General features: G+C 50.7%; 51 protein-coding genes and 3 pseudogenes (1 of these 54 only partly in view). 20 read left to right on the top strand and 34 right to left on the bottom strand.

Annotated features, from left to right (window positions below):
- Positions 1 to 422: 422 nt before the first annotated feature.
- The 3 genes from P40081_RS39800 to P40081_RS20300 all read right to left on the bottom strand — a co-directional run bounded on the left by P40081_RS39800 (position 423) and on the right by P40081_RS20300 (position 2,117).
- Complete coding sequence (locus P40081_RS39800; RefSeq protein WP_269323103.1) at positions 423 to 557, bottom strand: hypothetical protein; 135 nt, start codon at positions 555 to 557, stop codon at positions 423 to 425.
- Positions 558 to 870: 313 nt separating this feature from the next.
- Positions 871 to 1,008 carry a restriction endonuclease gene (locus tag P40081_RS37665; RefSeq protein ID WP_418794442.1) on the bottom strand — a complete coding sequence of 46 codons (138 nt, stop codon included), beginning with the start codon at positions 1,006 to 1,008 and terminating at the stop codon, positions 871 to 873.
- 23 nt (positions 1,009 to 1,031) lie between these two features.
- Complete coding sequence (locus P40081_RS20300) at positions 1,032 to 2,117, bottom strand: L-dopachrome tautomerase-related protein (protein ID WP_197074398.1); 1,086 nt, start codon at positions 2,115 to 2,117, stop codon at positions 1,032 to 1,034.
- Positions 2,118 to 2,407: 290 nt separating this feature from the next.
- On the opposite strand from P40081_RS20300, the gene P40081_RS20305 reads away from it, so the two are divergent.
- Genes P40081_RS20305 through P40081_RS20325 form a run of 5 tightly spaced genes read left to right on the top strand, consistent with a single transcriptional unit; the run spans position 2,408 to position 4,722 of the window.
- On the top strand, positions 2,408 to 2,650 hold the full coding sequence (locus tag P40081_RS20305; RefSeq protein WP_042138009.1) for a hypothetical protein: 243 nt from the start codon (positions 2,408 to 2,410) through the stop codon (positions 2,648 to 2,650).
- Positions 2,651 to 2,662: 12 nt separating this feature from the next.
- A complete protein-coding gene (locus P40081_RS20310) occupies positions 2,663 to 3,049 on the top strand; it encodes a spore coat protein (protein WP_042138011.1) in 387 nt (128 codons plus the stop codon).
- Positions 3,046 to 4,182 (top strand): zinc-dependent alcohol dehydrogenase, encoded by a 1,137-nt coding sequence (locus tag P40081_RS20315; RefSeq protein WP_042138013.1) that lies wholly within the window; start codon positions 3,046 to 3,048, stop codon positions 4,180 to 4,182. Before P40081_RS20310 ends, P40081_RS20315 begins: the two co-directional genes overlap by 4 nt.
- A gap of 31 nt (positions 4,183 to 4,213) precedes the next feature.
- The gene (locus P40081_RS20320) at positions 4,214 to 4,414 is read left to right on the top strand and encodes a hypothetical protein (RefSeq protein WP_042138015.1); all 201 of its coding nucleotides are present in this window, start codon (positions 4,214 to 4,216) and stop codon (positions 4,412 to 4,414) included.
- 11 nt (positions 4,415 to 4,425) lie between these two features.
- Positions 4,426 to 4,722, top strand: a complete 297-nt coding sequence (locus P40081_RS20325; protein ID WP_042138017.1) for a spore coat protein — start codon at positions 4,426 to 4,428, stop codon at positions 4,720 to 4,722.
- 169 nt (positions 4,723 to 4,891) lie between these two features.
- Here P40081_RS20325 and P40081_RS20330 read toward each other — a convergent pair.
- The 4 genes and pseudogenes from P40081_RS20330 to P40081_RS20355 all read right to left on the bottom strand — a co-directional run.
- Positions 4,892 to 5,188, bottom strand: a pseudogene (locus tag P40081_RS20330) (TetR/AcrR family transcriptional regulator); the annotation flags it as partial.
- Between the two features lie 189 nt (positions 5,189 to 5,377).
- Positions 5,378 to 6,788, bottom strand: a pseudogene (locus P40081_RS40090) (IS1182 family transposase).
- Positions 6,789 to 7,126: 338 nt separating this feature from the next.
- Positions 7,127 to 8,308, bottom strand: coding sequence for a YhgE/Pip domain-containing protein (locus P40081_RS20350; RefSeq protein ID WP_042138021.1), 1,182 nt, complete (start codon positions 8,306 to 8,308; stop codon positions 7,127 to 7,129).
- 16 nt (positions 8,309 to 8,324) lie between these two features.
- Entirely contained in the window at positions 8,325 to 9,104 is a 780-nt protein-coding gene (locus P40081_RS20355; protein ID WP_042138023.1) for a nuclear transport factor 2 family protein, read from the bottom strand.
- 252 nt (positions 9,105 to 9,356) lie between these two features.
- On the opposite strand from P40081_RS20355, the gene P40081_RS20360 reads away from it, so the two are divergent.
- Positions 9,357 to 9,962: a TetR/AcrR family transcriptional regulator gene (locus P40081_RS20360; RefSeq protein ID WP_042138025.1), complete on the top strand. Its 606-nt coding sequence runs from the start codon at positions 9,357 to 9,359 to the stop codon at positions 9,960 to 9,962.
- A 135-nt stretch (positions 9,963 to 10,097) separates the two neighbouring features.
- Here the strand turns inward: P40081_RS20360 and P40081_RS20365 are convergent.
- A pseudogene (locus P40081_RS20365) lies at positions 10,098 to 10,503 on the bottom strand (VOC family protein).
- Between the two features lie 144 nt (positions 10,504 to 10,647).
- Positions 10,648 to 12,765: a glycoside hydrolase family 52 protein gene (locus P40081_RS20370; protein WP_042138027.1), complete on the bottom strand. Its 2,118-nt coding sequence runs from the start codon at positions 12,763 to 12,765 to the stop codon at positions 10,648 to 10,650.
- Between the two features lie 175 nt (positions 12,766 to 12,940).
- Here P40081_RS20370 and P40081_RS20375 point away from each other — a divergent pair, with 175 nt between their 5' ends.
- A complete protein-coding gene (locus tag P40081_RS20375; RefSeq protein WP_042138029.1) occupies positions 12,941 to 13,906 on the top strand; it encodes an AraC family transcriptional regulator in 966 nt (321 codons plus the stop codon).
- Complete coding sequence (locus P40081_RS20380) at positions 13,903 to 14,256, top strand: cupin domain-containing protein (RefSeq protein ID WP_042138030.1); 354 nt, start codon at positions 13,903 to 13,905, stop codon at positions 14,254 to 14,256. Before P40081_RS20375 ends, P40081_RS20380 begins: the two co-directional genes overlap by 4 nt.
- A 347-nt stretch (positions 14,257 to 14,603) precedes the next feature.
- Here the strand turns inward: P40081_RS20380 and P40081_RS20385 are convergent, their stop codons facing one another.
- The 6 genes from P40081_RS20385 to P40081_RS20410 form a co-directional block, all read right to left on the bottom strand.
- The gene (locus P40081_RS20385; RefSeq protein ID WP_042141275.1) at positions 14,604 to 15,434 is read right to left on the bottom strand and encodes a carbohydrate ABC transporter permease; all 831 of its coding nucleotides are present in this window, start codon (positions 15,432 to 15,434) and stop codon (positions 14,604 to 14,606) included.
- Between the two features lie 7 nt (positions 15,435 to 15,441).
- Entirely contained in the window at positions 15,442 to 16,380 is a 939-nt protein-coding gene (locus P40081_RS20390; protein ID WP_039294669.1) for a carbohydrate ABC transporter permease, read from the bottom strand.
- An 83-nt stretch (positions 16,381 to 16,463) separates the two neighbouring features.
- Positions 16,464 to 17,816 (bottom strand): ABC transporter substrate-binding protein, encoded by a 1,353-nt coding sequence (locus P40081_RS20395; RefSeq protein WP_042141276.1) that lies wholly within the window; start codon positions 17,814 to 17,816, stop codon positions 16,464 to 16,466.
- Between the two features lie 224 nt (positions 17,817 to 18,040).
- Positions 18,041 to 19,369 carry an ABC transporter substrate-binding protein gene (locus tag P40081_RS20400; RefSeq protein WP_231575155.1) on the bottom strand — a complete coding sequence of 443 codons (1,329 nt, stop codon included), beginning with the start codon at positions 19,367 to 19,369 and terminating at the stop codon, positions 18,041 to 18,043.
- A gap of 38 nt (positions 19,370 to 19,407) precedes the next feature.
- On the bottom strand, positions 19,408 to 21,177 hold the full coding sequence (locus P40081_RS20405) for a cache domain-containing sensor histidine kinase (protein ID WP_231575156.1): 1,770 nt from the start codon (positions 21,175 to 21,177) through the stop codon (positions 19,408 to 19,410).
- Between the two features lie 23 nt (positions 21,178 to 21,200).
- On the bottom strand, positions 21,201 to 22,799 hold the full coding sequence (locus P40081_RS20410; RefSeq protein ID WP_042138034.1) for a response regulator: 1,599 nt from the start codon (positions 22,797 to 22,799) through the stop codon (positions 21,201 to 21,203).
- A 271-nt stretch (positions 22,800 to 23,070) separates the two neighbouring features.
- Between P40081_RS20410 and P40081_RS20420 the strand changes: the two genes are divergently transcribed.
- From P40081_RS20420 to P40081_RS20430, 3 genes are all read left to right on the top strand, one after another.
- Complete coding sequence (locus P40081_RS20420; protein WP_052421917.1) at positions 23,071 to 23,415, top strand: helix-turn-helix domain-containing protein; 345 nt, start codon at positions 23,071 to 23,073, stop codon at positions 23,413 to 23,415.
- A gap of 117 nt (positions 23,416 to 23,532) precedes the next feature.
- Positions 23,533 to 24,285 carry a YdcF family protein gene (locus P40081_RS20425; RefSeq protein ID WP_042138038.1) on the top strand — a complete coding sequence of 251 codons (753 nt, stop codon included), beginning with the start codon at positions 23,533 to 23,535 and terminating at the stop codon, positions 24,283 to 24,285.
- Between the two features lie 169 nt (positions 24,286 to 24,454).
- Positions 24,455 to 25,264 carry an aminoglycoside phosphotransferase family protein gene (locus P40081_RS20430; RefSeq protein WP_042138039.1) on the top strand — a complete coding sequence of 270 codons (810 nt, stop codon included), beginning with the start codon at positions 24,455 to 24,457 and terminating at the stop codon, positions 25,262 to 25,264.
- A 63-nt stretch (positions 25,265 to 25,327) separates the two neighbouring features.
- Here P40081_RS20430 and ybaK read toward each other — a convergent pair whose 3' ends face one another.
- The 4 genes from ybaK to P40081_RS20450 all read right to left on the bottom strand — a co-directional run bounded on the left by ybaK (position 25,328) and on the right by P40081_RS20450 (position 29,593).
- Positions 25,328 to 25,804: a Cys-tRNA(Pro) deacylase gene (gene ybaK / locus P40081_RS20435; RefSeq protein ID WP_039294679.1), complete on the bottom strand. Its 477-nt coding sequence runs from the start codon at positions 25,802 to 25,804 to the stop codon at positions 25,328 to 25,330.
- A gap of 87 nt (positions 25,805 to 25,891) precedes the next feature.
- The gene (locus P40081_RS20440) at positions 25,892 to 26,143 is read right to left on the bottom strand and encodes a YolD-like family protein (RefSeq protein ID WP_039294685.1); all 252 of its coding nucleotides are present in this window, start codon (positions 26,141 to 26,143) and stop codon (positions 25,892 to 25,894) included.
- A gap of 144 nt (positions 26,144 to 26,287) precedes the next feature.
- On the bottom strand, positions 26,288 to 27,712 hold the full coding sequence (gene aspA / locus P40081_RS20445) for an aspartate ammonia-lyase (RefSeq protein ID WP_042138041.1): 1,425 nt from the start codon (positions 27,710 to 27,712) through the stop codon (positions 26,288 to 26,290).
- Positions 27,713 to 27,919: 207 nt separating this feature from the next.
- Complete coding sequence (locus tag P40081_RS20450) at positions 27,920 to 29,593, bottom strand: hypothetical protein (RefSeq protein WP_042138043.1); 1,674 nt, start codon at positions 29,591 to 29,593, stop codon at positions 27,920 to 27,922.
- A gap of 297 nt (positions 29,594 to 29,890) precedes the next feature.
- Between P40081_RS20450 and kduI the strand changes: the two genes are divergently transcribed.
- The 3 genes from kduI (at position 29,891) to kduD (ending at position 32,337) form a co-directional block, all read left to right on the top strand.
- Positions 29,891 to 30,724 (top strand): 5-dehydro-4-deoxy-D-glucuronate isomerase, encoded by an 834-nt coding sequence (gene kduI, locus P40081_RS20455; RefSeq protein ID WP_039294695.1) that lies wholly within the window; start codon positions 29,891 to 29,893, stop codon positions 30,722 to 30,724.
- A gap of 34 nt (positions 30,725 to 30,758) precedes the next feature.
- The gene (locus P40081_RS20460) at positions 30,759 to 31,514 is read left to right on the top strand and encodes a DeoR/GlpR family DNA-binding transcription regulator (RefSeq protein WP_039294698.1); all 756 of its coding nucleotides are present in this window, start codon (positions 30,759 to 30,761) and stop codon (positions 31,512 to 31,514) included.
- Between the two features lie 67 nt (positions 31,515 to 31,581).
- A complete protein-coding gene (kduD, locus tag P40081_RS20465; RefSeq protein WP_042138045.1) occupies positions 31,582 to 32,337 on the top strand; it encodes a 2-dehydro-3-deoxy-D-gluconate 5-dehydrogenase KduD in 756 nt (251 codons plus the stop codon).
- 212 nt (positions 32,338 to 32,549) lie between these two features.
- On the opposite strand, the gene P40081_RS20470 is transcribed toward kduD, so the two are convergent.
- Positions 32,550 to 33,068, bottom strand: a complete 519-nt coding sequence (locus P40081_RS20470; RefSeq protein ID WP_042138047.1) for a hypothetical protein — start codon at positions 33,066 to 33,068, stop codon at positions 32,550 to 32,552.
- Positions 33,068 to 33,493: a hypothetical protein gene (locus P40081_RS20475; protein ID WP_042138049.1), complete on the bottom strand. Its 426-nt coding sequence runs from the start codon at positions 33,491 to 33,493 to the stop codon at positions 33,068 to 33,070. The genes P40081_RS20470 and P40081_RS20475 overlap by 1 nt, the downstream gene beginning before the upstream one ends.
- Before the next feature lie 152 nt (positions 33,494 to 33,645).
- On the opposite strand from P40081_RS20475, the gene P40081_RS20480 reads away from it, so the two are divergent.
- A complete protein-coding gene (locus P40081_RS20480; RefSeq protein WP_042138051.1) occupies positions 33,646 to 34,275 on the top strand; it encodes an NUDIX hydrolase in 630 nt (209 codons plus the stop codon).
- Positions 34,276 to 34,480: 205 nt separating this feature from the next.
- Here P40081_RS20480 and P40081_RS20485 read toward each other — a convergent pair whose 3' ends face one another.
- On the bottom strand, positions 34,481 to 36,559 hold the full coding sequence (locus tag P40081_RS20485; protein WP_042138053.1) for a beta-galactosidase: 2,079 nt from the start codon (positions 36,557 to 36,559) through the stop codon (positions 34,481 to 34,483).
- Between the two features lie 188 nt (positions 36,560 to 36,747).
- Between P40081_RS20485 and P40081_RS20490 the strand changes: the two genes are divergently transcribed.
- Positions 36,748 to 37,614 (top strand): AraC family transcriptional regulator, encoded by an 867-nt coding sequence (locus tag P40081_RS20490; protein WP_081970044.1) that lies wholly within the window; start codon positions 36,748 to 36,750, stop codon positions 37,612 to 37,614.
- 149 nt (positions 37,615 to 37,763) lie between these two features.
- Here the strand turns inward: P40081_RS20490 and P40081_RS20495 are convergent, their stop codons facing one another.
- The 3 genes from P40081_RS20495 to P40081_RS20505 all read right to left on the bottom strand — a co-directional run bounded on the left by P40081_RS20495 (position 37,764) and on the right by P40081_RS20505 (position 42,337).
- Positions 37,764 to 38,339 carry a histidine phosphatase family protein gene (locus tag P40081_RS20495; protein ID WP_042138055.1) on the bottom strand — a complete coding sequence of 192 codons (576 nt, stop codon included), beginning with the start codon at positions 38,337 to 38,339 and terminating at the stop codon, positions 37,764 to 37,766.
- 522 nt (positions 38,340 to 38,861) lie between these two features.
- Positions 38,862 to 40,601, bottom strand: coding sequence for an ABC transporter ATP-binding protein (locus P40081_RS20500; RefSeq protein WP_042138056.1), 1,740 nt, complete (start codon positions 40,599 to 40,601; stop codon positions 38,862 to 38,864).
- Positions 40,598 to 42,337, bottom strand: a complete 1,740-nt coding sequence (locus tag P40081_RS20505; RefSeq protein WP_042138058.1) for an ABC transporter ATP-binding protein — start codon at positions 42,335 to 42,337, stop codon at positions 40,598 to 40,600. The genes P40081_RS20500 and P40081_RS20505 overlap by 4 nt, the downstream gene beginning before the upstream one ends.
- Before the next feature lie 170 nt (positions 42,338 to 42,507).
- Between P40081_RS20505 and P40081_RS20510 the strand changes: the two genes are divergently transcribed.
- The gene (locus tag P40081_RS20510; protein WP_042138060.1) at positions 42,508 to 43,377 is read left to right on the top strand and encodes a LysR family transcriptional regulator; all 870 of its coding nucleotides are present in this window, start codon (positions 42,508 to 42,510) and stop codon (positions 43,375 to 43,377) included.
- 417 nt (positions 43,378 to 43,794) lie between these two features.
- On the top strand, positions 43,795 to 44,301 hold the full coding sequence (locus tag P40081_RS20515) for a hypothetical protein (protein WP_042138062.1): 507 nt from the start codon (positions 43,795 to 43,797) through the stop codon (positions 44,299 to 44,301).
- Positions 44,302 to 44,383: 82 nt separating this feature from the next.
- Here the strand turns inward: P40081_RS20515 and htpG are convergent, their stop codons facing one another.
- Positions 44,384 to 46,267, bottom strand: a complete 1,884-nt coding sequence (htpG, locus tag P40081_RS20520) for a molecular chaperone HtpG (RefSeq protein WP_042138064.1) — start codon at positions 46,265 to 46,267, stop codon at positions 44,384 to 44,386.
- Positions 46,268 to 46,491: 224 nt separating this feature from the next.
- Here htpG and P40081_RS20525 point away from each other — a divergent pair, with 224 nt between their 5' ends.
- Positions 46,492 to 46,944: an AraC family transcriptional regulator gene (locus P40081_RS20525; RefSeq protein WP_042138066.1), complete on the top strand. Its 453-nt coding sequence runs from the start codon at positions 46,492 to 46,494 to the stop codon at positions 46,942 to 46,944.
- Between the two features lies 1 nt (position 46,945).
- Here the strand turns inward: P40081_RS20525 and P40081_RS20530 are convergent, their stop codons facing one another.
- Both P40081_RS20530 and P40081_RS20535 read right to left on the bottom strand, forming a co-directional pair.
- Positions 46,946 to 47,632 carry an MBL fold metallo-hydrolase gene (locus P40081_RS20530; RefSeq protein WP_042138068.1) on the bottom strand — a complete coding sequence of 229 codons (687 nt, stop codon included), beginning with the start codon at positions 47,630 to 47,632 and terminating at the stop codon, positions 46,946 to 46,948.
- A 60-nt stretch (positions 47,633 to 47,692) separates the two neighbouring features.
- A complete protein-coding gene (locus P40081_RS20535) occupies positions 47,693 to 48,589 on the bottom strand; it encodes a LysR family transcriptional regulator (RefSeq protein WP_042138070.1) in 897 nt (298 codons plus the stop codon).
- 119 nt (positions 48,590 to 48,708) lie between these two features.
- Between P40081_RS20535 and dapA the strand changes: the two genes are divergently transcribed.
- Positions 48,709 to 49,584, top strand: a complete 876-nt coding sequence (dapA, locus tag P40081_RS20540) for a 4-hydroxy-tetrahydrodipicolinate synthase (RefSeq protein ID WP_042138071.1) — start codon at positions 48,709 to 48,711, stop codon at positions 49,582 to 49,584.
- Positions 49,585 to 50,184: 600 nt separating this feature from the next.
- Here the strand turns inward: dapA and P40081_RS20545 are convergent.
- From P40081_RS20545 to P40081_RS20570, 6 genes are all read right to left on the bottom strand, one after another.
- Positions 50,185 to 51,768: a DEAD/DEAH box helicase gene (locus P40081_RS20545; RefSeq protein WP_042138072.1), complete on the bottom strand. Its 1,584-nt coding sequence runs from the start codon at positions 51,766 to 51,768 to the stop codon at positions 50,185 to 50,187.
- 173 nt (positions 51,769 to 51,941) lie between these two features.
- Complete coding sequence (locus tag P40081_RS36525) at positions 51,942 to 54,890, bottom strand: EAL domain-containing protein (RefSeq protein WP_052421918.1); 2,949 nt, start codon at positions 54,888 to 54,890, stop codon at positions 51,942 to 51,944.
- A 195-nt stretch (positions 54,891 to 55,085) separates the two neighbouring features.
- Positions 55,086 to 55,658: a phosphate propanoyltransferase gene (gene pduL, locus P40081_RS20555; protein WP_039294751.1), complete on the bottom strand. Its 573-nt coding sequence runs from the start codon at positions 55,656 to 55,658 to the stop codon at positions 55,086 to 55,088.
- Positions 55,659 to 55,812: 154 nt separating this feature from the next.
- Positions 55,813 to 56,802, bottom strand: coding sequence for a dipeptidase (locus P40081_RS20560; RefSeq protein ID WP_042138073.1), 990 nt, complete (start codon positions 56,800 to 56,802; stop codon positions 55,813 to 55,815).
- Positions 56,803 to 57,023: 221 nt separating this feature from the next.
- Positions 57,024 to 57,284 carry a stage V sporulation protein S gene (locus P40081_RS20565; protein WP_019910496.1) on the bottom strand — a complete coding sequence of 87 codons (261 nt, stop codon included), beginning with the start codon at positions 57,282 to 57,284 and terminating at the stop codon, positions 57,024 to 57,026.
- 202 nt (positions 57,285 to 57,486) lie between these two features.
- Positions 57,487 to 57,671: the 3' end of a TIGR00282 family metallophosphoesterase gene (locus tag P40081_RS20570; RefSeq protein ID WP_039294761.1), read on the bottom strand. Its footprint extends 610 nt past the window's final position; only the last 185 of its 795 coding nucleotides appear in the window; its start codon lies off the right edge, out of view; it ends in the stop codon at positions 57,487 to 57,489.

Raw genomic sequence — 57,671 nt, forward strand, 5'->3', positions numbered from 1 at the left:
ATTGGGATATAAATACATACTGGTTTAATATTTTTCAATCTTTGTATTTCTTTCCAACCGTAATAATTCTTCTTTTTATCTATTACAAGTGGTTTACAGGCGTTAGAAGTGAGCAGGCTAAATTTTGGGTTGTGTTAAGTTTAATTCCCGTTGCCATTATTATTTTGTTCTTTGCTTTTATATTTTCATTTTCATACGGGTACAGATCATGAGGTTTGTACCTTTTTTTATTGCATAGTTTGCGTCAACCGTGGATCAAATCGGTCTTTGAAATTAAAGTGTTGGTAGCATCAGACAAAAGCCCTTTCCTTTTTAGTTCTTAACCGTATCATTCTTCAAAGAGTCGTCGTTTGAGTATGGAAGAGATACACCGGTCTGTAATGGCTTCCAGACGTTTAAGTTGCTGATGGTAGACCTGAGTGTCATAAACATCGGTATGATTTATTAAATCCTTGATTTGTTCTTGCTTCAAAACAACGAATGTCGCTCTTCTTTAATTGCGTCAATCTTTGTGCTTTTTTCACCAGACGCTGGGCAATACTTAATAATTCCCCCATTCCACTTGCCCCTGTTCTTCTTTCTAATGACTTCCAGACTCTGCTTCAGAATATTTCAATTTGAATGAGTTCAAATTATGAATGAGTTCCTTATATAAACAATTTGATTAGTCAGGAAAAGGATACAGTATGATCAAAATTCCTGATTTTGAATTATACATATATCTGATGGGTATCACCGGGATCGTCATGCTTTTGAAAAAAACAGGCTATAGCATGCGACTTCCGTCTCATATCATAGCCTATTTTCTCTTGATAAATAACACATCAAATCTAGGGATTTCAAAGTACCTGGCAAAGGGTTAGTCCTCTGTTATACCACTTCGATGTTGTTATCCTTCTGAATAATGAGATCCACCCCATAATCTCCAGCAGCTTTGGTTACTTCAGCCTTATACCTTTGCGCCCGGAATAGATGACCTAAGTATTTCTCAAATTGAACACCTTCCACCTTGTCAATGTCAGAAATATTTACTAAATGGTAGGAGCAGGTAGTTCGTCTATTTTCATACGGAGTAAACTATAAGGCTTCTGCCGCAGGTCATTTCCATAATGAAATCTTGCCTGTCGATTTAATTGGTTCACGATGAAATATAAGTATTGATCTGGACCAATAGAAAAAGTATCCGGCCATAAAATTCTCGGATCATGTGCGATGGTTTCCATTATTCCATTCAGAAATATCTTTCGAATACTATTGTTTTCATAGTCTCCAGCGTAAACGTTTCCTTTTGCATCGGTGATCATTCCATCTGAAGCACCTTTTTCTCCCCAATACTTCACGTAGTACTGTAGAATCGTATCCGGTATCGTTCGGTCTCTTAGGGCTTCCGTTGAAATCGAGTACAGCTGACGACTGGAGAGAGGACAAAAATACAACATCTTGCCGTCCGGGGAAATCGCTATGCCATCGGATGCCAATCTAAAGGGTGAGGTAGATCCGTCTTTGTTTCGATTCATCAGGATTTCACCTTCAACTTTTGGTAAGAGACAGAGATCGGGCGAAGTTGAAATTGCTCCGTTTAACCGTCTCCAGGCATAACCGGTTTCTAAATCAACGACAATAATAGCACCTGGTCCTCGGGAAGACGAATCCGTTATATAAGCATAACCTGCTTTACCTACACGAAAATCAAATCGGACATCATTCAGATAAGTGGTCGGCAGGACAACATCTTCCGTAAATGTATATACACTTCTTATGGTATTTGAGTTTAAATCTACAGCGACTAACTTTGCTCCCCCTTTGATGGGTTCTGAGAAATTAGGAGCTCCTGTATCCAAAACCCAAAGCGTACCATTTCCATCAGCAACGACACTTTGGACACTAATGAAAGACGTCGAGATATCGAATGGGCTTACTACATTAGCGTCTAAACTAGGATAAGGCTGTAATGTATCACAAACGATTTCAGCCACCGTAAATTTAACGTCGTCCCCCCATTTCGGAAAGCAAATGAAAATACGCCCGGTTTCAGAAACAGCAACGCCTGTAGGCATGGCTCCGTAAAATAAAAATACCGCCTCAAACTTACCGAAATAATTTTCACTTGGTAACATCACTTGTATAAAATCCTCCTCCACAGGTTCGAGCTGCTATCACCTATTTATATGACTGAATGTGGTTCAAGTGCCTGGATAATTAAATATTTTCACGGAATTCCCCAAAGCTTCGGATTTGAATATCACGTGCGAATAAGTTGACAAAGTGTTTTTACTTTGCTGTCTGAAGGAAGCGAGCGTGCGATGAGTTTGCTGCTGCAATATGGATTTCCGGCAATCAATTTTAGTATAAAATCCGATGCATCGGAAAATCTAACGTTGAAGAATAAGGAGGTGATCTTATCTCAATGAATACGCCAACACTAGCGCCGCACGAATCGATGGAACTTCATGAAGCCTTAAACTTTAAAACGCTCTGCCTCGCTAAGTCAAAACTTATGCAAGGCTTGGTCTTTGACCAAGAGCTGAAAGCGTTAATGCAGAAAGACGTAATTCAATCCATACAACAGATCTCCGAGCTGCAAACAATCTATGCAAGAGCTCCTTTCCAAGCGCCTGTTCCGAATAGCCCGACACCTATCACACATTAAAGGGGAACGCCAATGAATGCGGATTATTTAGACCCGATTAATTCACTAAATATGCCGGAAATGGCAGACATGACTTTTGCAATGGACTTCCTTCTTCGTGCCAAGGAAGGTGTACGAAATATGTCCATCGCCCTAACGGAAGCGGCTTCTCCGGATGTAAGAGCGCTGCTGCACAATCATCTTAAGCAGGGGATTGCAATGCACCAGGAAATTACAGAGCTCATGATTCGTAAAAAATGGTTCCATCCTTACGAGCTTAACGAACAGTACCAATTAGACCAACTTTCAGCGAATAACACGGTGATGATCGGGCAGATGAATTTGTTCCCGGATGATACGTCACGTAAAGGGATGTTTGACCGTACCCCAGATGAACATATTGGAGGACATAGAGCATGAAGGCTGTAACGTACCAAGGGATTAAAAATGTCGTGGTCAAAGAGGTACCGGATCCGAAGATTGAGAAACCGGACGATATGATCGTAAAGATCACCAGTACCGCTATTTGCGGTTCTGACCTTCACCTTATTCACGGGATGATCCCTAACCTTCAGGAGAACTATGTCATCGGGCATGAACCGATGGGGATCGTAGAAGAAGTAGGCCCCGGCGTGACAAAGGTTAAGAAGGGCGATCGTGTGATTATCCCGTTCAACATCGCGTGCGGAGAATGCTTTTTTTGCAAAAATCATCTTGAAAGCCAATGTGACAACTCAAATGAACACGGGGATATGGGCGCATATTTTGGCTACTCCGGAACGACCGGCGGATACCCTGGAGGGCAAGCCGAATATTTACGGGTTCCGTTTGCAAATTTTACCCACTTCAAAATTCCCGAAAGCTGCGAACAACCGGACGAGAAGCTAAGCTTGATCGCTGATGCCATGACGACGGCGTTCTGGAGCGTAGATAATGCCGGCGTAAAAAATGGAGATACAGTCATCGTGCTTGGCTGCGGTCCGGTTGGACTTCTGGCCCAGAAATTCTGCTGGCTGAAAGGAGCAAAGCGGGTCATTGCCGTCGACTATGTCGATTATCGCTTACAGCATGCGAAGCGAACGAACAATGTGGAAATCGTAAACTTCGAACAGGATAAGAATATCGGCAACACTCTCAAGGAAATGACCAAAGGCGGCGCCGATGTCGTAATTGATGCTGTAGGAATGGACGGCAAGATGAGCGATCTCGAATTTCTAGCCAGCGGTTTGAAACTGCAGGGCGGCACTATGAGCGCATTTATCATTGCATCTCAGGCTGTCCGCAAAGGCGGAACCATCCAAGTCACTGGAGTATACGGTGGGCGCTATAACGGATTCCCGCTCGGCGATATCATGCAGCGCAACGTGAATATCCGTTCCGGACAAGCTCCGGTCATTCACTACATGCCGTATATGTACGAGTTGGTTACTTCGGGCAAAGTTGACCCTGGAGACATTGTTACGCACGTCATTCCGCTCAGCGAGGCCAAGCGCGGCTATGAAGTGTTCGATACGAAAATGGACGATTGCATCAAAGTCGTCTTAAAGCCTTGAATATGGAGAGATATATGGGAGGACAGTCCAAATGAATTCCAATTATGCTTTGCATGAGATGCTGGAGGTTCATGAGATAGCTGCGTTCAAGACCGTTTGCTTGACCAAATCCAAAACTATGCAAGCTCTGGTAACCGACCCGGAGCTCTTACAAATTTTGCAGCAAGATGTGCAATTATCACAGCAGCAGCTTCAGGAGCTCGGTGGAGTTCTGTCTAAAGTGAACCTATAGGAGATGATAGCATGAACCCAATCTTAGAACACATGACAGGGCTTCATACGTTAACCGACGACGTGATCGCAATGGATTTTCTGATGAACGCAAAGAGCGGGGTCAGAAACTACGCTATGGCCGTGACCGAATGTGCCACCCCAGAAATCAAGCAAATTTTGATGAAACAGCTCGACGAAGCCATAGACTCCTATGAAAAAATATCAATCTACATGATAGAGCGGAACCTTTACCATCCTTACCATATTCCAGAGCAAATTCAACTCGATCTGAATAATATTCAGACCGCTATGAACATTCCGTCCTGACACCGTATTCGTCCCCGACAAAACGCGCAAAACCACTATGGTTCAGGCGCGTTTTTTGATTTAAGCCGAAGACATTAGACTCTGTGAATCTCTGTTCTCTCGTCTACCCTTCTCTATTGGTATTCTTATGTTGCCAATCAATTTGTGATTTTAATATACTCAATGTCCCTTATGAGATGGTTTGCAAAATATGAACGATTTCCCCCTCCATATTGGAGTTGTGTATCATCTTCAGGTATTCGGGTTTTAGCAATTGATACTGCTTCATGTGGTGGTAATCCATAATTGCTTGTTTCAAGGTGATATCATACTGAATCGAAAATGATGGCTCGATAAAGCGCCGCAGCACAGCGTCATCTTGAACCATAAACAATACGGCATTCAATCTGTTGAAAATCTGTTGCTCCATTCCGGATTCAAAAAAAGCTTGTAAGTTTTTATTCCGATTGTTCAGGGCAACTGACAGATTTCCGACATCTATAGCCGTGAGTTTCTTGACGGGAGTGTTCTTCATGGCTGAGTTCCAGAAGAACGTTGCTTAGAGGCCTCAACGCGGAATATCGCTTTAAGGGACTGTCCCAAAAGTAGTTTTTCTACGAGTAGAGGCAAATCCTTCTCATTTTCAAAACCGTTCAAAAGAGCAACAATTCTCCCGTCACTGGAGAATTGTTGCTCTTTGTTTTTGGTCATTTGCAGCTTGCTTCAATAGAATGTGCGCAAGCGAAAGCCAACCGACCTCAAGCGTCACTTTTTCCATGCCGCATCGCCAAAAGCGCCGGAAGCCCCGGTTATTCTTCAGTTGTCCAAATACACTTTCCGGTTCCGTCATTCGGCGTACAGCCAGAGCATAGCCTTCCTCGCTTCGCAGGATGTCCCGAGCCTGCTTCTGGTACCGCAGCCTCTCCAGACTGACAACCACTTCCCGATTTCCTGCAGCCTTGGTGCAGCGTTCCTTCAACGGACAGCCTTCGCAGCCTTCGCAGCTTTGGCTTCGGTAATGACGTTTCCGAATTTCATATCCACTCTCTAAGAGTTCCATACTTTCTTTGCGAAAATGCAGCATGCGTCCGGTGGGACAGGTCCACCTGTCTTCGGCTTCGTCGTACGTCCAGTTCTCAATCTTTCCGACATTCTCTTTCCAAGCTTTGCTCTTTTCTTTGTGGTAGCTGCCGTATTTTACGACCGCCTGAATCTCTTCCTTTTCCAGGTAGGCGTAGTTTTCTTCACTGCCGTAGCCTGCATCCGCAATCACCGTTCTGGGAAGTTCCCAGGATCTGCCGCGCCTTTTCCATATGTGGCTGTAAACAACGGGTGTCCGTCGGTCTCGGGTGTAGACTGTAGACTAAAATAAATTGGTTTTCCATTCCGATTTGTATCCGCATGAAAGTCGCATCCGGGTCGGTCTTGCTGAAACTGTTCCGGTCCCCTAGCAGCTTTTGGTAGTGTTCGTACTTTAGTAATCGGGGCAGTAAATCCTTCCGAAGCTTCCGAACGGCTTTTTTCAGGGGTTTATCTTTGGGTTTGTCCAGGAGCTTAGACTCCAGCCCCCGGGTCAGGGTTTCCAGCTTCTCACAATTCATCTCGTAAGATTCACCGAGCTCGGTGAGGTCCTTTCCCTGGAACTCCTGTTCTTCTTGGTGCTCTGCCACTTGCCGTCCACAAAATAATGCCCCAGAGACACATATTTTTTGTCAGCCAGAAACTGAAGCACGGCGGTAAATACCGTTTCGAGGACATTTCTCATCCGCTGGGAACGGAAGCGATTAAGAGTGCGAAAGTCGGGTCGCTGCCGTCCGGCCAGCCACATGAAGGGAATGTTCTCCCGTACCGCTTTGGCGATTTGGCGAGACGAAACTATTCGCTGAGTGTAAGTGAAGATAATGACTTTGGTGAGCATTTTAGGGTGGTAGCTGTCACGGCCGCCACCAGGATAGGCATCGTCAAAGATGGAGTCGTCCAGTCGATTGACGGCTGTGTTAACGAGCGCGATCGAGGTGATGTTCCGGAATGTCTTCTTCCAGATCCATTGGCAAACAAAGTTGGTCCATGGTATATTGAATATACAAAAGAAACCTCTCCTTTGAAATGGTTGGTCGCACTTCCATTTTACCAAAGAAAGGTTTCTTTTTTTATGATTTTTAGAAGGATTGTCGTATATTTCCCGCTTAAACAGCGGAGAGGACGGACTGATTGTGGAAAAGCGGTAGCGGTCGCCTTGGTCTCCGGATTTTCACCGCTAAGGGAAATGAAAAAAATCTGGAGAGCACAGCGATTGGAACAACGGTCCGTTCGCGCAGCGTCCTCACCTAGCGCAACCGTCTATCCGACTCTAAAAACAATGGGCGTCCCAGCCATATCTTGGCTTTTGGGACAGCCCCTTTCATCGGTTATGAGTAGGCCGCATTTATCGCGGCGCCTCTTTCTTCTGCTCTGGTTTTCGTGAACCCTTAAAGGTAGATGAAAGTAAGACCAACAGGCTGCCAAATGCGATCCAGATTAAGACGAATGTCGGATGATTCATACTCAGGCCTTGTCCAAAGAACAACAACTCTCGTAGCCCATCAACCATGAAGCGCATCGGCAGCCATGACAGTATCCAATCACGGTAAAACAGAGATAATAACTCTGGCGCGGAACTAAGGAGTGGAGCACCGAAGAACAGCAACAGCACAAAAATAATCATGCCTTTTAACCCAATCCAGGAGAAAACAGCAGCTATCATGAGGAAAAATGCTAAATAAGCAATTGCCAAGAATAAAGCGGTATCCGTGAAATGAGGAGTGTGTACGCCCCATCTTCCAGCAAACCAAGTGAAGCTAAAGCCAGCTGCCAAAGCAATGATTGCTCCCCAAAGGAATTGGACTATATTCGCCCAAAGCCGATCATTACGATTGACGTAATTTTGTTTATTTTTGACAAGCAAGAAAATTACGTTTCCGATTAGACAGGCCATCCACAAAGGTTGTAACATCAAAACCGGTGAATTCCCGTTTGCACTATGCGTACCGGTTGCATTCACATTGATGATTTCGCTAACGATTGGCGAAGCTAAAGCAGCGGCTTGTTTTGTCGAGAGCATAGCGCCCTTCTGATCAATAGCTTCTAATAGCTCAGCACACAGCTTCTTATTTATAGCATCAACCGCGTGGTTTAGCATTTGCCCTGCCACACTAGATGCCGATGCATTCATACCTTGGTTGATATACATCTGCATCCGGGGTGAAGAAGGGTCCAGCGTCATAAGCGATGCCTGCCTCTCGCTGAAATCCTTGGGAATCACCAATGCAGCGTAATAGTCTTGGTTATCGAGTCCTGACTTCGCTTCCACTTCACTACCAACTTCGATCCATTTGATCGCCGAATTTCCATCCGAATTTGCCAAGATTTCTGACTGAATATCAGACACTATCGTCTCGCCTATATTTACTTTTGGAGCCGTTAAGCCTTGATCCTCATTCACAATGGCAATGGGCAAGTTATGTGGAGCAGGATTGATGCTAGGAATCATAGCCAGACTAAAAATGAAGATGACTGCAATAACGATAATGGGTAATGTAACTATTAGTTTGTTTTTTAATAAGCTCATTTGTTTTCATCTAATCTCAAAATCTACTGTTCGAATTCTTTCGTTTTTCCACAGGCAATATGGCCTCGATTACGTCCCAATGCTCGGCGATTTTCCCGTCCTCAACACGGAACAAATCGTAGAAAGCAGTAGGTTCACCATCAAATAGACCTTCACTCGCCGTAAGCACAAAATCGCCTTGTCCGATAACCTGATGAACCTGAGTATATTGAAACTCAATATTCTTCTCCTTAAGACCCTGCAATGCAGCACCGAGGCCGGAAAGGCCATCTGCAACATGTGGACTATGCTGAATGTATTGATCTCCGGCAAAGTAAGAGGTAAGCAGGTCCGGGTTCTTCCCAAGCAATATATTCTCGACATAGCTTTTGACAACTACTTTGTTCGCATCAGTCTTGTCGATATCCTTAATCATGACCGGTCCGTCAATCATCGTATGATGACTTGGTGTCTTTTCCACCCGATCTTGCAGATTGTCCCAATGTTCAACGATCAGTCCATTCTCAAAACGGAAAATATCAAAGCCAATTTTAGGTCCAAAAAAATCATATTCGGAATGAAGGGCAACATAATCTCCATCGGCTAAAATGCGCTTAATGCTCACCTTTGTACCTATCTCCTTTAAATGATCAAGTGCACCAAGCATGGCTGCACGGCCATTGGATAAGGCAAGGTTGTGCTGAACATATTGATCCGGATGAATGTAATTCGTAATCGCCTTGGGATTACCGCTCTCTAAACTTTCCAGCACTGCTTTAGCCTTTAGAACTAACTCATTTTGATTGTTTAATGTCATTAGAATATCCTCCTTATTATCTCAACAGTTACCTTACTAGGCCTAACAATAAATGGTATTCACCTCTTTCAATCACGAGTTTATAGGCATTAGATAAATAATGAACGTTATGTTGTTTATTTATCCTTCGCTCATTATAATTAAGATGAACTTTACGTTCAATATTCAATATTTTTTGTTTTGAGGGATAACATACAATTCATATCACTTTGTCGCTTAACGACTCTAATTTAATATAGGAGAGCGAAAATAATGAACAAGAAAACCGATCTAAGAATACTGCGCACTAAACAATCGATTCGAATGGCGTTTATTGCGCTTATTCAAGAAAAGGGATATGAAGCAATAACAATCCAGGATATTGCCGATCGGGCTATGATCAATCGAAACACCTTTTATCTCCATTACGAAAATAAACCTGACTTATTAAATACCTATATGGATGAGTTATTGGGCGAATTAAAAAATGCAGTCATTCTTTGTCCAATCAGCATGAATCCTTACAATATTTCTGTACTCGAGACAATCATGCAAACTATACTGGAACACATTTCGCATAACACCTCTTTTTACTACGCCATGCTAATTGAAGAGAATAGAATCTATCCGTTCCGCGCAAAAATGGAGAAAATCATTAAAGATAAACTAAATGAGGGGTGGAATCCGACAGCGGCAAATTTCTCTTTAGTGCTGTCCAAGGATTTGCTGTTCGAATACCTTGTATCGTCTTTCATGGGGATTATCATTTGGTGGGTTAAAAACGATCTGTCTATTCCTGCGGGTGAAGTTGCTTCTCAGTTCAGCAGACTCGTTGCCTATGGACATTTAAAAGCTGCCGGCATCGCCTTCGAGGAATAAAGTAAAGTTGCTCTGCTCGGCGACAATCGATGACCCTTCTTTTAACGACTTTGTACCGGAGAGCCAGTGGTGGACCAATGATACTGAGAGGCCAAATCGCTCAAAGCCTATCTGCGTTTCGGCTGACATGATTAATCAATGCCTGCCGCTAAACCGTTTAATCGCTTCCTCGGTCACCGGCTCGAAGAGGTTTACCAGGTTGCCGTCGGGATCACGGAACAGCATAGAACGGTTTTCCCCACGGCATCGTGGTCGGTTCTTTTACCCAATCATAGACAATTGGCTTCAAGCGTGCGTATTCGGCTTCGACATCGTCGACGCGGAACTCGATGATGACAGTGTGATTGCTCGCTGCCACTACGGAACCCGCGCCGAATAGCTGCGCCGTTTGGGAGTGGCCGATTGCCAGGGTACATGCCGGCATAACGAGTTCGGCAAAAACAGGCGCGGGGTGCACCGCCGAAACACACAGGACTTTTTCATAGAACTCGGCGAGACGATTCACATCGTCGGTAATGATGCGTACAGAAGCAAAATTCACAAAATACCCTCCTTCCTATACTCCTTTATGTTTACATACCCGATAATAAAACAACGCTACTGACAGCCTTATGTCAGTAGCGTTCTAAAATTTTTCGGGCTTCCTCACGAATCTTATTCCGGAATGATTCAGGCTCCAATACGATTACACCCGCTGCTCCTCCAGCCACAAGACCGCCGTCACTCCGCGCGGATAATATTTGCTGCCGGTAATCTCGCCGGAGATAATCTGGTCGCTCCAGCTCCAGATCGAGAGCTGCGGATGCGTAAGCCAGGTTACATGTGCCGAATCGGCTGCATGGCCTTTGTCCTCCCACTCCAGACCAAGAATTTGTCTGGCGATGAACTGGCACAGATAAATCTTGCTCAGCCAGCTGTTATTGCTGGTGGAGGAGATTTTCCAGCCGCCGTCTTCGAACAGGCACACCCCTTCAACTAGCACGGCCTGCAGATGCGTGTCTAGCGCCGCGATGTATTCGCCGAACCGCCCCCCGCGCTCCAAAGCTTCCTTGCAGCCGGTGAAGTAAGGGAACACGAGGCCTTCAATCGCCGGAATAATCTTCGAGTCATTGCCTTCTCCGATTACCGCCGGGATATAGCCGCCCTCGGTAACACTGCCCACAATGGTTGCTGCGCAGAGCTCTGCCTGTCTGCCGGCAGTCTGTGACAGCTCCGTATTGCCGTTATCGCGGAAGATCTTCTCCATCGCCAAATACGCTGCCCAGCATTTACCCGCAAGGTAAATATTGTTGCGCGCCTGGCCCAGTGACACATCCAGACTGTCGTACGTAGTAATCTCCGCGCCGCCCATTGTCCGCGAGCTGTCGAGGGCCATCACACCGTTTCGTTTCGCCGGGTCCGGATGATCCCGGTTCAGCATACTCTGCAGGCAGCTCTCCAGTACTGTAAGGTTGCGTTCCATCCAGCTGAGGTCACCTGTATGCTCCAGATATACCGCCGCAGTAAGAATCCAGTTCACCAGCTGCTCATGGGTCATATGCGAGAAGCAACCGTCGATGCCGTACAGCTCATATGAGGAATACCCTGGACGCGAGACGGCATTGGCTACCCCCATATCATGGGTGAAGCTGAGCCCGCCCGGATATTCGGCCACGTCTCCCGGGAAACGGACAGTATCCACATAGCTGTACCGGTCCACGAACATATCCAGCTCATTGCGTACGGTCCACGGATTCATCTTCAGCTCATAGAATAGCTGATCCACCGTAAGATCGAATGTGTTCATCATCCGGTATTCGCCTTCGTTCACGACCCAGAACGGCTGGGCTTTGTACTCCAGCAGCTCGGTTGAGCCATAATAACTGCGGATGGCATGTGCCAGCATAAATGTCTGGTCTTCGCTGAGCCCTGTTCCTTCCAGCATGGAGTTAGCCTGCACTGCCTGCTGCTTCAGCTGATCGAAATGGGACAGCGCATATTCCGCTACCGCCTCTACATTACTGTAATAGCGGTTATAGTAATAACCGGCATCCATTCCCGAGGTTACATAGCCGGACCGGTGGAAGCAGACTGCGAACCGGTAGACCTTGCGCTCTCCTGCGGGCACATCCATAACCAGAGCTCCAACCTGGCCCAGTCCGAAGGTCCAGTTCTCCTCCAGCTCCGTTGTCAGAATATCCTCCATGGTGAAATGCATAGCGGACTTGACACTCCCCTGTTCCGCTGCTATCGCCAGGAACCGCCCCTGGCCGACACCGGTCAGCTCTGCCTGGCTGCCCTCAAAGCGTCTCAAAGCGTTATACGGATCATTCCCCTGGAAGCCGAAGAAGGCCCGGCGGACAGAATCGCCCGAAGTATTGTCAACCTCCAGCTCTACCAATACCGCAGGCAGCAGCACTTCCTTGAGCTCCGCATCTGCAGCTGTTTCCGGGTCCGGAACCGGCCGGACCGGGGAGAGAATACGGAAGGTCAGATCCCCGGCCTGCCAGCTGTCCGTAGCCAGCCGGAAATCGCGGGTGATCTCTTCGTCCGCGTAATGATAAAGAATCTGCGGTTTATCCGGGTTCGGATCAGGGTTCTCGATGTCATAGCGCTTACTCTCATCGTCACTGCCCTGCTCATGGAAAGGCAAGGTATCGAAGCCGCGGCCATCCTTGCGTTCCAGGCCAATATATATATTCTGTCTCGGCGGCTTACCCGCTTCCAGGTCAAAACCGCCGGACGCTCCCTTAAACCCCAGAGTGAAGCTGGAAAATGAACCAATCGGTGAATGATGGGCATTAAAAAACTGATTTGTCGGCATATCGTAAATGCACTCCCTCCAGGCTGTGGCCCGGCAGTACCGGGCTCATAGCTCTATGTTAGCGCCGGCCCGGCTTATGCAACAGGCGTAAAGCCGCCAATTATTTGGACAAATCAATCGGACGCGGCGGCCTATGCTATAATAGAGCCAACTTTTAGTGAAAAAGAGGTTGAGTATGAACGTATTAGATCCCGGCACACAGCATTCCATGGACGGCCGGATGTCCCCGGATATACAGGCTGCCTTTCATATATTCGCTGCCCACTGGCGCAAGGTGAACAGGGAGTGGCAATATCCGGCCCACACCCATCCGATGTTCGAGATCAATATCGTCCTGCAGGGTTCGCAGCAAATGAACGTAGGCGGGCAGTCTTACATCCAGCACAGCGGCGACATTCTGTTCATCCGCCCAAGTGTCCTGCATTCCAGCCTGGGTACGGTTTCAGAGGATGAAATGACCTATTATTGCCTGCATTTCGACATTGATGATCTGGTTCTGCGCCGTTCCCTGATGACGATGGACACCGTCAGCCTAAGCGGCGACACTCCGGAGCTGCAGGCGATCCGTTCTTCGCTCGATGCAATTATCAGCTCGACGATCCTCCCTGATGCCAGCGATGCCCAGCGGGGCCGGCTGGTGACGCTCAATGCTTCGCTGCAGCTGTTCACCGCACTCAGCAGCTGGGTGCTGGCTGCATTGCCCTCCCCTGCCCGGAGCACACTGCCCGGTGTTACGGAGAAAACCGTTGCCCTGGCGAATGCCATCGAAGGACTGCTGCAGGAATCCGTATTCACCGCTGCGGCAACCGGCAGCCGGGCCGGAAGCATTGAAGACATCGCCGCAAGGCTTGGCTACAGCCCGAATCACTGCAACCGCGCCTTCCGGCAAATCTACGGATTGCCGCCGAGGCAGTATCTCTCTGACCTGATTATCCGCCATGCCAAGCTGCTGCTGCTGGATAACAGCCTGTCAGTGGAGAGTATCGCCTACCGGCTCGGCTACCGTGATGTCTCCCATTTCAGCAAGCAGTTCAAGCGCTGGACCGGCCTGCCCCCCATGGGCTACCGCCAGCTTACGGAGGAACCGGGGAAGACAGACGGCAAAGCGTTATCCGCTAATACGCAGGGAGGCACAGAATGAAGATATACCATTTCAACCAGGACACCGGCAAGCCAATCTCAGCCTTCAGCTCCGACTTCATTTTATCCCGGATTATCCAGACGGATGGAAAAACGCATATCGGCTGCGTATATTTGGGCCCGCAGGGAGTGATCGGTTATCATCAGGCGGCATGTCCGCAGCTGCTGCTGGTTATGAGCGGGGAAGGATATGTCCGGGGCGAGGAAGAGGAATTCACGGCTGTCCAGGCAGGCCAGGCTGTCTTCTGGGCGCAGGATGAATGGCATGAGACACGGACGGATTCGGGATTGACTGCGATTATTATTGAAGGTGATTCGCTGAATCCTGCCACCTATATGACACCGGTATGAACACAATTTCACATTAAAGATGATTCAAGGCTGAACTCATCAACTGCGTATGTCGTCACCATGAACTTGACGGGTCTGCATTAGTCTCCAACTGGCGGTGATAAGGACTGAGATTCCGTTAATCTCAGTCTGCTTCAGATGCAAGGTCACCGAGAAGGCGCATGGAGGGCGCATGAAGCACGAACCAGCGAATTAGCAACCAGCGCATCACCAATCACCGAATCAGTGACTCACGAATCACCGGGGGCGGACTCCCCCAGATATAATCCCTATACACAAAAACTCCGCAAACCATTAACAATGGCCCACGGAGTTTCTTTATTTTACCCCAGGAGAACACACACCTCTTACCCTTTGGTGGCCCCTGACGCAATTCCCTTAACGAAATACTTCTGCAGGAAGATAAACACGATTAGCACAGGCACCACCGACATGGCGGTTCCGGCAAAAATCATATCCCAGCGCGAGGAGAATTCCCCGATATACCGGTAGATTTCTACTACCATCGTCTTGGCCTGGCCGGAAGGCAGCACCAGCATCGGCATCAGGAAGTCATTCCAGATCCCCAGACCGTTCAGCACCACCATACTTGCCGTAACCGGTCCGAGCAGCGGGAAGACGATTCTCCAGAAAATCCCGTAGCGGGAGCACCCGTCAATCTCTGCCGCTTCTTCAATCTCCCGTGGAATACCCTTGACGAAGCTGGTATAGAGCAGGCATCCGAAGCCTACGGCACCGGCGACATAAATCATGATAGGTCCCGCCAGACTGCCGTACAGGCCGAGTATTCTGAGCTCTTTGAACAGCGGAATCATATACGCCTGGAACGGAATCATCATGCCGGCCAGGAAATAGATGAAGACCAGCCGCGTCCAGCGGGCATTTCTGCGTTCAATCGCGTAACCTGCCATCGGAATAATCAGCACCTGGGCGACAATCGCCACTACGGTCAGAATAAGACTGTTAAGGATCGCACGCGGAAACTCGGTCTCCGTAAGCAGATATTTGAAGCTGTCTAAATACAGTGTCTTCGGAAAAGCAACCGCATCGCGCATAATCTCGGCGTTGCTTTTGAACGCGGACATCAGATTAAAGAAAATCGGGAAGAAAAAGATAACCGCTACCAGGAGCGTTATGACAAACAGGACAATTTCAGTGATTCTCCGCTTAGTCTGCATCGTCATCTTAGAGCTGCACCTCCCGTTTCTGTAGGAATTTAACCTGAATGACCGTAATGATCAGAATAATCAGGAACAGGACCATAGCCAGCGCCGTGCCGAACCCTTGTCTCAGCTCCCCGAAGCCTACTTTGTAGATAATATAAGTTAATGTCTCTGTCTCAAAGCCCGGGCCGCCGTCGGTCATTACGGCAATCTGGTCAAATATCTTCAGTGCGCTGATCATGGAAAGCACCATGCACACAGTCATCGAACCCGCAAGCAGAGGGAACGTAATATGCCGGAACTGCTGCCAGCCTCCTGCGCCGTCAATGCTGGCCGCTTCATTAAGCTCCTGCGGAATGCCCTGCAGTCCGGCCAGATAGATGATCATATAATAGCCCGCGCCTTTCCAGACCGTTGACAGGATAATCGACAGCATAGCGTATTTCGGATTGCCCAGCCAGTCGACGATATAGTCGCCCAAACCGACGGAGGTCAGGATCTGATTAAACACGCCGAAGTTGTAATTCAGAATCATTGCCCAGACAAAGCCCATGACGATCCCGCTGAGCAGGGTCGGGAAATAGAAGATGCTTCTGAATAAATTGCGGAACCAGCGTACCTTGTCGACCATTAAGGCCATGGCGATTGCAGCAATGTTCTCAAGCAGTACTAGCGTAATTGTCATAACCAAAGTGTTCTTCAAGGCGTTCTGCACCCGCGGACTCTGGAAGATCTCGACGAAATTGGCGAATCCGATATACCGGATATCGCTGCTGATCCCGTCCCACGATGTGAAGCTTAGGTAGACGCTGCCTGCTGTAGGGACTATGACAAACAGTGTGTATAAAAGGAATGACGGCAGGATGAACAACAGCGCGTAGGACTGCCATTTTTTCTTTTTCTTGCCCGGCTTCTCTGCGGCTATGAAAGACTTGTCTGTATTAACGATGGATGTAGCCATGGTTCCTCTCCCCTCCCTGGGACGCGCTTGTCTAGATAAGAGGAACCTCTGCCGGAGCAGAGGTTCCCTTCCGGCGCTTTTATTTACAGCGAATTGGCTTTGACCTGATTGTCATATTCGGTATCGGCCTTCTTCATATATTCAGTTACGTCGGCATCGTTCACCACCATATCCTGGAGCAGCTTATAGTACCAGTTGCGGAATTGCGGAGGAATCAGGTTATCGCCCCACCAGTTATTGATGGCCAGTGACTTGGTGACACTCGTGTCGGCAATAAGATCCAGTGCAACCTGCATTTGCTCACTTGTCTCATAGGTAACTTTCTCTTTGGTGGAAGGAATGGCATTGATCGAAGCCAGGTAGACCGAGTATTGCTCCGGTGCAAAGAAGAAGCGGATAAAGTCTTTGATCGCTGCCGTTTTGTCGGCATCCTTGGCCGCATCAACGGATAACGACCAGCCGGCCGGTGACGGCAGACCGATGACATTCACTTTACCTTGGCGGTCCGGGATCGCGTAGAAGCCGAATTCGAAGCCTGGATCAGCTTCAGCAATCTGGGTAAACATCCAGGTGCCGGAATACAGCTGTGCAGCTTTGCCGGATACAAGGATCGACGCGGTCTGATTATCTGCGGTGCTCAGCCAGCCTTTGTCCACATAGTTCTTGAACAGCTCTTTGAAATCAGTCATGCCCTGGACTACATCAGGATCTGCGAAGCTGACGGTCTTGGCCGTACGTTTGGAGTTCCAGTCCGGGTCTTTGCTGTAGACATCGTCGATCAAGAATTTATTGACCCAGAAGCCCATATGGAAAATATCCTTGCCGCCTACTACCAGCGGGGAGATACCTGTAGCTTTCAATTTTTCCTGGATGGCAATGAACTCGTCATAGGTTTGGGGAAGCTCGGTGATCCCGGCGTCAGCGTAAGCTTTTTTGCTGTAAATGATCCCTTGCGGTGCATTGACCTGCATGGGAGCGTTCCATACTTTGCCGTCCACCTGCGGTGGCGATTCGAACAGCTCCAGCAGATCGGCTGGAAGCTCGACAATTTTGCCCGCATCCGCGAATACCTGGGTGTCACGCATTTCCACCAGATCCGGGAATTCTCCAACCGCATCCTTCGTCTTCAGCCAATCCAGATAAGCAGCCGATGAGGTTTCACTTAGGTCTTTGATGGTGACGTTAGGATTCGCTTCCATGAATTTCTTAACGGTATCAGCAATGGCTTTCTTGGTCGCCGGGTCACCCGACGCATAACCGATGGTGAAGCTGACATCCTTCTTCGCAGCATCAGTAGCTGCAGTATTTCCTGCCGGAGCCCCGGTTGCCGCTGCGTTGCCGCCACTGGCATTGTTATTGTTATTTCCGCCGCATGCGGTAAGTACAGTGGTTGCTGCGAGCAGCATGACGGATAATTTCGTAATGGTGTTCTTCATATCTTTAGTAACCTCCCCTTGGGTATACAGCCCGGAAACTGCCGGCCCGATGTGCGCATCATCGTCCGTAAGCGTTTCCTTATGCTCCAAGAATAGCATTCAGCCTTCACGGTTAGAATGAACTAATTTAAGAGGGATGTGCGGTAAATTTAAGAAGATTCTCCTGAGCAGAAAAAAACGAAGGTCCAGGAGACCTCCGTTCTTGCACGGGCTATAGTGTAATGTCACTGCCAGTATTCCTGTACCTGCCTGTCGTATTCAGTATCGGCCCGTTTCATATATTCTAGTACATCCCCGTCCTTAACAACCATTTCCTGCAGCAGCTTGTAGAACCAGTTACGGAACTGCGGAGGAATCAGGTTATCTCCCCACCAATTGTTGATCATCAGGGATTTGGTAACGGCCGGATCGGCCATCAGATCAAGCACCACCTGCATCTGTTCACCGGCCTCCCGCCTGAATTCCTGCCTGGTCGAAGGAACCGAATCGATCCGGCTCAGAAATGCGGCATAAGGCTCCGGTGAGAAAAAGAACCGGATGAAGTCTTCGATCGCCTGCTTTTTGAGCGGCTCCTGCGCCGCCTGGGCAGACAGCGACCAGCCGGAGGGCGACTGCAGGCCGACCACATTCAGCTTCCCTCTACGGTCCGGCACAGCATAGAAGCCGAATTCGAAGCCGGGGTCGGCTTCCTGGATTTGTGAGAACATCCAGGAGCCGGAGAACAGCTGGGCTGCCTTGCCGGATACCAGAATAGACGCCGTCTGGTTATCCCCTGTGCTTAGCCAGCCTTTATCGACATCGCTTCTGAACAGCTGTTTGAAATCAGTCATGGCCTGGACTACATTGTCATCGGTGAAGCTAACCTCACCGGCCGTCCGCTTCGCGTTCCAGCCGGGATCAGCGGCATATACATCATCAATCAGAAATTTATTAACCCAGAAGCCCATATGAAAAATATCCTTGCCGCCTACAACGAGCGGAGTGATCCCGCTTGCCCGCAGTCTGTTCTGGATCTCCAGAAATTCTTCGTAGGTTGCCGGAAGCGTCTTAATGCCTGCCTCGGCATACGCTTTCTTACTATAAATAATACCCTGCGGGGCAGCGACAAACAGCGGGGCATTCCATACCTTGCCGCCGATCCGCGGCGGCTGATCGAACAATTCCGCCAGCTCATCGGGGAGCGGAACAATCTTCTCCGCATCGGCGAAGGCCTCGGTATCCCTCATCTCTACCAGATCGGGAAACTCGCCCACGGCATCCTTAACCTTCAGCCAATCCATATAGGCAGAGGAGCTTGTCTCACTGACATCCTGGACGACTATGTCCGGATTCGCCTGCATGAAGGCCTTAATGGTATCCTCGATAGCCTGCTTCGTCGCCGGATCACCGGAGGCATAACCTATAGTAAAGCTTATTTTACCTCCCCCGGAGGCTGTATCCGGGCGGCTCCCCTGATCAGCCGCATGATTCCCTCCGATTCCGCCTGATCCGGTTTTGCCTCCACAGCCGGACAGGATCAGCGCGGCCGCAAGCGGCACTATTGTTATTTTCATACATGATATCCTCGGCATTTGCACCACCTGTGTCCTCCTCATTCAGTGATAACCGGGAACGTCAGCGTAATGGAGGTCCCGACATGCTCTCTGCTGTTCACAGACAGGCCATACGCCTCCCCGAAGCTGGAGCGGATGCGCTCATGCACATTTTTCATGCCGACATTCTTGCTTGGAGCCTCCGGGTCTTTCAGAATCTTATTAATGCGGGACAGAGTCTCCCTGCTCATCCCCACGCCATCATCATATATCGTAATCGCCAGCACCTGCTCTCTCCGTTCGACCGTAATGCCGACGGTTCCTTTTCCCTGCAGGCGCAGTCCATGCTGAACCGCATTCTCCACCATCGGCTGCAGAGACAGCTTCAGGATAGGCCAGTCCAGATTAACATCCGGGGCAATATCCAGATGCAGCTCGAAGCGGTTCTCATACCGTACAGAAATAATATAGAAGTAATTCTGCAGATGGGCGAGCTCGCTGGCAAGGCTTACGCGGTCTTCCCCGTAATCGATGACATACTTCAGCTCATTGGATAACGCCAGAATCATATCCGCCACCTCGCCCGCTTCCTTATCCACGGCGTTCATCCGGATCACCTCAAGGGTGTTGTACAGGTAATGGGGCCGGATCTGGCTCTTCAGTGCATTCAGCTCGGTCTGCTTCTGCTTGATCTGGGCCACATAGGCCTCATCAATGTAGACCTGCAGCCGTTCCACCATCCGGTTGAACCCGTGGGCCAGCCTGCCCATCTCATCATTGCTGTTCACGGAGAGCTGGATATCCAGCTTGCCCGACTCCACCACGGCCATCTGCCGGATCAGCTCCCGGATGGGAGCCGCGAGACGTCTGGAGAACCAGGCCCCCATTACAATCATTACAAAAGCACACATGCCAATGGCGATATACACCGTTGCCCGCGCCGACAGCAGCTGTTCGAACAGGTTGCCGCGGTGGATTTTGGCGATGACCTGGCCATTCAAAAAAGGGATGGACTCACTGAGTACAATCATCTCATTGTTAGTTTGATCAGCAGCTCTAGCCCCTGCCGCACCGGCAGGCTGGTTGCTGAAATACGTCCGCCCCTCCCCGTCAAGCAGGTACAGCTCATCCTTCTCCCCGAGACTCAGCTCACGGAAGAACTGCTGGAATAACGAGGTATCGATATCCAGAAAAAGCGTTCCGACTACTTTGGGCTCTTTGGTCACCCGTCCGGAGGTATCAATCAGGCTGCGCCCGATCGTGAACACCTGGCGGTCTGAGCCATAGAAGTAACTGTCCTGATGGGTCGGGAAAATAGCCACCTTCGCAGGGTCACCTGCCATGGCGGACAGCCACTCCGCATTCGGAACCGTCTCCATGTTCAGCGACCGGTTGCCACGCTCCTGAACATACAACTTACCATCAGACTGGCGGATAAACTGGACACTGGAAATATAAGAATCACTGAACAGAACGGTCTTCAGGAAGGATTCTATCGGAATGGTGTTGATCTGCTCCAGCTCATTCACATTCTGTGTCTGATTCTGCGAATAGCTCTCAATGAACCCTTCATAACGCCCTGTATACATTAATTTGGATACTTCATTATACTGATTGAACGCTGAATTCAGATTATAGCTCATATAGAGTACCATTTGCTGCAGATTGCTGGTGGTATACCGCTCCACATAACCCGAGAAGGTCTGTACGGAGAAGAAACTCAGCGCAAAGAGCGGAATCAGCCCGACCAGCAGGAAGGATGCAGAAAATTTAACAAAAATACTCTTCGGTCCCCGTCCCCAGAACGGCACGGGCCATCGTCTTTTCACTCTATGATCTCCCTCCAATCCGCTTAGTTCCTGACCGATTGCTTGTATTCCTGCGGCAGCTTGCCGAATTGCTTCTTGAACATGTCGCTGAAATGCCGCGCATTGTTGTAGCCGACCCGGTCGGCAATCTCGTAGACCATCAGGTCACTCTGCAGCAGCAGCCGCTGGGCATGACCCATCCGCACTTCGGTAACATAATTCTTGAAGTTCTGGCCGGTATGCTTCTTGAAGAAGCTGCTGAAATAATAGGGATTCATATACACCATGGCGGCTATGGACTCCAGCGTAATATTCTCGGCATAATGCTCCTCCACATAGGTTTTCACCTGCGCGAGCTGCGGCATTTCCTTGCCGGAGATCCGGCAACTCAGCTGCTCGGACATTTTGGACAGGACCGCTTCAAATTCCTGCTGCAGTGCGCCGAAGGTCGGGGCATCCGCCAGCTTTTCAAGCAGCGGCTTCTCTCCCTGATTCAACAGCCCCGCATCCGCGCCGAAATCAGCCATATCTTGTTCAAGCTGGATCACGGCATTATACACATAGGACACCGCCTGGTTCCGGCTATCTCCAGAGAGCAGACGCACGGTCTCCAGCAGCTCGCCGGTTAACGCCGTTAGCCGCTCCTTGTCGAGTGATTTGAGCGCTTCCGGCAGGCTGCTCTGGATGGCAGCAAGTGTAGATACAGGTATAGCAGTCTCCATTGGTTCGGCGGGATAGGGAATCACCCGGTTCAATCCGGCAAAATATCTGAATCTTAGCGCTTTCAACGCTGACTGGTAGGAATCCGCCGCCTCTTCAATACCGCTGGCCGGGCGGCCGATGCCTATTGAGACCTGCAGCTTCAGAAAGCTGTTGATTTTGTGATGCAGATCCTCCATTACTTGCTGCGGTTCATTCAGATGCTCATGCTGAAGCAGCACCCCGAAACGCTCTCCTTTGCGGAACACATACCCGTTGCCCCTGCCGTCCACCGTCTCCTTGATGATGTTCAACAAGGCGAATTCCACCAGCTTGCGTTCCCGTTCCTCCCAGCGAGAAGGCTGGCCGCCGTATTCATCCGTCTCGATGACACATACGCTGGCATAGCGGGTAATCGCCGTGTTGCCCATCCGGGCAAGCGTAGCTGCCGCAGCCTTATTGCCGTCGGTCAGCTGCTCCAGCTGCTCCTCAACCGTAACAGACAGGTTCTTCCGCTCATAGGATTTGAGCATTTCCTTGTTGCGCTCTTCTTCGGATTCCTGGCGGATCACCGTTACTGCGCGGATCACTACCTGCTCCAGCTGTCCCGTATTCACCGGCTTGACCAGATAATCCAGCGCCCCGTATTGTACCGCTTGCTGGGCATAACTAAATTCCTGATAGGCGCTGATAAAGACCACTTTGATCGGACGACCGGAATGATGAATTTCACGGATAATATCGATACCCGAATAACCCGGCATACTGATATCACTGATAATGAGATCGGGATGACAGCTGTCGATCATCGCCTTCAGCTCTATCCCGTCACATGCTTCCCCTACTATATTAAGCCCGAGGCTCTCCCAGGCTATGAGCTTCTTCAGCCCGCGCAGAATAACCGGCTCGTCATCCGCAAGCAGCACCCGTATGGTTCTGTTCATTGCTGCACCTCCGCATGGTTGTCATTGATATATTATTACAGGATTGCGGCTGTTTCAGTCTATAGTCGTTATTGAAGAGATTCATCCAATTATACTGTATCACGATAACCCCGGCGGCCGGGTGAAGCTTTTTAAGAGGAAAGCGCAGTTTTTTAAGAATATTGCCGCTTGGGTCTACGGCATTCAGGCTGAGAGAGAACAAATAAAAGAAAACAGCAGCAGTCATACAAGAGGGGAACCTCCATAGGCGGCCGGGCAGCAGGAGAGCAGTATGACTGTCAGCGGCAAAAGCGGGAGTACTGTGCGGAGAGTAACGGCTTATCTGATCAAGCACTGCGGCAAGCATTTCGCCGGGGAACAGCTTGCTTCACAGCTGAATATGAATTGCAGCTACCTGTCGGCCGCGTTCAAGCAGGCCACCGGACAGACGATTATTGAGACCCATACCAAGCTCCGGATGAACAAGGCTATCGAGCTGATGCGGACGAGCTTGTACAATGTATCTGAGATCAGTGAAACGCTTGGCTACCCCAACCCTTACTACTTCAGCCGCGTGTTCAAAAAAGTGCTCGGTGAATCCCCCTCCTCCTATATGAAGCATCTGTACCGCACCTGAGCATGGGCGAAGCTGGGAACACCGGCCGGACTCATGGTACAATACCAGAAATGACCTGCTATGCAGGGCAGGTGAACATGAGACTCTTATATAATCCTTGAAAAGTTGGTGACCTGCTTGATCTACCTCATTAAATTCGCATACAGCTTTGTTCTGCCTCCGGGAATTTTTGTGATCCTGCTGCTGGGGATGGTGGTCTGGCTGTGGAAAAGCAGCCGCCGGCCGGCGGTCGTACTGCTCGCAGTGAGCCTGCTGCTCTATCTGTCGATGACCTCTGTGGTCAGTGACCTGCTGATCGGCAGTCTGGAACGGCAATATACGCAGCCTTTTGCAGTAGAAGGTGATGTTATTGTTATCCTCGGCGGAGGCGCTACCTCCGGCACTCCGGATCTGGACGGGCAGGGCAATATGTCCGGTCCGGCGGCGAACCGGCTGCTGGCTGCCGCCCGGCTGTACCGGCAGACCGGACTGCCGGTTATTTTCTCCGGCGGCCAGGTGTATGCGGACAGCGGCAATGAAGCCGATATCGCCCGGCGGCAGCTGATCGGACTCGGCATCCCGGCAGAAGACATCCTGCCGGAGAACCGCTCGCTTAACACCGAGCAGAATGCGGTCAACACCGCTGCACTTATGCAGGAACACGGGTTTAGCCGTCCGGTGCTGGTCACCTCAGCCTTCCACATGCCGCGCAGCATGGTGCAATTTGAGCACGCGGGACTAACGCCGCAGCCCTTCCCGGTGGATTACCTGGCCAGCCGGCCCATGTCACTCTATTTCAACAAATTCACTCCCTCCGCCGGGGCCGTCTCCACCACCGGACTGGCGCTGAAGGAGTATCTGGGGCTTGTGGCAGCGAAGCTGTTGCCTTAACTGCTCAAGCTGCAAACCGGGCATGACGGGGAACTCCCACGGACTCAGTCCGCATACTTCTGAACGACCGCATCCATTCACCTCGTTGATCCTTACTTTGCGGATGGGCTGCCGGGTAGTATCTGTGGTATCTGCACTATATTACATACATCCTTAGTGAAAGCGAGGAATGCCTGTGACTCAGCACGAAGAAATATTGACCGGCGGAAATGTGAATCACATTGTCCGTAAGGCGGACACCGTCCGCCGTCCCACAGGGGATTGGAGTCCCAATGTCCATGCACTGCTGCGGCATCTGGAGAAGCAGAACTTCGGGGGAGCGCCACGTTTTCTCGGAATCGATGACGCCGGGCGTGAAATACTGAGCTATATTCCAGGAGAAGTCCCAGGCAATGCTTACCCTGAACTTAAGCCATATATGTGGTCTGGTGAGACACTTGCAGATGTAGCACGCCTGTTACGTCATTACCATGATGCGACTGAAGGATTCAACCCGCAACCAGAGGGAAGCTGGCAGCTCAGCTATGCCGATACCAGTGCGCATGAAGTGATCTGCCATAATGACGCTGCCCTGTACAATGTGGTTTTTCAGAATGATGCTCCAGTGGCATTGATTGATTTCGACATGGCCGGACCCGGTCCGCGGATGTGGGATATTGCCTATTCCATCTACACATCAGTTCCGCTGGCCAGCTTCGCACCTGACTACTCGTCAGGGTCCACTGCAGCATACCAAACCCATTTACATGCATCAGACCGGCGCCAGCGGATACAGTTATTTTTTGAGGCTTATGGGATTCCCGTCCCTAAGGATCTGCATACGTGGATCATTGAGCGTTTGACTGTCATGTGCGACACGCTCAAGAATGGGGCCGCGAGCGGCAATCCTGCTTTTATGAAAATGGTTGATGAGGGGCATCTGGCACACTATGAGCGTGAAATCCAGTTTATAACCGGTCACTACGCAGAATGGAGTTAGCCGAAACCGCCAAAAAAGCCGGAATCCCTAGACCTCCAGGAATTCCGGCTTCTTGTTCTACTGCTATTCTTTAATCAGATCCGTAAATACAGCTGACACCACATCTGCCAGCAGCTTAGGCTCAAGCTCCATCTGCATGCCGACGCGGCCTGCACTGACGGCGATGGTCTGCAACCCCTCCGCGCTGCTGTGTATGAACGTAGGATACAGCTTCTTCATGCCAACAGGCGAACATCCGCCGCGCACATAACCTGTCCACTTCAGCAGCTCCTTAAGCGGGAGCATCTCGATCTTCTTCGCTCCGGCGGCTTTGGCCGCTTTCTTGAGATCAAGCTCTTCAGCCACCGGAATAACAAATACATAGGGCTGCGGCCCGCTGTGTGATACCAGTGTCTTAAACACAGTCTCCGCCGGGAGGCCAATCTTCTCAGCAACAGCACTCCCGTGAATCTGGCCATCCTCATTATCATAAGTATGAAGGGTGTATCCGGCCTTTTTTGCATCTAGCATACGCATGGCATTGGTTTTGTTCACTTGCATGTCCCTGCTACCTCCAACCACTCTCCGGCGCGCCGGAGCTTTCTTCAGTCCTGCTATACTCTACCCTGAAAGACTTGCCTCCAGCGGCTAATCCCGCGGGTAATTCACCTGCATAATATCCATGAACGGAACCTTGATAATTTCTTCGTTATATCGCAGATGTACCTTGCCGGTACGCGAATCCATCTCCACAATCACTCCGCGAACCTGTTCTTCCTTCCCCCAGACCGTCAGCAGAATCTCGGAATCCTCCTGTTTCGCCTCGACCAGCTGATTGCCCAGCTCTTCCAGCACGAATTCGTCGCGGGTTGGACGTTTTGCTACTTTTGCCTTCGCCACACTATGCCTCCAGTAAGCCATTACAAATTTATGATACTTCCGGGTGTAAATGCTCCCATATATTATAACACGACCTTTACCCCGGGTTTACAAAATAATACCGTTCTCTGCAGCCAATTTTCGCTATCCCCCGGATACTGCCCTTTATTCTTTATTCAAAAGCGCTGCCCCCGCGATCCCGGGATGGGTCATTTCATACGGATCGAGGATCAGATTCAGCTCTTCCTCGCTGAGTACATTATATTTCAGGCATAAAGCGCGCACGGATTCGCCGGTCAGAATCGCTTCTCTGGCAATACGCGACACCACTTCATAGCCCAGATGCGGGTTCACCGCAGTAATGATGCCGACGCTCTGCTCGACTTCCCGCTGCAGCTTCTCCTTATTGGCCACGATTCCCGCCAGGCAGTAGTCCGTGAACACCTTGAAGGAATTGTTCATAATGCTGATCGACTGGATCAGATTGAATACCAGCACTGGCTCCATAACGTTCAGCTCGAGTTGGCCTGCCTGGGCGGCGAGACAGATCGTATGATCATTGCCGATGACCTGAAAAGCGACCTGATTGATCACCTCGGCCATCACCGGATTCACCTTGCCGGGCATGATCGAAGATCCGGGCTGGCGGGCCGGAAGCGTAATTTCATTAAAGCCGGAACGCGGACCGGAGGCCATCAGCCGCAGGTCATTGGCGATTTTGGACATGTTCATCATGCAGACCTTCAGCGCTGCCGAAACCTCGGTGTAGGCATCGGTATTCTGCGTAGCATCCACCAGATGCTCAGCACTCACCAGCGGCAATCCGCTGATCTCGGCCAGGAGTTCTACCACCCGCGCGATATAACGCGGCTCCGCATTCAGTCCGGTGCCGACCGCCGTCGCCCCCATGTTCACCTGATAGAGATGATGCCGCGTATGCTCGATCCGCTGAATATCACGCTCCAGCACCCGGCTGTACGCCTCGAATTCCTGACCCAGACGGATCGGCACCGCATCCTGAAGATGGGTCCGTCCCATTTTGATAACCGGATCAAATTCTGCCGCTTTCAGCACAAATACGCCATGCATGCTCCGCATAGTCACCAGCAGCTGCTCCAGCAGAGAGAGCGTGGCAATATGAATCGCCGTCGGAAAAGCATCGTTCGTGGACTGTGCCATATTCACATGCGTGTTGGGACTAAGCTGCAGATAATCGCCTTTGGCCCGGCCCAGCAGCTCCAGCGCGCGGTTCGCAATTACTTCATTCGCATTCATATTCAGCGAGGTGCCGGCCCCGCCTTGAATCGGGTCTACGATGAACTGGTCATGCCACTTCCCGGCAATCACCTCATCAGCTGCCGCTACTATAACTTCCCCCAGTCCCTTGTAGAGTCTGCCGATTTCCATATTGGCCAGTGCCGCAGATTTCTTGACGATGCCCATGGCTTTAATCAGCTCCTGATGCACCCGGTACCCGGTTATCGGGAAATTCTCTACTGCACGCAGCGTCTGTATCCCGTAGTAGGCGTGTTTCTCCACCTGTTTGCTTCCTAAGAAATCCTTCTCCAGCCGGTACTCTATCTCTGTCATAATGCTCCCCCCATGTCCTGTAGTCGATGATCGGCTTTCACAATAGTTATCTTATTCTTTCCTTTGATCTACTAAGATATTACCATTCTTAACATATCATGCTCCAGCCCATCTTGATAGCGAAGCTGGCTGCAGACAGCGCAAAAGAACCCGGCAGACGCTTCAGCATCCCCGGGTCCTCTATAGGTTCATTAATTATTTACAAGCTTAGACAGAATAACTGTCAAAAGAAACCGGTTTGCCGTTAATCTCTGCTTTTACCTCTGTCAGTCCATTGTCTGTGCTTAGCTGCAGATGCGCTTTGCTGATCAGAGAGCTATATTCCGCGGACAGAATTTCTCCCGCTCCAAACTTAGGTGCCCGCTGTGCGGCGGCTGCGGCAAACTCATCAAGCCCGCTTATTCCCAGCTCCGCAGCCTGGCTGACGCTTAGCGCTTCAACAACGACTCCGCCCGGCATCCCTGCGGAGATCACCTCGAGATAATCCGGGCGTTCCAGCAGCTCATAGCCATGCGATAAGTAGACGGCAAAATACACATTGCCTGCATAACCGAACAGTGCCGAAGGCTGCTTGATCCATTCCCCTTTCGGAAGCACTCCTACTATTGCAGTGGACTCCCCCTCGGGAACCGGGAACAGGGATATGACGGTGTTCTTATGATACAGGACTTCCATATAAGGGCTTTGGTGACGCGGATCGCCCGCGTTATACCCCTGGCCCGGATGGAAGAAGTACAGCCGGTTCACGCCTTCGGCTGCACCCACAGGGAGCGAATACGCCCAGCGCAGCTGCTCATTGTCGAACTCCTCTACCCGCTCCCACATGCCGCCTGCCGCATAATCCTCTGTGATGTAGGCATAGGAATGGAGCGGCGGCTGGCGGTCCGGATCTCCGGCAACCACCTTCTCGGTTTGCTTCTTGACCTCTACCGCTGCCTCGCGGTTCAGTGCATTCGAACGCACCTGCTCCGGCGCTTCATAGAACAGGAAACCGGCATATTCGGTGCGAGGCATCTCCGCCGGCAGCTTGAAGTCTCCGAACTGCACATAGTCTTGCAGCACATTACCGTCAGCCGGCACATCATGCGGCCAGCCTCTGGAATGGGCACCTGCCCAGGCGCCCTGCAGATACCACTGGCTCCGCTCGTTCCAGAGATAATCCAGCATCTCGCCAAGGGTATGCTTAATGCCGCTGTCTGTCTCCAGCTCCCAGGCACAGGTGAACGCCTGCACCCAGTGCCAGAACCACGGGAGGCTGCCGTACTCCGGCATCCCTTTCTCCCGGATATGCGCCAGTGTGATGTCCAGACTGCGCAGTCCGTCTTCCAGCAGCTCATCATCCTCGAAGAAGTTGCCGAAGATCAGCTTGGCTGCCGTATATTTCGCTTCATGGTGGCCGAACGTCGTTACCGGCTTACGGAAAAATCCGCTGCGGTACACATGACCGATGGCCGTGTGGAAGGCAATACGCAGCCCCGCGCTAAACTGGGTCGAATATTGCTTGCAGAACCAGACCATCAGGCTGCCCATGATCTCCACCGGCAGCTCATGCGGCGGCGCTTCTCTGGGCTGCGGATTCAAGCCCAGCGGCCAGTGGCCATAGAGTTCTGTACCGGGCTGGCGGTTCTGCAGCAGGACCGTTTCCAGCATGACAGCTTCCGCCTTCCGTTTCGCTTCCTCCTTATCGAAAGGCAGCTCCAGCGTATCATCTACCGCAGCGGCAAATAAATAGGAAGCATAATAGAAGTTATTCCGCACATCATCATGGAACCAGAGGCCGCTCGCAAGCAGCGGACGCCGCTCCGCCTCCAGTGCGATTGAACTGATAATTTCCTGCCGGCGTATTTTATAAGAAGTCTGATCCTGAAGCCTGTCTGCCATTTCCCTCACCCTCCAATATATATTTTCTGTATCACGAGCCCCTAATCCGGGAGTCATGTCCGCGTGTGTATACATAGAACAACTATCCCTCTTCTATTAGGTATACTCCACCCTGGGAACTCACTGCTTTCCAGCTCTATTGTGCACGCTTTCAGTTCAGATGGCAATCTCTAAAACTAACAAACAAACTAAAATAAACGTACTAAAAAAGATTATCTCTTGCCAAATGAACGTAAATGGATTAAATTGTACCTATACGAACGAAAATACATTTTTCTTAAGGAGATTGAATATTCAATGGAAAGACGTTTTGCATCACATCCGAATGAAGTTAAGCAGTTTGACACTGAGCGCCTGCGCAAGGAGTTCCACATTCCGGTTATTTTTGCTCCGGATGAACTGAAGCTTGTCCTGACCCACGAAGACCGCATGATCGTAGGCGGGGCTAATCCGGTCAATGAGGATGTTGTACTTACAACGGACCTTAAGGAGCTTGGAGTGACTTACTTCCTGGAACGCCGTGAGCTGGGTATCATCAATGTCGGCGGCAAAGGTTCGGTTGTTGTAGACGGAACTGAATATGAAGTTGACTTCAAGGAATGCCTGTATGTAGGCCAAGGCTCCAAAGATGTTATTTTCAAAAGCGCGGACAGCGCTAAACCGGCGAAATTCTACCTGAATTCCGCTCCGGCTCACCAGTCCTACCCTACTACCAAGACAACGCTGGCTGAATCCGAATCCGGAGCCATGGGCGGACTTGAGAATTCCAATGAACGTACGATTCACCGCTTCATTCACACGAACGGCGTGCAGAGCGCACAGCTTGTTATGGGAATGACTCAGCTGAAACCGGGCAGCATGTGGAACACTATGCCATCCCACACTCACCCGCGCCGGATGGAAGCTTACTTCTACTTCGATCTGCCGGATGACTCTATCGTCTTCCACCTGATGGGCGAACCTACAGAAACCCGCCACATTGTAATGCACAATGAACAGGCTGTCATTTCCCCAAGCTGGTCCATTCACAGCGGCGTGGGTACACATAACTACACCTTCATCTGGAGTATGGCCGGAGATAATAAACGTTACGACGATATGGACCCCGTAGGCATGAAAGAATTACAATAGAAGCAAATCAACTACGGAAAGATGAGGCAGGCGGATGAACCCGATACGGCGGCACGAGATGATTATGGAAGTTATGCTGAACCAGAAGGATGTAACAGTGAACGAGCTGAGCGACAAGCTCCAGGTAACGGGAAAAACAATCCGCGAGGACTTAAGCAAGCTGGAGGAACAAGGACTGATCATGCGTGTACACGGGGGAGCTGTGCTGGCACAGAGCGATCAATTCGGGATTCTGCCCTCCAAAGACCCGCTGGATAAGTATTCCGAGGAGAAATCGGAGATTGCCCTGCGTGCGCTGGCACATATCGCCAAGGATGACATCATTGCACTCGACGGCGGGAGCACCACGCTTGAGATTGCCCGGCGGCTGGAGAATATGCCCCTGACGGTCATTACCAACGATGTGTATATCATCAGCGAGCTGGTCCCCAAAGACAACATACGTCTGGTCGTTCCCGGAGGGTACCGTGTCCGCAATATGCTGGCCGGCCCTGAAGCTGTCTCCTATGTACAGAAGCTTAATATTCAAAAAGCCTTTCTCTCGGCGACTGCCGTTCATATTGAGCATGGCCTGTCCATCTATACCGGAGATTTAATCGATTTCAAACAAGCCCTAGTATCCACGGCCCGCCAGGTATTCGCCGCTTGCGATCATCACAAATTCGGGCACACCGCTCTGCGCACCTTTGCTTCACTGCAGGAAGTCGATGTGCTGCTTACAGACAGCGGGCTTGCGCCCGAGACGGTGGAGCTGTTCCGCAAGGCAGGCGTCAACATCGAGTGCGGGTAGTTTATATACCCATTTAAGCCCTATAAGCGATACTCAATTATGCAACTTAAAAGGAGAGAATTATAATATGTCATCTTTATTCAGTTTGGCAGGTAAAACAGCAATCGTAACGGGTGCCGCACAGGGTCTTGGACAAGGGATCGCCCTTGCCTTCGCAGAAGCTGGTGCAGATGTAATTTCCGCTTCCCTTAATGGAAGTGAAGAAACTGTTGCAGCAGCTGAAGCTTTTGGCGTCAAGGCACTCAGCATCGCTACTGATCTGAGCGATCATTCCAAGCTTCAGGGCATGTTCGACGAAGCTGTTGCCTTCACAGGCAAAGTAGACATCCTCGTGAACTGCGCGGGTATGATCCGCCGTACTCCGGCCAAGGATCACAGCGAAAAAGACTGGTTTGACGTTATCAACCTCAACCAGAACACTGTATTCCTGCTGTCCCAGATCGCCGGCCGCCACTTCCTTGAAAGAGGCAACGGTAAAATCATCAACATCTGCTCCATGCTCTCCTACCAGGGCGGCATTAACGTACCAGGCTACACTGCAAGTAAGCATGCCGTAGCAGGTCTGACTAAAGCTTTCGCTAACGAATGGGCTGGTTCCGGCCTGAACATCAACGCGATCGCTCCAGGATACATGGCTACTGAGAACACAGCTCCAATCCGTGCGGATCAGAGCCGTTCCGATTCAATCCTTGACCGCATTCCAGCCGGACGCTGGGGAACTGCTGAAGATGTTAAGGGCCCTGCTGTATTCCTGGCATCCGCGGCTTCCGATTACCTGAACGGACATATCCTTAATGTAGACGGCGGATGGCTGGCCAGATAATTCCGGCTTGGAATTTTTGAATAACAGTACCATGAATTGATTCGGCTTGCTCCAACTATATAGATAATAAGCGCCGTATATACAAACTGAGCGCGTATAGACAGAATTGTTCATAGTTTAGCAGAGGCTGTTCAGAGCAGCTGCTAAACACATCAAACCCCGGATGCTTCTTAGGCACCGGGGTTCTTTGTATGCTCAGTCCGGCCCAGCCCTTATCGGAACACGATGAACTCGTCAGGATTCGCACGAATGTAACCGGCGATGATCCGCAGAGTATGTGCTGTAAGCTCCTGATATTGTGCATACAGGGTGGCTACGGCTTCTTGCAGCTCCGGGTCCGCTTCCAAATCTGTAATTGCCGCTTCGTCCCAGCCCGTGCCTGCACGCAGGTTCCTCGCCCCGAACAGCTCTTTCGATTCCTCCAGCAGATGAATCAGCGGAGCATCTTCAAAAAACTGCAATCCCTCCAGCACACCGCTCCAGTATCCCGGCTGATCCAGCAGATAACTGAGCCACCCGTAGTATTCTTCTGCGGACTTAGAGCTGTGGTCATACAGAATCCGGAACATACAGAGTGCCCTTTGTCCCCTGCTAAGCTGTGCGATTGCTTCATTCTTCACCGCCGGAGATTTGGCGCGGATCTTCATGAACGTGGGTTCCATGCAGGCATAGCCGAGCCGTTCATCGCTTAGCGAGTAGAATGTAGTACGCTCCATGGGTACTGGCTGCATTAGTCGTCCTCCCTGACAGTCAAGAATATAGAGCATGCCTGAACAATGGCTAAATACAAGAAATGCAGGATAAGTATCCCTATGAAGATTAGTCCGGTAACCGGTGCCGGCTCGTCCTCGTGTACTGTCATGGGAAAAAGCGCAGCGAACATGTAGACGAATAAGCTGAAATAGGCAAACCAGAGCAGACTCGTAATCAGAGCTATTCTCAGGTTGTCCAGTATTCGCCGGGTTACATACACGATCAGAAATCCGGTCAGCAAAAAGCCTGCGATATTGATTAGCGTGACCGTACGCTCAACCTTCCCGTACTCCCATCCGGTGATCCGGCTAATCCTCAGTGCATTTCCAATCAGCTCAATGGCTGCAAAGACCGGCAGAGCCAAGATGATGCTGGCCAGATTTAGCTTAATCAAATATTTCATCGTTCTCCTCCTGTGCCGTACCTTCCCTCTACCATACCTTCATTTGGATATTACTGTATTTCTGTATCTATGGTAAGCTGTAAAAAATATAATCGTCAAGACCCGCTGCATTCCGCATCCTGCTTTGACGCAATTGGTGAAGGAGTTTATATATGAGCGAAGAAATACTAACTACATTTGATGAGCAAGGTAATAGAACCGGAACCGCTCCCCGCGATGAGGTACACCGCCACGGTCTCTGGCACGAGACCTTTCACTGCTGGTTTGTCCGTCAGGCTGACAATGGACTGATGATCTACCTCCAGCTGCGCAGCCGGCACAAAAGAGATTATGCCGGACTGCTCGATATCACCGCTGCCGGACATCTGCTGGCTGACGAGACGGTAGAGGATGGAGTCCGTGAGGTACAGGAGGAGCTGGGCCTTGAGCTGGCTTTTGACGAATTAAAGCCTTTGGGGATTATCCCCTACCAGATGGATACAGCCGGGTTTATGGACCGGGAGCGGGCGAATGTTTTTGTTTACGAGAACAATTATGCTCTCAGTGACTTCTCGCTGCAGCAGGAAGAGGTAGCAGGGATCGTCCAGGCCCGCTTCACCGAGTTCCGCAGCTTCATCGCTGGAGCTGGCAGCACTCTACATGTGCAAGGCTTCCGGGTAACCGATGACGGTGAACGATCAGAAATTAATGAGCAGGTTGATCTCTCACAGCTCGTCCCGCATGAGATTGCTTATTATTTGCGGGTTATTGAGGGAATTGAAGCTCTTTATAGCAGGGCATGACGTCCGGATTTCAAAAACCTATTTGCTTACTCGGCTGCTTCCACGGCAAAATGTCAGGCGTAAGCAAATGGTTTCCCGGGAATTAAGTAGATAAACAGCATCTGCTTCACTGCAAATTGGAGGCTTATCAGATCATTCAAAAAGGCAGAACCCGACTTTTAGCGGGTCCTGCCTTTTTTAACTCATTGCTTACATTTTCAGCAGATTATACCTTTGCAGTCTGGCGTTTCAGCATAACCAGCCCGTTGACCGGCAGCTTCAGCTCTGCAGGTGCAGCAGCACCGGATTCGAGGTCCGTATACTCCTGACCATCCAGCGTTACCACTTGCTCGCTGCCGCTGAAATTCTGCACAAATACATAATCATGCTCGCCGTCACTGCGCAGCTGAGCCGTTACTCCTGTAGGAAGCTCGGTGTTCAGGGAGCGGCTGATGCGTTCTTTTCCGGCAATGGCAGCATACAGATCCACATAGAACTGCGGGTCCTTCACACGTGTGGCCAGATGATAGGCTTTGCCTGCCCCCAGCTTGTTCACGGTCAGTGCCGGACGTCCGGCGTAGAAGTCGCTGCGGTAATGGCCCAGCGCTTCAGCACCCTCCAGATGAATCAGCTCAGCGATTTCATGCGCATCGTAGTCTCCGGTCAGCTTCAGGGTGTTGCCAGGGTCCATCACAAGGCCGTTCAGATCACGGCTGTGCAGTCCTTCTGTCTCTTCTGCCCAGATTCCCAGGGTTCTGCGCAGCGGTCCAGGGAAGCCGCCCAGGTGGCACAGGTCCGTCTCGCCAACGACTCCCGACCAATAGGTAGCCAGGAATGTGCCGCCCTGCTCTACATACTTCTCAATCCGCTTGCCGTTTTCTTCGCTGATCAGGTACAGCATTGGCGCAATTACCAGCTTGTAGCCGGACAGATCATCACCAGAGCCGACTACGTCCACCGGAATCCCCAGCTCCCACAGTCCACGGTAATGCTGAAGCACGGTTTCTTCATATTTCAGCCCGGAATTGCGGATACCCTGGGCATCCTTAACCGCCCAGCGGTTGTCCCAGTCGAACAGGATGGCTGTTTCGGCAGGAGTGGTTGTACCCACTACATCTGTTAATCCTGCCAGCGTACGGCCAACCTCAGCCACATCTCTGAATACACGGGTCTCCGCATGTCCGCTGTGATCGACAACTGCGCCGTGGAACTTCTCGCTGGAGCCGCGGCTTTTGCGCCACTGGAAGTATTGCACGGAGTCTGAACCATGGGCTACCGCCTGCAGGGAGGACAGCTTGTGCATACCCGGACGCTTCAGCTTGCTGACAATCTGCCAGTTCGTGAGCGAAGGTGTGCTTTCCATCAGCAGGAACGGTTTCTTTTTGAAGCTGCGGTACATATCGTGGTGCATCGCCGTCCAGGCTGCCAGCCGGGCATCATCATCGTCCTCGGAATACCCCCAGTCCGGATAAGCATCCCAGGAGACCACATCAAGGATCTTCGCCAGGTTACGATAATCAATGCCGTCGATCATATGCATGTTGGTTGTCACCGGCAGCTCAGGATTGAAGCTGCGCACCGAGTCAATCTCATGCTGGCAGAAGTTAATCGTCTGGTCACTTACGAAACGGCGCCAGTCCAGGTTAAGACCATGCACCTGAGTCTCTCCGTGCGGAGCCGGGGATTCAATCTGTTCCCAGGAGGTGTACGTATGGCTCCAGAATGTGGCCCACCAGGCATGATTCAGCTCGTCCAGACTTCCCTTATATTTAACCTTGAGCCACTCTCTGAAGGCATTCTGACAGTAATCACAGTGGCATTCGCCGCCGAATTCATTCGAGATATGCCAGCCGATAACTGCCGGGTGATGAGCGTAACGCTCAGCCAGCTTGGAGTTCATCAGCGCGGTTTTTTCACGGTAGACCGGTGAAGTGAAGCAGTGATTATGGCGGACCCCGTGCAGATTGCGCACCCGGTTACGTTCTACCCGCAATACCTCAGGATATTTCTCCGACATCCAGGCCGGACGTGCTCCGCTTGGCGTAGCCAGGAAGGCATAAATTCCATTATCCTTAAAAGTATCCAGCAGCTGATCGAGCCAATCGAAGGTGAATACTCCTTCTTCACGCTCCAGCGATACCCAGGAGAAAATCCCCACGGACATTACATTGCAGCCTGCCAGCTTCATCATCCGGATATCTTCTTTCAGCACCTCAGGGTATTTCAGCCATTGCTCGGGATTATAGTCGGCACCATGCAGCATTACAGGAGCCTTGCTGCTGATTGCAGGAACTTTGCTGTTCATATTATTACATTCATCCTCTCGTATAGGGTTCGATGTTAGAATGGGACTTTTCACTGATATAAGTTCTTCGTCAGCTCTATCCCTTTAGCTTGTAACCGTTTATACTATTTATAATAAAGGATAATCAGTTGCCAATGGTAGTATAATAATAGCGTTTCCATAGCACAAAATGAATATGAGGTGTTTACATGCTCCCCTTCTCCCTGATCGAAATGCCGCGCGACCTGAATGCGTTCCCCTTATACCCTTATTCGGTCGGCCGCCATATCCAGTATCACCATGTGCGTCCGGCCGGATTCCCGGTGCATCAGATATTCCTGATCCGCAGCGGCAGCGGACGGTTCCGCGACCTTGAGAACGGCACTGAGACCGTGCTGAAGCCGGGAATGGCCTATGCTTTTCCACCCGACCGCGGGCACGAGTATTATCCGCTGTCACATGAGCCGTGGCATGTAGGTTTCATCGGCTTCCATGGAAGCCAGTCAGCATCTGTGCTGGAGGGGCTCGGCCTGCTGCCGTCTGCACTGTTCCATCCTGAACGGTTCGAGGATTGCTGGGATATGATCGGCGGAATCTGGCATACGGTAAACGGAAACAGCACCGGCCGCCAGGAGGAGCAGTCGATGCAGGATCTGTCGGTAACCCTCTATAGGCTGCTGCTGATGCTGCGCAGGAGCGAATGCTCCGCCGGTACGGCGACCCGCCTGGAGAACGAAAATGTACGCAACGAAGCTCTGAATAAGGCCGTCAGCCTGATCAACGAGCATTTCACGGAGCCGCTGCTGATTACGAATCTGGCCGCTGCCGTCGGTTATTCTGTCCAGCATTTCCAGCGTCTGTTCCTGCAGGAATACGGCGTGACTCCGCATAAATATCTGCAGAACCTGCGGCTGCAGCGCGCCGTACAGATGATCACCGAGGACCCTGAGCGTCCTGTGCAGGATATCGCCCTCAACCTTGGGATGGACACCAATTATTTCATCCGCGTCTTCCGCAAGGCGCACGGGGTGACTCCGGGGGTGATGCGGAGCCGGTTGCATGGGAGTGCAGAGTGAGCAACGTATCCGTGCTCCATCCGTTACGCCAAACTGCATAAGACGTCCAGAACCCCCAAACATATGAATAATAGTCAGCTCAACTGTGACCCGAAGGTGTGCTTGGGGGGATGGGGTTATTTTCACGGACGAGTTCAGCCCGCAAATACTTAAACCAAATGCTCCACACAGTTGTACAGCTGGCAATCCCAGTTATTATTGGTTTTGGTGAGCAGGGTTAGCGAAGCATTATCTATGTAGGTGGTGGTGAACACTTGCGGCAGCAGGTGCTGGAGCGTCAAGCCGATTAAGGCACCGTGGCTGACAACCAGTATTTTTTTGTTACCATAGCGGTTATACAGCTCCTCCAGAACAAGCGCGCCTCTGCGTGATACATCCTCTGCCGTCTCCATCCCGAGCTCCAGGCTCCGCCAGTCCTGCCCCCATCTTCCGAGCCATTCTGCCTCATTCAGCCCTTCCAGCTGTCCGCAATCCATTTCACATATCCGTTCGTCAATCAGGTGCTCCCCTATCCCTGCAGCAGCAGCAATAATCTCTGCAGTCTCCCTGGCCCGGCACAAGTGGCTGGAAATCATGATGTCCCACCGCTCCTTACGCAGCCGTCCGGCAAGTTTAACCGCCTGTTCCCTGCCTTCCCTGTTAAGCGGGATATCCGCCAGTCCCTGAGCCCTTCCTGCGATATTCCACTCTGTAATCCCATGCCTGATTAAACCGATTGTTGCCATTCGAATGAACCTCCATCGTTATCGTCTATTGATTACTGCAATTTATCACCGAAATCTCTCGTTAGCTGTGGCACAGCGGATTGAGCTACTTACTCACTTTTGCATGGGGCACTATTGTTGTACGAATTACAACTTTAATCCCATAATAACCGGGTGTTCAAGCGAATTGTTGTACGAAATACAAGAATTGTCCCGCTCAGCCGCTTGGAGGTCGGGAAATCCTGCTTTTTATACAACAATTTCCGATTTGGGCCGAAATAATGAGGAGAATGTTGTATTATGTGCAGGATTATCCAAAAGTCACCGGTTCGCCGGATCTCCACCACTACCAGCGAGTTAACCGGTGAATTATGGCAACAGTAGCACCCCTTAGTAACCTAAAGCCCAAAGATCACCAAAGTCACAGCTGATTCTTATGTAAATCTCCTAAGTTCAGCTTATCCCGCTGCAAAAAAAGACAGCCGCAAGCCAGCCTCCTCCTAAGAAGTCCTGACCGCAGCTGTCTTTCTGCATTTACCCTATCTAAACCGCCATAAACTGGCTATTATACAAGCGGGCGTAATATCCACCGCTCCCCACCAGCTCCTCATGCGTTCCGCTCTCGACAATGTCGCCGTCCTTCATGAACAGAATCAGGTCCGACTCACGGATCGTGGACAGCCGGTGGGCAATCACGAAGCTGGTACGGCCGGAGATCATCGCCAGAAAAGCCTTCTGAATCCGCACCTCCGTCAGCGTATCAATACTGCTCGTGGCCTCATCCAGAATAAGCATCGGCGGATCGACGAGCATCACACGGGCGATGGTAAGCAGCTGCTTCTGGCCCTGGGAGAGATTATCTCCCGAGCCGCTTATTTTCGTATTATAGCCCTCGGGCAGACGTTTGATGAAGCTGTGTGCATTCGCAGCTTTGGCAGCGGCAATGACTTCAGCCTCCGACGCTTCCGGCTTGCCGTAAGCGATATTGTCGCGGATGGAGCCCCCATATAACCAGGTGTCCTGCAGCACCATCCCGAAGTTACGCCGCAGACTGTCCCGGGTAATCGAAGTAATGTCCGTACCGTCAATCCGGATGGTGCCGCTGTCGACTTCATAGAAGCGCATCAGCAGGTTGACCAGTGTGGTCTTCCCCGCTCCGGTCTGGCCGACAATCGCCACGCGTGTACCCGGCTTCACCTCCAGACTGAAGTTCCGGATCAGCGGCCGTTCCGGGGTATAGGCAAAGCTTACCTTGTCGAAGGTAATCGTACCCTGACTTCCCTTCATCACTACAGCACCCGGAGCATCCTGAGTCTCCTGAGGCAGATCCAGAATATTGAAAATACGCTGCGCCGATGCCGTCGCCGACTGCAGCTGGGTAATGACCCCGGTAATCTCATTGAACGGCTTCGCGAACAGATTCGAATAGATCAGGAAGCTGGACAAATCCCCGACGGAAAAATGCCCCCCGATCACAAGCGCACTGCCGATCATCGCGATCACCGAAAAGGTGATGTTGTTCACCAGACGTGTAGTCGGATTAGAGAGGGAGCCGTAGAATTGTGATTTGATCCCAGTCTTGTACAGCTCATTATTCCGCTCCGCGAAGCCTGCAAAAGAACGGTCCTCGTAGTGATAGGCCTGCACTACCTTTTGTCCGCCGACAAGTTCCTCCACATAACCGTTCAGCCCGCCGAGGATTTTGGCCTGCTCCCGGAACATCTGCTGGGAACGTATTGTAATGAAGCGGGCGACGAAGAAGGTCGCCGGTGCAGACAGCAGCACCACCAGCGTCATCACAGGGCTGATATAGAGCATTAGCCCGATAGCCCCGGCAATGGTCACGATCCCCGTCAGCAGCGTGGAGAAGCCCTGCAGAAGCCCGTCAGAGACAGCATCCATATCGTTCACGAACCTGCTGATGCTGTCACCTTGCGGATGATTATCATGAAATTTCAGCGGCAGCGCGTCCAGCTTGTCAAACAGCTCGCGGCGGAGATCGTAGACTGTCCGGTATGCCAGCTTGTTCGTATAGTAAGTAAGCAGCCAGCCGAAGAAGCTGCCAACCAGATATACGGCTCCCAGGATCAGCAGCAGGCGGAAAATCTCCGGGAAGTCCACCTGATCGGGCCCGATCATATGGTCAACCGCGCGTCCGATCAACAGCGGTCCGATCAGGCTGGCAATCACACTCAGAATGGCGCAGATGACTGCCCCTATGGTTATCTTCCGGTATTGGCTTGTATATCTAAACAGCCGTTTCCAGGTCTTTGTACTGTTCATTGTACGGCCTCCTCGCTTGAGAGCTGGGACATGCAGATTTCCTGATAGACCCCGCAGCTCTCCAGCAATTCTTCATGGCTGCCGATACCGGCAATCCGCCCTTCATCGAATACAATAATCTGATCCGCCTGTCTTACGGTACTCACCCGCTGGGATACAAGCAGAACTGTCATATCTCCGCTGTTCTTGTTCAGTGCACGGCGCAAAGCTGCATCCGTGGCAAAATCCAGCGCACTGGAGGAATCATCCAGAATGAGTACAGGCGGACGCCCTACAACCGCCCGGGCAATCGTCAGCCGCTGCTTCTGTCCTCCGGACAAATTATGTCCTCCGCGTGCGACAAGGGTATCCAGTCCCTCCGGCAGCTTGGCAATGAACTCTTCCGCCTGGGCTACCGCTGCTGCAGACATAATCTCTTCACGGGTTGCTGAGGCCTTGCCCCAGCGGATGTTATCGGCAATTGATCCTGTGAACAGCATGGCCTTCTGCGGCACAATGCCAATTCTGCTCCGCAGCTGCTCCAGCCGGTATTGTCGCACATTCACACCTTCGACGAGAATTTCACCCTCTACTGCATCATAGAACCGCGGAATGAGGTTAACGAAGGTCGATTTACCGGAGCCGGTACTGCCGATTAGTCCGACCGTCTCTCCCCGGTGAATGTCGACCGTGATATTCTGCAGCGCAAGCTCACCGGTTGTGTTATACCCGAACGAAACATTGCGGAAGGAGATCACCGGCGCTGAATCATCACGCTTAGCCGGCGGCGCATCTGCCGCAACCTCGGCAACCGATGCCGTCATTGCCAGTACCTCGTTGACACGGTTGGCAGATGACGAAGCTTTGGTGAATAGAATAACGAGATTGGATACCACAATCAGCGCCAGCAGGATCTGGGTCACATAGTTGATGAATGCAATAATCTCTCCCTGTGACAGCCGTCCGGCATCGATATGAATGCCGCCTGCCCACAGAATGGCGATAATCGCCGCATTAACCACCAGCGTGGTCATCGGGCCCAGCCAGGCGGATATCCGTCCGACCCGGATTGCGGTCTGCGTCAAATCCTCCGAAGCTTCATTGAAGCGCTGCTTCTCCCGGCGGCTCTCGGCAAAAGCGCGGATGACCCGGATACCGGACAGATTCTCGCTAAGCACCAGCGCCAGACGGTCCAGCTTGGCCTGATATTTGCGGTAGAGCGGTGAGCTGCGCGTAATGATGAAATACAGAATGACTCCGAATACCGGAGTAGCCGCAATCAGGATCAGCGACAGCCGGAAATCCAGAATCATCGACATGATGATCGCCCCGATGCAGATGAACGGCGCACGGATAACCAGCCGGATCAGCATGGCTACGGCCAGCTGGAGCTGATTGACATCATTCGTGATCCGGTTGATCAGCGATGGCGTGCCGATAATATCAAGCTCTGCGTAGGATAACGATGAAATATGCTTAAACATTTTGTTGCGCAGCGATGTGCCGAAGCCCTGTGATGCCCTGGCTGCGTAATACTGGCAAATCATGGAGCAGCCGAAGCCGAGGATGGCCATCAGCACCATCAGGGAGCCCATACGGTAGACATAGGCACTGTCCTGCCTGCCAATCCCGTTGTTGATAATCAGGGCCACAATCGTCGGCAGCAGCAGCTCCAGAATCGCCTCCAGCAGCTTGAAGATCGGCCCGATGATCACTTCTTTCCTGTAAGGCTTTAGAAAAACAGCAATTTTGAACACAGTAATCCTCACCTAACCTACGTAGTATGTAATCACTCTTGAAAAAATCAAAAGACCCGTTATGATTATGTCATACCTGCTTACATATTAATAATATTGGTTTCGTATCTTTGCCATATGAATTTCATATGGCATTTGATTGAAGACGCGGAACGGGAGGCTGTAATAACATGGATATCCGCCAATTGAAATATTTCCTGGCGATTGCCGAGGAAGGTCAAATCACCTCAGCCGCCAGGAAGCTGCAAATGGCCCAGCCGCCGCTCAGCCAGCAGCTTAAGCTGCTGGAGGAGGAGCTCGGGGTCAAGCTGGTTGAACGCGGTCCGCGCAGCATCCAGCTAACCGATGCGGGGATTATTTTGCGTAACCGGGCTCAGCAAATTCTTGAATTAACGGATTCGACCACGAGAGAAATCAATGATTTTGCCAAAGGACTGAAGGGCAGTCTCTCGATCGGCACCGTCTCCTCTTCCGGAGCGACCCTGCTGCATGACCGGCTGGGCGAATTCCACAAGAACTATCTGGGCGTTACTTTTGAAATCCATGAAGGTAATACATTTATGATCATCGATCTGCTGAACAAAGGCATCGTCGAAATCGGCATTATCCGCACCCCTTTTAATTCCAGCAATCTGGAATGTCTGTATCTCAATTCGGAGCCGATGATTGCCGTTATGACCCCCGATTATGACTGGAATTCAAGCGAAGCAGCTATTTCACTCGGAGAGCTTCAGCATAAGCCGCTTATTATCTACCGCCGTTTCGAACAGCTCATACGGGAGACCTGTCTGGAGCATGGCTTCGAACCGCAAATTTTCTGCATGAACGATGATGCGCGGACCACCCTGCTCTGGGCCAACGCCGGACTTGGCATCGGAATTATTCCCAAATCTGCTTTTGAGCTGGCGAATCACAGCAATCTGATCTTTAAGGAGATCCGGTGTGAAGCGCTGCATACCCGTGTAGCCGCCGTCTGGATCAAGGACAAGTATTTGTCGTCGCTGGCTACCAAGTTTATCGAGACTTTCCGGGCACGCTGAACCCTGAACATAACATTCCCGCTCGCGGCAGCAATGCAGTTACCCGGCCCGGACATTCTGGAGGATGTCCAATTTCTGCTTCCTTCATCCTGTCCTTTCATCCTGCCCTTCAGGCTGCCTGCACCCTGTATCCCGCTGGCAGAATCCGCATTCTGACGTTTCACACCGCATCGACTAAATGTTGTACATCTTACAACTTGGCTACCTGGATACCTAGGTGTTCAGACAGATTGTTGTAAGAAATACAAGAATTGTCCCGCTAATCCGCCCGGTGGAGCATAAATGCTGCCTTTTATACAACAATCTTGAATTATATCCGGGATTATAGTGGAATTGTTGTATTTTGGGCAGGATTGTATAAGTGATAGTTTTAAGTTCCGCTTATTTAAAACTAATCAATCCGGAGGAGTGAAGCTAATGCTTCCCACAAAGAGATCATTAGTCACAGCGGTTATTTCCACTGTAATATTTTACTCTTCAGGAATTGCAGCTGGAGATATTTCAGACTTGAGTAGTAAGGAAGAAGGAGTAATAACCGCTCACGACACAGAACGATTGAAATCATTGGGAATTCAACTTCATCTGCCAACATCAAGTAATTTGGTAATTACAAAGGAACAAGCTATTTCCTTAGCGCACACGAGTGCACCAAAATTTGCTTCCGAAGCCCCTGAGGTAATTATAGAATATCAGCTGCTAACCTATCCATATTTGACTGCATTCTCAGAACAGGCGCTGAATAAGAATGCAAACCTTAGAGCAGATGGTTATCTAAACAACACACCCGTTTATATCGTGACCTTCAAAGGGATTCATGGTACCGGCCATGCTGCAAGAGGGCAAAAGGTGCCAACGTATAAAGAATTCAATGTTGTAATCGATGCCAGCAGCGGTGAAACTTTATTTTCATTTACTTACAAATAAATAAAAAAACACCCCGCACTGGTCTGCACCAGTAGCGGGGTATTCTTGTATCGCAGGTCCTCTGGCCGGCGCGAACGCCGGTTTAGACCATGATTTTGCAAATATCGTTCGTGAACTGCACCGGATCGTTAACCTGCAGACCTTCGATCAAGAGCGCCTGGTTATACAGGAGATTAGTGTAAAGACCCAGCTTCTCCTTGTCGCCTTCGGCTGCAGCCTTCAGCGATTTGAAGACATCATGGTGAATATTGATTTCCAGCACCTTGTCCGCTTGTACATCCTGGCCGCCGTTAGGCATAGCCTTGAGGATTTTCTCCATTTCGATGGTCAGCTCGCCTTCGGTGGACAGGCAGACCGGATGGGACTTCAGCCGCTTGGATGCTTTGACTGCCTTCACTTTGCCGGACAGGATGCCCTGCATCGCTTCGAACAATCCCTTGTTCTCATTCTCTTCCGCTTCAGAAGGCTTGTCCTCGGCGCTTTCTTCGATCCCTAAGTCACCACTGGAGACGTTCTTGAATTCCTTCTCTTTGTAGGACATGATCATCTTGATTGCGAATTCATCGATATCGTCGGTGAAGTAGAGGATTTCGTAACCCTTGTCCAGCACCATTTCCGTCTGCGGCAGCTTCTCGATGCGTTCCACCGATTCACCGGAGGCATAGTAGATGAACTTCTGGTCTTCCGGCATTCTTTCCACATATTCAGCCAGTGTAACCAGCTTCTTCTCCTTGGAGGAGTGGAACATCAGGAGGTCCTGCAGCGTTTCTTTTTCCATACCATAGTCATTGTAGACCCCGAACTTCAGCTGTCTGCCAAAAGATTTGTAGAACGTCTCATATTTCTCACGCTCATCCTTCAGCAGGCTCAGGAGCTGGCTCTTGATCTTGCTCTTAATGTTCTTCGCAATCAGCGTCAGCTGGCGGTCATGCTGCAGCAGCTCGCGGGAGATGTTCAGCGACAGATCCTCGGAATCCACCATCCCCTTGACGAAGCTGAAGTAGTCCGGCAGCAGATCCCCGCATTTGTTCATAATCAGCACACCGTTGGAGTAGAGCTCCAGGCCTTTTTCATATTCCTTGGTGTAGTAGTCGAACGGTGTATTCTCCGGAATGAACAGGATTGCGTTATAGACCACAGCGCCGTCGGCACTGATATGGATATGCTTCAGCGGCTTGTCGAAGCCGTAGCGTTTCTCCGCATAGAAGTTGTTGTAGTCTTCTTCGGTCAGCTCGTTTTTGTTCTTGCGCCAGATCGGCACCATGCTGTTCACGGTCTGTTCTTCAATAACATCGACGAATTCATTCTCGGCGTCCTCTTTAGGCTGTCTGCCGGTAATGTCCATCTTGATCGGGAAGCGGATGAAGTCCGAATATTTCTTGATGATCGACTTCAGGCGGTACTCTTCCAGGAACTCATCGTAGTTATCGTCTTCGGTGTTTTCTTTGATCTTCAGCGTGATTTCGGTTCCGACCGCATCCTTCTCACAAGGCTCAATCGTGTAACCGTCCGCACCCTGGGATTCCCACTTGAACGCCTGGTCGCTGCCCAGCGCTTTACTGATCACTGTCACATCGTCAGCCACCATGAATGCGGAATAGAAACCTACCCCGAATTGTCCGATGATGTTGTGTCCGTCCTTGGCTTCATTATCCTTCTTAAAAGCAAACGAGCCGCTGTTCGCGATAATCCCCAGATTGTTCTCCAGCTCTTCCTGCGTCATCCCGATTCCGGTATCGGAAATGGTTAACGTACGGCTTGCCTTATCGGCGGTCACTTTAATGTAGTAATCCTCTTTATTGAACACCAGGCCTTCGTCGGCCAGTGCTTTGTAATAGATTTTGTCGATGGCATCGCTTGCATTAGAAATCAGTTCCCGCAGAAAAATCTCCCGCTGTGTATAGATGGAGTTAATCATCATTTCCAGCAGTCTTTTGGATTCGGCTTTAAACTCTTTTTTGGCCATGAATAAATAAATCTCCTTTCAAAAATAACCTTCGAATTGCGGATCATCGTTTAGCACTCCACTCACCTGAGTGCTAACACTACCTTTTATATAACATATTCTCGTTTTTGATGTCAATATCTTGCTGCATATAGAGGTCCGCTCAAAAAAGAAATGAATTCTATTTTAGTCCATGTTAGCATTCGGAATGTACTCATTACAGCGAAAGAAAGGACAATGAAACGATGAAAATCCAGCTCCAAACGCTTCCTGTAACACGCATTGCTTATGTGCGCCAGACAGGCCCCTATGGTCCCGGTAACAGTAAGGCTATGGGGGCCTTAAAGGAATGGGCACGGGCCCACCGGCTGCTTACCGGATCAGCCATCCTCTTCGGGATTCCCCAGGACAACCCCGACACCACCCTGCCTGAACATTGCAGATATGATGCCTGTATCAGCGTGCTTGAGAATGCCCCAGCGGATAAGTCTATTAACTACGGTGAAATTCCCGGCGGTACCTATGCGGTTGTTACTATACAACATACGGCTGAGGCAGTTCAAAAAGCATGGACGGAGATCCTCCCCGCCCTCTACGTCAGCGGACATCAGCTCGATTACCAGCGGCCGGTTATGGAGAGATATACAGGTGATATGATCAGCAATCATCTTTGCCAGTTATGTTTTCCTGTGCACTAATTTAGAAGCCGAGTTTTCCGCCATGGTAGCAGTAATAGGATCGTGCGTTAAGAGCTTGTAACCGGTTCAGCGACTGCTCTGCACTCTCCAGGTCGAAACAATACTGCGGATTCGCGACAGCCAGTTCATTCTCCTCGCTCACTGCCGCGTCACCTGTAATAACACTGCTTAGCTCAGGAAAATACAAAGAAATATGACCAGACGTATGCCCCGGGGTGGCAAGGACCTGACACTTACCATCCAGAATACACTGGCCCTCCCGGACCGTCTGCTTCACCGGAACATGCCGCAAATTCTTCAATAGCTGTACAAACTCTTCACCGGACGCCTGCTCTTCTTTAGGCATCTCCACTAGCAGAGCTTCTGCTTGGACCAGACGCTCAGATTTCACCAAGCCTGAGATTGATGGGGTGTCCACTTCGCTCGCCATGACCGTAACTGACGGGTATTTCTCCACGAACTCGTACAAGGCGCCGATATGGTCATCGTCGTAATGGGTGATAATGATATTTTTCAAATTCAGGGGGTCGTATCCCAGCTCCAGGATCTTCTTCTCTATCAAAGGCATGAAAGTTGGATAACCGGTATCGACCAGGGTTAACTCTTCCCCGGATACAATGAGGCTCGGATAAATGTAATAAGGCTGTCCTTCATACTCAAACTGAATAGGTAGCTCAATAATGTCCATATGATCCTCCGCGTGTCTCTATTAGAACATTGCATACTGCGCTTACTCAGGCTTCCACCTTCACAGTATAGCGGCTTTAGCCTTCGCATCCTCCCGCAGCATCTGGATCAGTGACTGGAGCGGCAGCGACTTCCACTTCTTCGGATGGAGCAGGAGCTGCAGATCGAAATGAATCTCCGGATGGGCAAAAGACAGCTCGGCGAGATTCCCCCGCTCGATCTCCTCCTCAGCCACAATTCTCGGCAGCAGCGCGATGCCCAGGCCGTTGCGTACACAACGCTTGATCGCTTCCAGATTCGACAGCTCAAAACCGATCCGGAACACAATCCCGTGCTCCCGGAGCAGGTTCTCGAACAAACTGCGGTAGATACAGCTCTCCTCGGAGACGATCAGCTCGCAGTTGTTGAGGTCCTGCAGCGTCACCTGCGCCACGCTTGCCAGCGGATGACTGGCAGGGGCCACGAGGACGAGCGGCTCCTCCCGGATGATTGTACGCTCAAGCAGGATATCCGCTGTGCTGCGGTCCAGGAGGAGGCCGATATCGACCTCGCCGTCCCTGATTTTGGAGACCAGATTGGCCTCCTGCTCCGTTTGCAGATGAATGTTCAGTCCGGGGAACATGGTCCGCAGCTGCTGCAGGAACGGTGGCAAATAAAAGGCGGCAAGTGAATCAATCGTCCCGATCGTCAGCGTCCCGCCAATCTGCTGGGCGATCGTTTCTTTGGAGCGGTCGTACAGATCTAGAATCTCCACGAACAGCTTCAGCAGCTCTTCCCCCGGAGGAGTCAGGCGCAAGGCCCGGCCATGCCGTTCGATCAGCGGTACGCCGTATTCCTTCTCGATCTTCTGAATCTGCATCGTTACACTGGACTGGGCATAGCCCAGTTCTTCAGCCGCACGGGTGAAGCTCTGCCGCTTCGCGACCTCGCGGAAGGTCCGCATATAGGTTAAGTCCATATCATCACCCTAACATCAATATTATTGATAACCTACATCATTTATTATAGCTAACGACGATGCAATAATCCATGGTACAGTAGGATAAAAGGATTTTACAATTTTGGAGGACGATATTCATGTTAACAGAAGAACAGATTTATGGAATCTATGTTCCCGTGGTAACCCCGTTCCATGCCGCCGGCGAGATTGATCTGGAGTCGTATCAGCGGTATGTGAACAACATCATCAAGAACAGTATTCATGGTCTGGTCGTTAATGGAACCACTGGAGAATCGCCGACAGTCAACATACAGGAATTGCAGACACTCGTGGATGCATCACGTGAGCTTTTGAAGAACACTTCCATCCCGCTCGTGGTTGGCACGGGTACCAATGATACAATGTCCACTGTCACCCGCACAGAGCTTGCTGCGAACTCAGGTGCCGATGCCGCACTGGTTGTTGTCCCTTATTACAGCCGTCCTTCGCAGGAAGGCATTATCGCCCATTTCCGCAAGGCAGCTGAGGTCGGCCTTCCGATCATCGCCTACGATATTCCCGGCCGCGCCGGAGTCGGCATGTCCGTAGACACCGCCCGTACGATCCTGGAGATGAACAACGTTGTCGGGTTAAAAGACTGCTCCGGCTCTCCGGTGCTGGTCTCCGAGCTGTCCCGCCACGGCTCCAAGCCCGTGCTCTGCGGCGATGACTTGAACTTCTTCGATATGCTGGGCTGCGGAGCTGCCGGTGGCATGCTGGCCTCGGCCAATGTACATACCGCCTCCTATCTCAGCATCTATGAGCAGTACAGAGCCGGCCAGGTAGAGGCCGCCCGGGCTGCCTTTGATCAGCTCGTGCCGCTGATGAAGCTGCTGTTCAAGGAATCCAATCCGGCGCCGATCAAATGGCTGCTCAGTGCACGCGGCGAGATCTCCTCCGACACGCTCCGCCTGCCGATGACCTCCATCAGCGCTGCGCTGCGCGAAGAGCTGGGTGCTTATCTCGCCGGGTAACTTCTTCTGCTCATTATAGTAACAATAAAGGCAACATCGGCGAAACCGCCGCTTCTCAGTCAGGGACTGGAAAGCGGCGGTTTTTGCGTGCTCTTCTACTAATAATGATTGACGAGTAAGTAATGTTTTACGAGACGCTTCCTTACAGTTTCTCAATATGCAATGGGTGAAGGGAATATGGCTAAAGTATGCAGAAAACCACGAACGGTAGAGTTAACGAACCCATTGTATGCGATAATCCGAGTACATTGCGCATCCGCAAAGGTAAACGAGCCCATTGTATGCGATAAACCGAATACATTGCGTCACCGCAAAGGTAACCGAGCCCATTGTATTCGATAAACCGAATACATTGCGTCACCGTAAAGCTAAATGAACCCATTGTATGCGATAAACCGAATACATTACGCATCCGCAAGGGTAAACGAACCCATTGTATGCGATAAACCGAATACATTGCGTCACCGTAAAGCTAAATGAACCCATTGTATGCGATAAACCGAATACATTACGCATCCGCAAAGGTTTTACCTCAAATCAAATAAAGCAGCCTCCCAAGGGAAGGCTGCTGTTTATCTTTACATTATTCATCTCAAAAAGTTATTGAGATCTGCCTGCTTTGGCCGCAGGACGGTTGCCAGGTCTGTTGCCGGACTGGCTGGAACGGCCGTATTGGCCTCCAGCCGGCTTGCTGCTCCGGTTGCCGCCTGGACGGGCAGCAGATCTTTCGCCCGGCCGGCTGCCGGAGCCTGCTCTATTGCCGGACTCGCCAGCAGGCCGGCTGCTGCCAGCCCCGCTGCCTGCATAGCTACTGCCCGACGCGCTTTTCGCTCCGTTGCCCGCATAGCCACTACCCGACGCGCTTTTCGCTCCGCTGCCCGCATAGCCACTGCCCGATGCGCTTTTCGCTCCGCCGTTACCGCCGCCCTGCTTGCCTTGCGAGAACCATTCCGATTTCGGCTTGCGTGCCGGATTCGTTTTGGCTTTCTGCGACGGTTTGGCCGGTGCTTTGCCTGGACGGTCTGCCAGCAATGCCAGATTGCTCTTGGACATCGGGTAAGCATGATCCTTCACTTCCGGAATCACCTTGCCGATCAGCTTCTGGATATCCTTCAGGTATGGAATTTCCTCAGCTTCGCACAGCGAGATGGCAACTCCGCTCATTCCCGCACGGCCGGTCCGGCCAATACGGTGAACATAGGTTTCCGGAATATTCGGCAGGTTGAAGTTGATGACATGGGACAGCTCATCAATATCAATCCCGCGGGCGGCGATATCTGTAGCCACCAGCACACGTGTCGCGCCGCTCTTGAAGTTTCTCAGCGCATTCTGGCGGTCATTCTGCGATTTGTTGCCGTGAATGGCCTGAGCGGTAATATTGATCCGGGTCAGATCGCGGGTTACCCGGTCAGCTCCGCGTTTGGTGCGGGTGAAGACGAGCGCGGACACGATCGAAGGATCCTGCAGCAGACGGTTCAGCTGATTCTGCTTATTGCCGTTCTCCAGCAAATAAATCGATTGCTCGATTCTGTCTACGGTCGAAGATACCGGAGTAATCTCAATTTTCACCGGGTCCACCAGCAATGTCTTCACCAGCTGGGAGATCTCTGCCGGCATCGTTGCCGAGAAGAACAGCGTTTGCTTCTTGGCCGGCATCTTGGCAATAATCCGCTTCACGTCATGAATGAAGCCCATGTCCAGCATGCGGTCCGCTTCATCCAGCACGAGGATCTGCACATGCTGCAGATCCACATGTCTCTGGCTGATCAGATCGATCAGTCTGCCCGGTGTAGCAATCAGAATATCTGCACCCTGGCTAAGCGCCCGTTCCTGGGCCTTCTGGGATACCCCTCCGACAATCGCTGTCGAGCGGATCGTTGTGAACTTGCTGTACGCCTGAATATTCTCGGAGATCTGCAGAGCTAGCTCTCTGGTCGGAGTCAGAATCAGGGAACGGATACGTTTCGCTCCGCCGGTTCTGGCCGGCTGCTGACTGAGCAGCTGAATAATCGGCAATGAAAAAGCTGCGGTTTTTCCGGTACCCGTCTGGGCGCAGCCCAGAATATCTCTGCCGGCCAAGGCCGCAGGGATGGATTCCTCCTGAATTGGAGTCGGGGATGTATAGTTTTCCAGGCTCAGTGCCTTGAGAATCGGGGGAATCAAGTTCAAATCGTTAAATGTCATTTTATCTCCTTAATTTTGAGTACATATATTAGCAAGCCATTAATCACTGTATATATCATCTGCGGCGTCTCCACATAGCGCTCGTCAAAGTCATAACACATAATGATAACACGTTTAGCCATTAAAAAGAAGCGATACTTTCATCGCTCCTCTTCCAAACCGATATTTAACTGTTACAGCCGGACTTTTTTCAGCTGTTCTTTAATGCTTTTCACCGGGTCGCCCAGGAATATCCGGGTATGCGCAGGCGTGCCTTCACGGATTTGGATCGCCAGGTTATTCAGATTCCGGATCAGCCCGAGCCGTTCACTTTCCTCCATCTGAAACTGGACACCGTACTCATACACCGCGCCATTCTCCAATTCGTGGGTCCAGGCAATTTTGCCCAACAGATGGGTTGGCTGATGCAGAATCTCGGTTTCAAACTTAAGCAGAATATTGTCGTTCACCGGCAGCTTATAGCCCATCACGAATTTCAATCCGCCCGGCCCGATATTGGTCAGATATACCTCGGTACTTCCGAGATCTACCTCCCTGCCCTTAAACGTACTTATCGTCATTCCGGCAACAAGCGGATTGGCTAAATCTACGCGGAAGTATTCCCGGCGGTTACTGACTGGCGGGATTTCTGTTACTCCCGGCCTCGGGTTGGCTATATACTTCTCACGAAGCAGCATTCCCAAGGCTTCCTGTTCAACCGGACGGCTGAAATAATAACCCTGTATCTCATCACACTGCTGCTCCTTTAAATACTCATATTGCGCCTCCGTCTCCACACCCTCAGCTACAACATTCATTTTTAGCGCCTTGGCCAGATTCAGAATGCACTCAATAATGCTTTGGTTTACAGGGTCAGTCAAAATTTCTTCCACGAAGGCCTTGTCAATTTTCACCGTATCCAGCGCTAACCGCTTAAGCATATATAAAGAAGAATACCCCGTTCCAAAGTCATCAAGTGAAACTTTAATCTTCCGTTTTCTAAGCTCCTCCAGCAATTGAATGACTTCCCTCTCATTGGTCATGAAGGAGCTCTCCGTGATTTCAATCTCCAGATATTCGGGAGCCAGCCCGGACCCGGCGAGAATTTCATCAATCGTCTGCAGAATATTCTGCTGGAACAGCTGCTGCACCGAGAAATTAACAGATACCGTAATATGCGGCAGCCCCATCTCCTGCCATTGCTTGTTCTGCCGGCAAGCTTCCCGGAGCACCCATTCTCCGATAGGCACTATAAGTCCGCTCTCTTCTGCAATCGGGACGAACTCCGCCGGCGACACCAGCCCCCAGTCCGGATGATTCCAGCGGATCAGCGCCTCGGCACCGAGAATTTCCCGGGTCTGCGTATCCACTCGCGGCATATATTGCAGGAACAGCTCCTGTTTCTCCAGGGCTTTGCGCAGATCATTGGTCATGGTGAATATTTTGAAAGACTGAATGTTCAGCGATGAGGAATAGCACTGGGCCTGGTCCCTCCCCTGTGACTTGGCATGATATAGAGCCGAATCTGCATTCAGCAGGAGCCTATCAACCGAATCCCCATCCTCCGGGAAAATACTGATCCCCATACTCAGCGTGATATTAAGCTCAAAGCCTGCTATTAAATAATCTTCCTTGGTACGGCTGATAATGGACTCGGACAGAAAAATCGCTTCACGGTGGCTCTCCACTTCCGGCAGAATAATACAGAACTCATCCCCGCTTAACCGGTACGCCACCCATCCATTTTCAAGGCTTTCCTGCAGTTTGACGGCAAACTGTTTGAGCAATGTGTCACCTATAGTGTGCCCCAGAATATCATTGACGGCCTTAAAGCGATCCAGATCAATCAGGAGCACCGCAAGCTTTTTATTATAAAATGATGCCAGTCTTAACTGTTGATCCAGCTGCTCTTCAAACATCCGCCGATTGGGAAGCCCCGTCAGATAATCGTGATACGCCAAATACTCTGTTTCCTGCTCCGTTTCCTTCCGCTCGGTAATATCCAGGACAGTGCCAACGATTGCATCCTCATTGATGTGTAATATCCGGGTGTAATGTACTTCACAATAAATAAGGCTGCCATCCGGCTTGACGGCTCTATGTATCATAGTGCGGTTAAATTGCCCTTCCGTTAAACCCAGCATCTTGGTGGATACCGTATCGCGGTCCCCCGGGTAGATGGAATCCAATACCTGCCGTCCCATCAAATTAACGTTCCCCAGCATTCGTTCAAGATGAGGATTAGCATAGATATATATTCCATTTTGAACAATAAAAACACCTACTATCGACTGCTCCACTATACTCCGGTATTTAGCCTCCGCTTCCAGCAGATGCCGCTCCATGGACTTTTGTTCCGTTACATTTTTGGCTATGCCATAGATACCCACCAGCTCATTAGCAATCATTACAGGAATATTCGTTACAAAAATATCAATAGCCGTGCCATCCTTATGCCTGGCTGTCAGCTCATAGCTTCGCGGGCTTACGGTATTTATCACTTCTGCAATAACCTTTCTGGAGAGGCTGACCTGCTCCGGATCAATCAGGCGTTCAAAGCTGGCATGGACCAGCTCGCCCTCGGTATATCCAAACAGTCCGTTCATAGCTGCATTGCAGGACAGAATCATACCTTCAAGATTGCTGGAATATACCGCATCCGTATTATTTTCAAACAGTGATTTGTAGTATTGGCCTTCTTCAATCAGTTGAAGCTGCAAAGCTGTCTTTTCCGTGATATCCTGAACAGTCCCAATCGCCTCGTTGTCCCAAAACCGCGCACTTTCAGCGACATAACGGACCTCTCCGTCCGGGCGGATAATTCTATATTCTATTTGATAGGACTGCATGGACTCCAGGGAATTAGAGAAAGCCAATTTTACCCGCCCTGCATCCTCCTCATGGACCCTGGCAAATACATTATCTAAATCCACTCCGGAAGACAGCGCCTGACCATAAATCGCATACATATGTTTCGACCACGTTATTTTTTGCAAAATCCGGTCATATTCCCAGTACCCCACATTTGCCAGTACCTGTGCTAATTCAAACCGCTTGTTTCTTTCCGCCATAAATTCCGATAACACCACTGTTCCGGCTGCTGCCTCATCGGTTGAAGTTGAACTCGATTCCTTCTGGTTCATTGCTCCGCCTTCTTTCTGAATGCATTTTGGCAACCACCCGCTGAACACCAGATACCGGCTTTTGGTACATACAAGAATATTTTCCCAGATGCTACTCTTATTCCACAACAACAACGAAAACCCTTTATTCGACAAAAGCACAAAAAAAGCAGAGGATTTCTCCCCTGCCCGTTGCCTTGCAATAATATTATAAGACTAATCTACGATTTCAGCAGTATCGCCGTTATTGGCACCTGCAGCGTTAGCTTCGTCGGTGTCGATATGCATATCAAGCTTGAAATTGTCGGATACACGGGCGATTACGTTCTCCAGCACCAGGCCGCGTTCGCCGCCAAGGCGTACCTTCAGGAGCTGCTTGTCGGCAATGCCCCAAGCTTCTGCTTCAGAAGTGTGGAAGTGGATGTGACGGGCTGCCACAATGACACCTGTCTCCAGTTCAACTTCACCGGCTGGACCTTTGATAGTAATGCCTGGTGTTCCTTCAATATGGCCGGATTCACGTACAGGTGCCTTCACGCCGAGGCTGAATGCGTCTGTGCGCGATACTTCCAGCTGGGAAGCCGGACGGGCCGGGCCGAGAATTCTCACTTTGTCGAACTTACCTTTGGTACCGATTACTGCTACTTGCTCATTTGCTGCGAATTGTCCTGGTTGGGAAAGGGGTTTGAACTCAGTCAATTGATAACCTGCGCCAAACAATGCTTCCACATGCTCCTGCGTAAGGTGAATATGTCGGGCCGACACACCTACGGATACAGTCTTGCTCATTTTTAAGTCACTCCTTGTATTTTCTCTAGTATCTGTACAAGCCACTGAACATTATACATCTTATTACCCTTAAAAAAAAAGACCCTCATCACAATGAGCGCCTTTTTTTCGACATTTTACGATCCGAGAAACGGATTGTCATAGTTTTGCCATTTTATAATCCCTCTGGTGGGGACAGCGGATTCACTCCCGCAGAAGAAGGCAGATGCGTTCTTAGGTAAGTCAGCGCATTCCCGCACAACCAGCCTTTCACCTCATCCTCGGGATAGTACCTCAGCAGCAAGTCAGTAAACTCCGCATATTTGCCCGGATGCTCAAGGCCCTCGACCCACATCTCAATGCCGTCAAAATCTGAGCCGAACATCAGCTGCTTCGAGCCTCCCAGCGCGCAGACATGTTCAATATGCCTCCGCATATCATCAATCTTCGCCCCTCCCCCGTCACGTACAAACCAGGGGACAAAGGTTAATCCCATCCGCCCGTCCACCGCAATCAGCGCCTGAATCTGCCCGTCACTCAAATTGCGGGGATGGCCGCAGATGGCCGCGCTATTGGAATGTGAAGCTATGAACGGGCGTTTACTGCGTTCCGCCAGCTCCCAGAAGCCTGCCGGTGCCAGATGGGACACATCCAGCAGCATACCGCTTCCGTTGCACCACTCGATCAGCTTCCTCCCCTTCTCCGTGAAACCGCCGTTGCGCTGCTCCAGCACACCATCCGCAGCCCAGTTGGCGTAGTTCCAGGTTACCCCCAGGAAACGCACTCCCAGCTCAAAGCACAGCTGTGCATAGAACAGATTGCCCTCCAGACCGTCCACGCCCTCCAAAGAGAGCATCCCGAAGGCAGGGGCTGTAAGTATCTGTTCATCTGCCTCTTCCTTCCAGCGGAGCCACTGAAGGCCCCCTGGGCCAACTACCTTCTGCCGGAATAATTCAATTTGCCCGAGAACATCCTCAAACTTCGCTCTCCCGCGGTCCGCCGACAAATAAACCGCAAAAACCTGAAGTTCGACATTCCCCTCCACCAGCCGCTCTGCTGTCACGTCCAGACGGGGGTCATTCTTGAAATCTATCTCCGGACTGGCCTGCAGCTTGCTTAAGGCATCGCAGTGGAAATCCGCCACTCTCAGCTTCTTGACACTCACTGTAAAGATCGTCTCCCTTCTCTTGAAGAACTGAATAACGGTGGAATCTCTTATTTATAAGTGTATGCCACAGCATCAGGGATGAGACGGGACAGTAAGTGGGAACGGCTACGAAGCATATACATTTTTATATATCAAAATAACCCCACAAAGTGGGGCACCCCAAAAATACAAAAACCTGTTTACAATGTAAACAGGCTCAATCTAAAAAGGTCATATAATTATCTGGGTTCAACAATAAGTTTGATCGCCGTCCGGTCTTCCCCATCAATCACTATATCCGTAAAAGCCGGGATACAGATCAAGTCGACTCCGCTAGGTGCGACAAATCCCCGGGCGATGGCAACTGCTTTGACTGCCTGGTTCAGTGCTCCTGCTCCAATAGCTTGTAGCTCGGCCGATCCACGTTCGCGAAGAACACCTGCTAGTGCGCCAGCAACGGAATTTGGATTGGATTTAGCTGATACTTTTAATACATCCATAGTAAGTACCTCCCCTGGGAAAATGATGGTGTTCTTCTTCCACTACAGTAGATGTTATTCGCGAGAGAAGATTTAATTCCTTCTTTTTGCGGACCTCTCTGGAGAAATTAGTTCAAAAGATACTCTTTTTCGATATAATAAATATCACACTTCACCCAAAACAAGCGACTTTTCCCGAAAACCCTGATTCTTTGTAAATCCTCTAGCTCATCACCCATTCATCTTCACGCAGCCGGATCTTCTCCAGTCGTGTCGCCTTACCCGTAGCTTCATCAAGTTCTGCAAATAAACCGTGCAGCTGCCATTTGCCTTCGTCGACTACAAACCGGGAGGGAAGCTGAGTTGTAAATTTATAGATGATCGCATCCTTTTCCATACCCAGAATTC

This window comes from Paenibacillus sp. FSL P4-0081 (genome assembly GCF_000758565.1).
Classification (GTDB): domain Bacteria; phylum Bacillota; class Bacilli; order Paenibacillales; family Paenibacillaceae; genus Paenibacillus_AQ; species Paenibacillus_AQ phytohabitans.

What these genes read in the sequence shown, in the direction of transcription:
- P40081_RS20470 (WP_042138047.1), bottom strand. Translation starts at nt 33,068, where the DNA reads ATGCAGCCAGTACCCATGGAGCGTACTACATTCTACTCGCTAAGCGAT.
- P40081_RS20395 (WP_042141276.1), bottom strand. Translation starts at nt 17,816, where the DNA reads ATGAAGAACACCATTACGAAATTATCCGTCATGCTGCTCGCAGCAACC.
- P40081_RS20475 (WP_042138049.1), bottom strand. Translation starts at nt 33,493, where the DNA reads ATGAAATATTTGATTAAGCTAAATCTGGCCAGCATCATCTTGGCTCTG.
- htpG (WP_042138064.1), bottom strand. Translation starts at nt 46,267, where the DNA reads ATGGCCAAAAAAGAGTTTAAAGCCGAATCCAAAAGACTGCTGGAAATG.
- P40081_RS20420 (WP_052421917.1), top strand. Translation starts at nt 23,071, where the DNA reads ATGACTGTCAGCGGCAAAAGCGGGAGTACTGTGCGGAGAGTAACGGCT.
- kduI (WP_039294695.1), top strand. Translation starts at nt 29,891, where the DNA reads ATGGAAAGACGTTTTGCATCACATCCGAATGAAGTTAAGCAGTTTGAC.
- P40081_RS20325 (WP_042138017.1), top strand. Translation starts at nt 4,426, where the DNA reads ATGAACCCAATCTTAGAACACATGACAGGGCTTCATACGTTAACCGAC.
- P40081_RS20480 (WP_042138051.1), top strand. Translation starts at nt 33,646, where the DNA reads ATGAGCGAAGAAATACTAACTACATTTGATGAGCAAGGTAATAGAACC.
- P40081_RS20535 (WP_042138070.1), bottom strand. Translation starts at nt 48,589, where the DNA reads ATGGACTTAACCTATATGCGGACCTTCCGCGAGGTCGCGAAGCGGCAG.
- P40081_RS20485 (WP_042138053.1), bottom strand. Translation starts at nt 36,559, where the DNA reads ATGAACAGCAAAGTTCCTGCAATCAGCAGCAAGGCTCCTGTAATGCTG.
- P40081_RS20390 (WP_039294669.1), bottom strand. Translation starts at nt 16,380, where the DNA reads ATGGCTACATCCATCGTTAATACAGACAAGTCTTTCATAGCCGCAGAG.
- P40081_RS20495 (WP_042138055.1), bottom strand. Translation starts at nt 38,339, where the DNA reads ATGGCAACAATCGGTTTAATCAGGCATGGGATTACAGAGTGGAATATC.
- P40081_RS20450 (WP_042138043.1), bottom strand. Translation starts at nt 29,593, where the DNA reads ATGGCAGACAGGCTTCAGGATCAGACTTCTTATAAAATACGCCGGCAG.
- P40081_RS20545 (WP_042138072.1), bottom strand. Translation starts at nt 51,768, where the DNA reads ATGACATTTAACGATTTGAACTTGATTCCCCCGATTCTCAAGGCACTG.
- aspA (WP_042138041.1), bottom strand. Translation starts at nt 27,712, where the DNA reads ATGACAGAGATAGAGTACCGGCTGGAGAAGGATTTCTTAGGAAGCAAA.
- P40081_RS20400 (WP_231575155.1), bottom strand. Translation starts at nt 19,369, where the DNA reads ATGAAAATAACAATAGTGCCGCTTGCGGCCGCGCTGATCCTGTCCGGC.
- P40081_RS20315 (WP_042138013.1), top strand. Translation starts at nt 3,046, where the DNA reads ATGAAGGCTGTAACGTACCAAGGGATTAAAAATGTCGTGGTCAAAGAG.
- P40081_RS20430 (WP_042138039.1), top strand. Translation starts at nt 24,455, where the DNA reads ATGCCTGTGACTCAGCACGAAGAAATATTGACCGGCGGAAATGTGAAT.
- kduD (WP_042138045.1), top strand. Translation starts at nt 31,582, where the DNA reads ATGTCATCTTTATTCAGTTTGGCAGGTAAAACAGCAATCGTAACGGGT.
- P40081_RS20515 (WP_042138062.1), top strand. Translation starts at nt 43,795, where the DNA reads ATGCTTCCCACAAAGAGATCATTAGTCACAGCGGTTATTTCCACTGTA.
- ybaK (WP_039294679.1), bottom strand. Translation starts at nt 25,804, where the DNA reads ATGCAAGTGAACAAAACCAATGCCATGCGTATGCTAGATGCAAAAAAG.
- P40081_RS20385 (WP_042141275.1), bottom strand. Translation starts at nt 15,434, where the DNA reads ATGCAGACTAAGCGGAGAATCACTGAAATTGTCCTGTTTGTCATAACG.
- P40081_RS20460 (WP_039294698.1), top strand. Translation starts at nt 30,759, where the DNA reads ATGAACCCGATACGGCGGCACGAGATGATTATGGAAGTTATGCTGAAC.
- P40081_RS20300 (WP_197074398.1), bottom strand. Translation starts at nt 2,117, where the DNA reads ATGTTACCAAGTGAAAATTATTTCGGTAAGTTTGAGGCGGTATTTTTA.
- P40081_RS20500 (WP_042138056.1), bottom strand. Translation starts at nt 40,601, where the DNA reads ATGAACAGTACAAAGACCTGGAAACGGCTGTTTAGATATACAAGCCAA.
- P40081_RS36525 (WP_052421918.1), bottom strand. Translation starts at nt 54,890, where the DNA reads ATGAACCAGAAGGAATCGAGTTCAACTTCAACCGATGAGGCAGCAGCC.
- P40081_RS20380 (WP_042138030.1), top strand. Translation starts at nt 13,903, where the DNA reads ATGAAGATATACCATTTCAACCAGGACACCGGCAAGCCAATCTCAGCC.
- dapA (WP_042138071.1), top strand. Translation starts at nt 48,709, where the DNA reads ATGTTAACAGAAGAACAGATTTATGGAATCTATGTTCCCGTGGTAACC.
- P40081_RS20410 (WP_042138034.1), bottom strand. Translation starts at nt 22,799, where the DNA reads ATGAACAGAACCATACGGGTGCTGCTTGCGGATGACGAGCCGGTTATT.
- P40081_RS20490 (WP_081970044.1), top strand. Translation starts at nt 36,748, where the DNA reads ATGCTCCCCTTCTCCCTGATCGAAATGCCGCGCGACCTGAATGCGTTC.
- pduL (WP_039294751.1), bottom strand. Translation starts at nt 55,658, where the DNA reads ATGAGCAAGACTGTATCCGTAGGTGTGTCGGCCCGACATATTCACCTT.
- P40081_RS20530 (WP_042138068.1), bottom strand. Translation starts at nt 47,632, where the DNA reads ATGGACATTATTGAGCTACCTATTCAGTTTGAGTATGAAGGACAGCCT.
- P40081_RS20305 (WP_042138009.1), top strand. Translation starts at nt 2,408, where the DNA reads ATGAATACGCCAACACTAGCGCCGCACGAATCGATGGAACTTCATGAA.
- P40081_RS20320 (WP_042138015.1), top strand. Translation starts at nt 4,214, where the DNA reads ATGAATTCCAATTATGCTTTGCATGAGATGCTGGAGGTTCATGAGATA.
- P40081_RS20360 (WP_042138025.1), top strand. Translation starts at nt 9,357, where the DNA reads ATGAACAAGAAAACCGATCTAAGAATACTGCGCACTAAACAATCGATT.
- P40081_RS20350 (WP_042138021.1), bottom strand. Translation starts at nt 8,308, where the DNA reads ATGAGCTTATTAAAAAACAAACTAATAGTTACATTACCCATTATCGTT.
- P40081_RS39800 (WP_269323103.1), bottom strand. Translation starts at nt 557, where the DNA reads ATGGGGGAATTATTAAGTATTGCCCAGCGTCTGGTGAAAAAAGCACAA.
- P40081_RS20355 (WP_042138023.1), bottom strand. Translation starts at nt 9,104, where the DNA reads ATGACATTAAACAATCAAAATGAGTTAGTTCTAAAGGCTAAAGCAGTG.
- P40081_RS20525 (WP_042138066.1), top strand. Translation starts at nt 46,492, where the DNA reads ATGAAAATCCAGCTCCAAACGCTTCCTGTAACACGCATTGCTTATGTG.
- P40081_RS20375 (WP_042138029.1), top strand. Translation starts at nt 12,941, where the DNA reads ATGAACGTATTAGATCCCGGCACACAGCATTCCATGGACGGCCGGATG.
- P40081_RS20565 (WP_019910496.1), bottom strand. Translation starts at nt 57,284, where the DNA reads ATGGATGTATTAAAAGTATCAGCTAAATCCAATCCAAATTCCGTTGCT.
- P40081_RS20370 (WP_042138027.1), bottom strand. Translation starts at nt 12,765, where the DNA reads ATGCCGACAAATCAGTTTTTTAATGCCCATCATTCACCGATTGGTTCA.
- P40081_RS20510 (WP_042138060.1), top strand. Translation starts at nt 42,508, where the DNA reads ATGGATATCCGCCAATTGAAATATTTCCTGGCGATTGCCGAGGAAGGT.
- P40081_RS20310 (WP_042138011.1), top strand. Translation starts at nt 2,663, where the DNA reads ATGAATGCGGATTATTTAGACCCGATTAATTCACTAAATATGCCGGAA.